This is a genomic window from Streptomyces sp. 142MFCol3.1 (assembly GCF_000424945.1).
Lineage (GTDB): Bacteria > Actinomycetota > Actinomycetes > Streptomycetales > Streptomycetaceae > Streptomyces > Streptomyces siamensis.
Window position 1 is genome coordinate 284,127 of the sequence record NZ_AUKV01000004.1, and the last position, 56,552, is coordinate 340,678.

Consider the following 56,552-nt stretch of genomic DNA (forward strand, 5'->3'; position numbering starts at 1 on the left):
ACCTTCAGGTACGGGTGTCCGGCCAGCGTCCCGGACAGGGCCCGGAACAGCGGCAGCGACAGGTTGGCGCCGACCACCGTGCGGTCTCCTGACGCCCCGGGCATCTCGGCGTCGTCCAGTGCGGGGGTCATGCCGTGGCCCCCTCGGTGGCGTCGGCGGGCAGGATGTGCGGCAGCGCGTCCACGAGGGCGGTGAAGTCCCGGACGACGGCCTGCGGGACCTCGGCCGACAACAGACACAGTCCGGCCATGGTGTTGGCCCCGGCGGCGGGGTCGTAGACGGGCACGGTGGTGCCGTCCGGCAGGGAGCTCTCGGCGACGACGGACAGCGTGCTGCCGGCGCCCAGCGGCGCGGAACGGACGACCGCCGCCGCGTCCCACACGCGCCGTCGGCGCCAGGGCTCGCCGGCGCCGTCGACCGCGAGCACCACCAGGGATCCGGCGGCGCCCTCGGCGTCCGCGGGCGCCAGCGCCCGCGCGGGCCAGGCGGGTGCCCCGTCGAGCAGTTGGTCGGTGAACATGCCGACCAGGTCGAGCCCGAAGACCTCCTCGATCTGCGGCACGGTCATCGCTCCGCCGAAGCGTGCGGCCGTCTCGATGACCCACATGCGGCCGTCCGCCCCCAGCTTGATCTCGGTGTGGGTGCCGCAGTTCTCCAGGCCCAGGGCCTCCACGGCGCTGCGGGCGAGGGCGACGACGCGCTCCTGGGCCTCGGCGCCGAGAGCGGCCGGGGTGATGCCGGCGCGCTCGGTGAACGGCGCGACCGTCGGCATCCGGCCGCTCAGACAGACCGGCCGGAAGACACCGTCGACGACGACGCCCTCGACGCTGACGTAGTCGCCCCATCCGGTGCCGTCGAACCACTCCTCGGCACACCCGGTGACGATCTCCTCGACGATGAAGTCCTCGCCGGCACCGGCAACATGGAGCTCCGCGAACCCGAGCGTCGCCGACTGCGCCATGACCGCGCGCGATCGCTGCCACGCCTCCCGGACACCGGCGGGCGACGTGATGATCTGGTGCGCGGTCGAGCCGGCGCTCCAGGCCGCCTTGAGGAGCAGCGGATACGACAACTCGTGGGCGGCAGCGTCGAGTTCGGCGGCGCTGCGAACGGCGCGGAAGCGGGGCTGCGGCACGCCGTGGCGCTCCCAGGCGGCACGCATCAGGCGCTTGTCCCGGGCGAGTTCCGCGGCGGCGCCGGCGCCCTTGAGGCCGAGTCGCCGAGCCGCCTCGGCGACCGCGACCACCGCGTACTCGGAGAAGGTGACGACGGCGTCCGCGCCCACCTCGCGGGCACGGTCCGCGATGAGGTCCACCAGGTCGCCCCGGTCGGCGTCCGCGCGGGTGACGACCGAGGCACACATGCACCCGGCGTCAGCCGCGACGGTGACGGGCAGTTCGCTGAGTGCCAGCAGGTGCACCGTGGACCGCGCGGCCACCCGCGTCAGGGCGTAGCCCACCGGAGGGCCGCCCTTGGCGTGCACGTACAGCACCTTGCTCACGAATACCCAACTCCTCTGCTTCCGGGGAACCGGCGCGGGGCGTGCCGTCCGCCGGCACGGCGGCCTTGGGTGCACCCGCGCCGCTACGACGACCGCTGTCCCGCGGTCCGTGTGCGCTCCTTCAAGCGAAGCAGCCCGTGTGCGTGTCCCGGGCCGCGGAGAGCGTGAACCCCTCAGGCAAATGCCGTACTCGTGACGGTGGTTGGCGGTGTGTGAAGGTTCCGTGATGCGTTAGTGCTCGTTCCGGGTGGAGGGGTGCGGCGGCGAGCCGTCCGCGCCCGCCCGGCATGCTTGGCATGCACACGGGATACGCATGTGGTGTCACTCAAAGTAATGTGATCGAACGTTGAAGGAGTTGGGCCGTGGACGAGGCCGATTTCAAGTCGCTTCTCGCGCCCCTGCCGGTGTCCTGGTGGGAGGCCGACGGTGGACTGAGAGTGGTCGACAGCGGTGGCGGCGCGTTCGACGACGAGCGCACCGCGCACCGTTTCCTGGAGGCCCTCTCGGCGGAACTCGGCGACCCGGCCCGACCATCGGGCGACGGCCCGTACCAGGCATGCTTCGAAGGCCGGACCTTCGACGTGAACTGGCCCGACTGCCGGGGCGGCGCGCGTCGGCGCGTCAGCAGGGGAGTGGCCGTCGAAGTGGGCGGCCGGTCCGACGAGCCGGACCCGTACGCCTCGTTCGCCGACCTCACGCCCGCCGCGGCCTTCGTTCGCGACGCCACGGGCCGTTACCTGTGGGTCAATCACGCCTACGCCCACCTGTACGGCACCACGCGCGACTCCATGATCGGCCGTCACCTCGCCGACGTCGACCAACCCGACGACGCCGCCCGCTTCTTCGGCCTCGACCAGGACGTCCTGACCGGCGGCAAGCCCGTACGGCACACCCTGACCTACCGGCGGCCCGACGGCTCCTCCGGGCAGGCCGCGGGCTACCGCTTCCCCGTCCGCTGGGGTGAACGCCGCTGCGTGGCGGGGATCTACGTCGACATCACCGACTACACCCAGACCCTGGAACAACGGCGACGGGCGGAGGAGGACCTGCGGGCGCTGCGGGACCACAGCGGACTGGCGTGCGTCCGGATGTCCGCCGACGGGCGGGTGGGCGAAGCGAGCGCCGCCATGGCCGAGTTACTGGGCGTTCGCCTCTCCGAACTGATCGGTCGGTCCGCAGACCGTCTGCTGGCGGACACCCCGGAGCGGGCCGCGCTGCACCGCATCTGGGGTGACCTGGTCGACGGCCGACGGCGCAGCGCGCGCGTCTGCGCCGTCCTCGTCGACGGAGACGGCTTCCTGCGCAGAGCCCGCGTGCACCTCACCACGGTCCGCCGCGCCGCCGAACGCGCGCCCGGCGTGTGGGCCGTCGTCACGCATCTCGGGCTGCGGTACGAGGAACACGCGTCGCTCACGGCCGCCCAGGTGCGGATACTCGCGCTGTTGGCCGCCGGGCGGAGCAACGCCGACATCGCGGGCGCGCTCCACCTGTCACGGCAGACCGTGGACTACCACCTCAGCAGGCTGCGCGAGTTGCTCGGCGCCGCGACCCGTCCGGCGCTGGTCGCCCGCGCCTACGTCCTCGGCATCCTCTCCCCGCAGGCCTGGCCGCCCCGCTCCGCCACGGCGCCCCATCCGCTCAGCCCGGCCTGAGGGGGCGATTTTGCGAACCCGCCCCCGGGGCGGCCGGGGAGCGCGGTCCCTAGGCCGCGCGGCCCGCCTTGAGGAGCGCAGCCGTGTCGACGGCGCGCCGGGCCTGGTGCCGGGCCGCATGCAGAGCCACGTCGCCGGGCAGGCCGTCGGCCGCCACGTGGGAGGTGCCGTACGGGTTGCCCGACTGGAACTGAATGGGATCGGTGTAGCCGGGAGGCACGATGATGCCGCCCCAGTGGCAGAAGGTGTTCGCCAGCGCCAGAAGGGTCGACTCCTGTCCGCCGTGGGCCGTGTTGCTCGCGGTGAAGGCCGAGTACACCTTGTCCGTGAGCTTGCCGGTGAACCACAGGGGGCCGGTGGTGTCGATGAACGCCCTGAGCTGACTCGAGGGGTTGCCGAAGCGGGCGGGAGTGCCGAACAGGACGGCGTCGGCCCAGATCAGGTCGTCGTGCCCGGCCTCGGCGATGTCTGCCGAGTCCTGCGCGTGCCGGCCCCAGTCCGGGTTGGCGGCGATCGCCTCCGGCGGGGCGGTCTCGGCGACCCTGCGCAGCCTCACCCGGGCGCCGGCCTTCGCGGCGCCCTCGGCCGCGGCCTGCGCCAGCGCGTGCACGCTGCCGGTCGAGCTGTAGTAGATGACTGCGACGTTCACGGGTTCCATGTACGGGTCTTCCTTCGCTGGTTCCATCGGTGGCCGCGGGCGGGACCCACACGTGGGTGCCCGGGTGAGGTCCGCCCCGAGGACGGCCTCCGGCAGACCGACGACACAGCCCCTCGGAATGTGAGGCGCCGGTGCCGAGGGTGGCCCCGGGCCTGCGGCCCGCCCGGTGGCCGCTCTCTTGGTCAGCTCTTCACGACGCCGTGCAGGAGCAGCCCGACGAGCCGGGTCGCCAGGTCGCGCTGCTCCTCGCCGGCGGCGATGAGAGTGATCCCGCCGAGGGCCATGAGGACGTCCCGGGCGTCGACCTCCGGCCGCACCACCGACTGTTCCCTGGCCGGGGTGAGCAGGTGGTCGACCGCCTCGGCGAGAAGGGCGCGGGTCTGCAGCTTCTCGTTGTCGTCGGTCAGCACCACGCGCAGTGCGTCGGCCATGCCCTGCTTGGCGGACATGAAGTCGATGAAGCGCTCCATCCAGGTCCGCAGCGCGTCCGCAGGCGGCCGGGTGGCCGCCAGTTCCGGTGCCGCCTCGCACAGGCGCTGCACCTCGTGCCGGTAGACGGCCTCGATCAGCAGTTCCTTGGAGGGAAAGCGGCGGTAGAGCGTGCCGACGCCGACTCCGGCCAGGCGGGCGATGTCCTTGACCGAGGCGCCCGCTCCCTCGCGCGCGAAGGCGGCCGCGGCCGCCTCCAGCAGCCGGTCCTCGTTGCGTCGCGCGTCGGCGCGCAGGGGCCTGCCCGGCCGTGCCGCGTCCCCCTCGTTGCCCGTCAATTCCGACTCCCCTTCTCGGCTTCGCTTGCAAGCGGAACTGGTTCCGCTTAGTGTCGAGAGCGAACCGGAACCAGTTCCGGATATCAGGGTACGGCGGCCTCGTGGCTCCGTACCACCGGCCGCGCACGCGCCGGCCGCTTCCCTCGCCCGCATGGAGAAAGTCATGACCGATCAGCTCGTCACCACCCCGTTCGGTGCGGAGACGACCGCCGCCGAGGTACTCGCCGGCATCGATCTCACCGGCCTGCGTGCCGTCGTCACCGGGGGAGCCTCCGGGATCGGACGCGAAACCGCACGCGCCCTGGCCGCCGCCGGCGCCGAGGTCACCATCGGCGTCCGTGACCTGGTCGCGGGCGCGCGGGCGGCGGAGGAGATCGCTTTGGCCGACGGCTCGGGGACGGTCCACGCCGCGACGCTCGACCTCGCCGATCCGGCCTCGGTGCGGGCCTTCGCGGAAGCCTGGCGCGGGCCCCTGCACGTCCTGGTCCTCAACGCAGGAGTGATGGCCCCGCCGCTCCAGCGGACGAAGGAGGGCTGGGAGCTCCAGTTCGCCACCAATCACCTCGGCCACTTCGCCCTCGCCACCGGCCTGCACGGCGCCCTGTCGGCAGCCCGCGGGGCGCGCGTGGTCGTCGTCAGCTCGGTCGGGCACGTCAACGGCGACGTGCTCTTCGACGACATCAACTTCGAGCAGCACCCCTACGACCCGTGGGCGGCCTACAGCCAGTCCAAGACCGCCAACGTCCTGTTCGCCGTCGAGGCGAGCCGTCGCTGGGCGTCGGACCTGATCGCCGTCAACGCCCTCAACCCCGGCCGCATCACCACCACCCGGCTCGGCCGCCACATCGGGGACATCTCCAACAGCCCGAGTTCGTTCGAGGCCACCAGCACCGATGTCTCCTGGAAGAACATCGGGCAGGGCGCCGCGACCTCGGTGCTGCTCGCCGCCTCACCGCTGACCGAGCGGGTGACCGGCCGCTACTTCGAGGACTGCAACGAGGCCGGACCGCATCGGCCCGGAGTGCGCCGCGGAGTCGCCGCACATGCCATGGATCCGCGGAGCGCGGCCCGGCTGTGGCAGACCTCCGTCGCGATGCTCGCCACCGCAACGACTGCCCGACACCGCCCGGCCTGACCCGTGAGGGGGGCGTCGTCCCGTCACCGGATCCGGACCACCTGCACTCCGGTTCGCGGCGCTCCACCCGCACCACTGCGCCCACCGGCCCGGAATTCTCCGCTTCCGGCACATCACAAAACGGGCACACTGGCCCTCGTCAAGATCCGGCTGCGCCGACGAGGACAGCACGAACGTCCTGGTCGCCCAGCAGTCGTGGCAGCTCGGCTTCCCCGACGGCACCCGCGTCGCCGCGCCCTTGATCAGCGGAGCGGGAGTGCCCAAGCCGGAATACCCGGTCGACGGCGACCTCGTAAGACCCGGTACGTGTCTCCGAGGAAAGATCACGTTCGGAGTGGAGAAGGGAACCCGGCCCGACCGCATCATCTACGGCCCTCAAGGCCGAGACCCGGTCCAGTGGGCGGTGCCCGATCCCCGGAAGTGACAGGCGGCCTGCTCTCGGCCGTGTCAGCGCCCCGCACCCGTGGCACACCGCACGGCCGACGCCCGCCGGCACCGGGTCCGACCCGGGCCGACGGGCGGCCGTCACGTACGCGCTACTGCCCCGGGTGCAGAATCACCTTGGTGTAGCCCTCGATGCGCTTGTCGAACTTGTCGTACGCCGTGGGTGCCTGGTCCAGCGGCATCTCGTGCGAGACGACGAAGCTCGGCCGCGCGCGCCCCGAGATGATGAGGTCGCGCAGCTGCCGGTTGTAGCGCTTCACGTTGCACTGTCCGGTACCCAGACGCAGACCCTTCTCGAAGAGCTTGCCGACCGCGACCATGAGGCGGCCGCGCTTGGAATGCTCGTCCGGCGCGCCCGGGTCGGACGGCACGTAGAGCCCGGGTATGCCGAGCGCTCCGGTCGGCCGGACGGACTCGATGATCGAGTTCAGGACGGCCGCGGGCTCCTCGCGGGTCTCGTCCGCGCCCTCGGGCTTCGCCATGGCCTGATAACCGACGGCGTCGATGCCCTTGTCCGTGCCTTCGCCGTTGGTGTGCTCCTTGATCTGCTCCACCGGGTTGCCCTCGGCGAAGTTGATCGGGATCGCGCCGATCTCCTCGGCCTTCTGGAGCCGTTCGAGGACACGGTCGACCACGAACACCCTCGACGCGCCCCGCAGCATGGCCGAGTAGGCGGCCATGAGACCGACGGGCCCGCCGCCGTACACCACGACGCTCTCGCCCGGAGAGACCTGGGCGAGTTCGTTGCCGTGGTAGCCGGTCGGGAAGATGTCCGCGAGGAGAATGAAGTCTTTTTCATTCTCGGTGCCTTCCGGCAGCTTCAGGCAGTTGAAGTCGGCGTACGGTACGCGCACGTATTCCGCCTGACCTCCGGGCCACGGGCCCATGGCCACATATCCGTACGCGCCACCGGCGAAGCCCGGATTCACGGTGAGGCAGAATCCGGTGTAATCGGCGACACAGTTCTTGCAGAATCCGCAGGCCACGTTGAAAGGCATGACCACACGGTCGCCCTTCTTCAGGGACGTGACGCCGTCGCCGAGCTCCTCGACGATTCCCATGTTCTCGTGACCGAAGACGATGCCCGGTTCGGCGGCGGTGCGACCCTCGTACATGTGCAGGTCAGAGCCGCATATCGCGGTGGACGTCACTCGTACGATGACCTCGTTCGGGTGCTGGATCCGAGGCTTCTCGACCTCTTCCACCGCTACTTCGAACGGTCCCTTGTAGACGACAGCCTTCATGCCGACACCTCCGATAGACGATGCGTGCTCGCTGCTGGAGGCAAACGGCCGTCAACCGAACGTAGCTCTGTGCGAACGGGCCGTGGAAACTCTCGCAGCCGTTCGCCTCGCGTGACCCAACTCTCATGCTCCCCCTATAGGGAGGATGAGACAAGCCAGCTATCTTCGAGGAGAAGGAAGTGTCGATTTCAACCTCGCGCCGAACCTCGTGCCGAATGGGAGGACGAGAGAAGTGACTCAGCGATTCGGGACCCTGCTCGTCACCGTGCCCGGCCTGTCGGGCACCACATACCCGCCGGGGACACCTGTGGCCATCACCGGTCGAGGCTCGTCCGTCGACGCCTTCGTGGGCGGCGACTGGCTTCCCCTGGCCTGGTGGGAGTTCGCCGAGGGCCGCGAGGACATCGTCGACCGCTGACTGCGGACCCTCCGAGGCGGTCGAAGTGGCCTGGTACGTAAACGATTTCGCCACTGCTCCGCGTTCCTGACATGAGCTGAGACCGTGACACGGCGCCCCTGCGACTGTCTTTTCCGGCGCCGGAGTTGAGCGCTCGCGAGGCCGGATCGCTTGGCGGCCGGGCCACTTGGCGGACCGTTCGCGACGGGGACGGCAGACGCGCTCAGACGGTGCGCGCGGGCGCGCTGTCGAGGGCTTCGGCCATGGGCGGCTTCAGCTTGGTCTCGTCCGTGCTGCCGGGCCGTGCGGTCAAGATCACGATCTTGAGCCGAACCGTCCTGGTTCTCCACGAGCACCGGCCACGAGGAGACACGTCCGGCGTCCGGACCGACGGGGAACCGCTCACGGGCGAGGTTGCGCCGCTCGGGCGGCGCGGCCGATGGATCGCCGACGAGAGCCCACCCCGGGTTCCACCGTCGGGACGCTTCATCCACTGGACCAGCCCGATCGACTGGTCCTGACCCGGCACCCCGCGACAGGCGTCCCTGCCGGCCGCCGGCCTGATCGACACGCTGCGCCGTGTGATCGCCCTGTCGTCGTGAGCCAGGGCCGACGCATGTTCCCCGATGGAGGCGTAACCGGCCGGTCTGCCGCTCGTCAGCCATCGGACGACATCGGGCGGCCTGGCGGTGCACACCTTCGGAACGACGGGACTGCCGGAGTGACGTACGGCGCCGACGCGTGGAACGCGCCGGCGCCGGGCGGGGATGCTGCGCGCGTGCCCCACCGGGCGGCCGCCGCACGCCGTTCCGACCGACACGGACCCTGTCGTGGGCGCGCTCATCGCATGGGGCCGACGAAACGGGGGACTCGGACCCCACGGGATCGGCGCGACGGACCGCCGGCCTTCCGAGAGGTGCACGGGGTTCATGGAGAAGTCATCGTTGTCGGAACATGAGCGTCGCGTACCCGCACGGCTGCTGCGGCAGGACGAGGCGATCGGCCTGCGGCTGCGCCGGTTCGCCGTCGGCCGGAGGCACGTGCTGCGGGGGATCGGCTCGGGCCGCAGCCTGGGCGTGCTCTGCCTCCTGTCGCTGTCCCTCATGATCACGGGCATGGCGACGTCCCAGACGCTGGTCACCGTGGCGTTCGCCGCGGTGTGGGCGGTCACCCTGCTGCTGGCGGCGACGTGGCTGTTCGCCTCGTCCGGCCGACGCAGCCTGTGACCGGACAGGCGAGGCGGCCTGTGCAGGACGACCGGGCGATCCCCGCCGCACGAACTGTCCGACGCACGATCCCTGCCTCACGAACTGTCCGGACGCACGATGACCACCGGGCAGGTCGAGTGCTGCGCGACGTGCTGGCTCACCGATCCCAGCAGGGCACGCGTGAATCCGCCCCGGCCCCGGCTGCCCACCACCAGCACCTCCGCCCCTTCGGCAGCCCGCAGCAGTACGTCGGCCGCGTTGCCGCGGACCAGCAGCGCCCGGACCGAGGCGGCCGCGTCCGCGCCCAGGGCGTCACGCAGTTCCCCGGCCAGTTGCTCGCGGGCCTCCGCCTCGTCGAAATCGGTGTCGACGACCGGTGCCGACCAGTTGTACATCCCCGAGAGTTCCCAGGCGGCGACCGCGTCCACGGTCCCGCCGACGAGACCGGCATAGCGCACGGCCCAGCGAAGCGCCGCGTGCGACGACGGTGATCCGTCCACGCCGACCACGATCCGCGGTCCCGAGACTTCCCCGCTCATGCGTTCCACCTCTCACGGCCCCCCCTGAATCCACGATTCGTCGGCCCACCCCCTCTCACGCTGCGTGACTCCGATCGGTCGCGCCACAGAAGGGCGTCCGACAGAGCAAGAGCGACCCGGCTTCCCGGACGCGGTGCCTACCGTCGGAGGGAGGAACCATGGCGCACGTACTCGGGTGGAGCTGAGTACGTGCGCTCTGGCCGGTGCGGGGGCGGCCCGGAAGGCTGGGGCCATGCGCGAAGGACTGATGAAATCCCTCAACCACCTGATACCCGTCGTCGTGTCGGCCGGGGTGACGCTGGCCTTGTGGGCCGCATGGCTGGGCTGGGACCAGCACCAGGACGTGCGACCCGACGGAAGCACGACCGGCCCGTACGAGGCGTGGCAGGTGATCGGACTGGTGCTGACTCTGCTGGCACCGGTGTATTGGGCCGCGTCCCGGGGTCATGTCGCAGCCGCGGTGCTCGGCACGACGATCGGTCTGACGGTTGCCGCCTATGTCGACTGGTCGGACGATTCCAGCGGCCTGTTCATGGTCGGCGTGGGCATGGTCATGGTGGGGAGCCTCGTGGTCACCGCGCTGGTCGCCTCCCTGATCGCTTCCTTCAAACACGACGGTCGGAGCGCCGGGGCCTGAGGTCCGCGGCGCCCGCCTCGGCGACTGCCCGGCCGGTCCGGTTCGGTCTCCGCCGATGCGGGTGCTGAAGCCGTCGTCCGCGAGCGCGGGTGGTGACCGGCCCGAGTCCCTTCCTCGGTCGCTCGACGTCGTGCTCGCGCACCCCGCCGGACACGCGAGCGGTGCCGCTCGCCCACTCGACCGGGTGGCGCGAAGGCCCGACTCGGCCCCGGCAGTCGCTCGGTATGTGCTCCGGGCCCCTCACATCAGGACATGATCGGCAGGGCGGCCCCGACCCGACCATAGGGTCCGGATCATGAATTCCTCCTTGTCCGCCCGCCCGTCGCCGCCGACAGTGACCAGAACGACGCGTCCGGCATTCGGCCCCAGTTGGTTCGCGGCCGTGATGGGCACCGGCATCGTCGCCAACGCGGCAGTCACCCTCCCACGGGGCTCCCACGGACTGCGGACCGCGGCCACGGTGGTCTGGCTGGGCGCCGCGCTGCTGCTGATCCTGCTGACCGTGCGCTACCTCGGTCAGCGGGCGCTGCGGGTGCACGCCGCCGATCCGGTGACGGCCCAGTTCTTCGGTGCACCGCCCATGGCGCTCCTCACGGTGGGTGCCGGGACGCTGCTGCTGGGCCCTGCGCTGATCGGGGCCGACGCGGCGCTGGCCGTGGACTGGGTGCTGTGGTCGCTCGGTACCGTGCTCGGTCTTGCCGCAGCCTGCACCGTGCCCTACCTGATGGTCACCCGGCACCGCTTCGCGCCTGACGCGGCGTTCGGCGGCTGGCTGATGCCGGTGGTGCCGCCGATGGTCTCCGCCGCGACCGGTGCGCTGCTCGTTCCCCACGCACCGGCCGGACAGCCGCGCCTCGCGCTGCTGTTGGGCTGCTACGCGATGCTCGGGCTCGGCTTCGTCGCGGCGCTGCTGGTGCTGGCCATGATCTACGGTCGCCTGGTGCACCACGAGGTGCCCACGGGAGTGGTGGTGCCCACGGTATGGATCGGCCTGGGCGCGCTGGGCCAGTCGGTGACGGCGCTCGGCGCGCTGGCCGCGGTGGCTCCCAGTGTGCTGCACGCGCCCTACGCGCGCGGTGCCGGCGTCTTCGCCCTGCTGGGCGGAGTGGTCGTGTGGGGCTTCGCCATGCTGTGGCTGGCGCTCGCCACGGGGCTGACCGCACGCACGATCCGCGCCGGGCTGCCTTTCGCACCCACGTGGTGGTCCTTCATCTTTCCGGTCGGCGCCTGTGTGACGGCCACCAGTACCCTCGCGGGGCGCACGGGATCGCAACTGTTCGTCTCGCCGGCCGTCGCGCTCTATGCGCTCCTCGTCGTCGCCTGGGGAGTCGTCGTGGTCCACTCCCTCCGTCACGCCGCCAGGCACATGGGCCGCCGGCCCGCATGACGGCGGACCGACTCACCGCCAGGCTTGCGCCAGTTCCTCGATTCTGGTGAGTTCGTGTATCGCGGGCGTATCGAAAATCGCATACGCCGCCACAACGGCCCTCCGTCTCCAATGGGGGCGTGAACAACGACACGTCCCCAACGGCACCGCCCCGCCGCACGCGCGGGATCGTGCTCCTCGGTCTGGCGATCCTGGGCTCGGCGAGCGCGGTGTTCGTCCTGCGGCGGCCGCTCATGATGGCTGCTCCGATGTGCAGGGCCGGGCGGTGGCACGGCTGTTTCGACACGTTCAACGGTGTGGTGCTCATGATGCTGGTGGCATTGCCGGTGGCGGCGCTGGCGGTGTGGGCTGTGGCGCGTCGTCGGCGTGCCCACGGCGTCCCATCGGACTGGGCCTGGCGCGCGTCCTTGGCCGAGGTGGGCATGGTCCACGGGACGGTGCCGCTCGTGTGGCTGACGATGATGCCGGGCGCCGCGGCCGGCAGCGCCCCCGCCCGGGTGAGTCTGATCCCGTTGCGGGACCTGATCACGATGGGGCCGCTCGGGATCGCCGGCAATCTGCTGATCTTCGCGGCGCTGGGGTTCTTCGCCCCGATGCGGTTCGCGGCGCTTGCATCCGTGCCGCGGGTCCTGGCGCTCGGGGCGGGCTGCTCGGTCCTGGTCGAAACCGCACAGTACGTCCTGCGCCTCGACCGGGTGTCCTCCGTCGACGACGTACTGGTCAACGCCGCCGGTGCCCTGCTGGCCGCGCTGGCGTCGCGCCGCTGGTGGCGCACCACCAAAAAGGCGTCGGCGGACCGGCCTCGCCCCGTGCGGGCGCCGGCAGGCTGAGCCGCGTGTCCGGCGCGCACGCGCCCTCGCATACGTCGGCGATATGCGGTGCTGCTTAGGCTTCGGACATGCGCGTACTGATCGTGGAGGACGAGCCCTACCTGGCCGAAGCCGTCCGTGACGGTCTGCGGCTGGAGGCGATCGCCGCCGACATCGCCGGCGACGGCGACTCCGCCCTGGAGCTGCTCGGCGTCAACTCCTACGACCTCGCGGTCCTCGACCGTGACATCCCAGGCCCCTCCGGCGACGAGGTCGCCCGGCGCATCGTCGCCTCCGGCAGCGGCATCCCGATCCTCATGCTCACCGCCGCCGACCGGATCGACGACAAGGCTTCCGGGTTCGAACTCGGTGCCGACGACTACCTCACCAAACCGTTCGACCTCCGAGAGCTCGTCCTGCGGCTACGGGCGCTCGACCGCAGACGCGCCCACGCCCGGCCCCCGGTCCGCGAGATCGCGGGCATCCGGCTCGACCCCTTCCGCCGGGAGGTCTTCCGCGACGGACGCTACGTCGCGCTCACCCGCAAGCAGTTCGCCGTGCTCGAAGTCCTCGTCGCCGCCGAGGGCGGGGTCGTCAGTGCCGAAGAACTGCTGGAACGCGCCTGGGACGAGAACGCCGACCCCCTCACCAACGCCGTGCGCATCACCGTCTCCGCACTGCGCAAACGGCTCGGCGAACCATTGATCATCGCCACGGTGCCGGGTGTCGGCTACCGCATCGACACCCGCCACGACGGCGCCCGCCCGGGCAGCACGCATGCATAGACGCCCAGGTCTCAGCGCCCGACTGAGACTCACCCTCAGCTACGCCGGATTCCTCGCCGTCGCCGGCGCTCTCCTGCTGGCCGTGGTGTGGGTGTTCCTGCTGCGCTATGTACCCGACAACCCCAAGGGTCTTCTCGGGATCTCGCCCAACCGCTACCTCCTGGTGCGCACCTTCGCCCCCGCCGCGGCGCTGGCGATGGCCTTTTTGCTCGTGTTCGGCCTCGTCGGGGGGTGGATCCTGGCAGGCCGGATGCTCACGCCGCTCGCACAGATCACGGATGCGGCACGGATGGCGGGGCGCGGTTCGCTGTCCCACCGGATCCGCATGAAGGGCCGCCAGGACGAATTCCGGGAACTCTCCGACGCGTTCGACTCGATGCTCGAACAACTCGAGTCGCACGTCGCCGAGCAGCGGAGGTTCGCCGCGAACGCCTCCCACGAACTGCGCACACCGCTCGCGATCTCGCGGACGCTCCTCGACGTCGCCCGCCAGGACCCCACACGGGACCGGGGCGAACTCATCGAACGCCTGCACGCCGCCAATACGCGGGCGATCGACCTCACCGAGGCCCTTCTGCTGCTCAGCCGCGGCGACCGCGGACACTTCACCCGCGAGAGCGTCGACCTCTCCCTCCTCGCCGAAGAAGCCGCCGAAACGCTGCTTCCCCTCGCCGAGCAGCGCGGGATCACGCTCGACGTCACCGGCGGGGCGGCCCGGACGAACGGCTCCGCGGAACTGCTGCTGCGGATGGTGATGAACCTCGTCCAGAACGCCGTCGTCCACAACCTCCCCTCCGGCGGTACCGTGACGGTCGACACCGAGGCGTACGGCGACACGAGCGTGCTGCGGGTCGAGAACACGGGCACGCCGCTCCCGCCGGAACTCGTACCGACCCTCACCGAACCCTTCCAGCGCGGAACGGAACGCGCACGCACCGACGAGCACGCCGGCGTCGGCCTCGGCCTGGCCATCGTGCACAGCGTCGTCCGCGCTCACGACGGGACCCTCGACCTCACATCCCGTCCCGCCGGCGGTCTCCTCGTCACCGTCCGGCTCCCCGGCACACCGTAGGCATCGCCCCGAGCGGTGCGCGTACGGGGCGCAGATGAACTCAGGTCGGATACTGATCGTGCCCCTTGCGAAGTGCCGCGAGTCGGGCCATCTGCTCACCCATGCCGCGTGTGCCGGCCAGCGGGGTGTGGGCGTGTGGCCACACGGTGCGGACGAGATCGACATGGCGCGCGCCGCCGAGGGCCACGACAGGGTCGACGAGCACGACGGCGCGCAGAGTCGCCTGTTCCAGGAGGACTTGGGCGGTGACGGCGTCTGCTGCTCCATGGGGTGTGTCGTACGGTTCGATCACGTCGTCGAGGTCGAGCAGGCCGTGACGTGCCGAGAGGATCAGGAGACGGTCGGGCCGCAGGGCGTCAGCGGTCTTGCGGCACGCACGGTGATAGGAGCCGACATACATGTCCGCCGCCCGCGCGCGCCGCCCCAGTTTCCGGCTGCCGCACGGAATGACGACCAGTTCTGGACGGAAGAGGTCGGGACGGTCGTTCGCTGTCATGCCTGGTCCTGCCCGTTCGCGGGTGACGTCGAAGGTGTGGGTGGTCCATGGACCGGTGATGCGGGAAAGTGCCCGGCAGCAGCCTTCCACCCGGAAATCGTCCTGTTGCCGCCATGTCCTGAAGTGACGCTTTCATGGCATTCCCGGGCATCTCTCCCGGCCCGCGTGAAGCCCTAGCGTCGGAGACGCGACACGAACCGGACGGCTCGAGCCCGCGGCAGCTGCGCGGCGGAGGCGAAGCCCCCGTGCACGACGAGTGACCACAGGGATCCGGCCGTGATCGCCCCAGGTCGTTCTCGAAGAGGAAAGAAGGCGATCCACACCGTGGCATCGCAACCATGCGCTGGTGAGCCAGTGCTGCACGGACCGGAATTCGGTATCAACGAATGGATCGTGGACGAACAGTACGAGAGATACCTGCGCGATCCCGGATCGGTCGACAGGACCTGGAGGGACTTCTTCTCCTCTCCGCTCCCGGCGGCCCGCCGTGAGCCGCCCGAGGCCGCGGCGAACGCGCAGGACGGCGCCGACAGCGCGGCGGCCGGAGCCGTCCGCGTCGCCGCGCTCATCGATGCCCATCGGGCGCGTGGACACCTGGCGGCCGACACGAACCCGCTAGCGGCGGGGCGGGCGGCCGCTCATCCGGAGCTCGACATCGCGGCATTCGGACTCGGGGCCGAAGATCTGCCGGAACAGTTCGTGGTCGACGGATTCGCCGGAGCGGACACCATGACTCTTCGCCAGGTGCTGAAGTTTCTGCAGGATTCCTACTGCCGAACCGTCGGCACCGAGTACATGCACATCCAGAGCTCCCGGGAACGCCACTGGGTCCAGCAGCGGCTCGAAGCGCCCCAGGCCCGGCCGGACGTCGCCGAACAACTGCACATCCTCTACCGGCTGGGCGCGGCCGAGTCCTTCGAGACGTTCCTGCAGACCAAGTACGTGGGGCAGAAACGGTATTCGCTGGAGGGCGGCGAGTCGGCCGTCGTGCTGCTCGACGCCCTGCTGCTCCGCTCCATCAGGCACGGAGTGAGGGAGGCGGTCATCGCAATGGCCCACCGGGGCCGGCTCAACGTTCTGGCCAACATCGTCGGCAAGCCGTATGCGGAGATCTTCGGCGAGTTCGAGGATGCCGCGGGCATCCGCTCGGACGCGCGATCCGGCGATGTGAAGTACCACCTCGGCGCGGAGGGTACCTACCGTGCCCTGGACGGCGGCACGATCGCCGTCTCCCTGCTGGCGAACCCCTCGCACCTGGAGATCGTGGGGCCTGTGGCCCAGGGAGTGGCGCGGGCCAAGCAGGACCGGGCCGCGCACGGAAGCGAATCCTTCCCCGTGCTGCCGATCGTCGTCCACGGCGACGCCGCGTTCGCCGGACAGGGCGTGGTGTCCGAGACACTGAACATGTCCCAGCTGCCCGGCTACCGCACCGGCGGAACGGTCCACATCGTCATCAACAATCAGATCGGCTTCACGACCTCGCCCGTCGCAGGGCGTTCGGGCGCCTACGCCACCGACGTGGCACGGTCGGCCGGGGCCCCGGTCTTCCACGTCAACGGAGACGACCCCGAGGCCGTGCTCCGGGTCGCACGCCTCGCCTTCGACTTTCGTCAGGCGTTCCACAAGGACGTCGTCGTCGACCTGCTGTGCTACCGGCGTCATGGCCACAGCGAGGTCGACGACCCGTCCATCACGCAGCCCGCGATGTACGACCGCATCGACGCCAGGCCTTCGGTGCGCGCCCTGTACGCCGAGGAGTTGCTCCGCCGAGGGGACGTCGGGGAGCGACAGGTGGAAGGCGCGTTGCGGGACGTTCGCGGGCACCTCGACCGGGCCTTCGCCGAGGCACGGGCGCGGTCGGTGCCGCGCCCACGGGAGCCCGTGGGGGTCGCGGACGGTCGGGGTGCGACGGGCTCCCAGGCTGCCCAGGCGACCGCGATCACGGAGACGACCGCCCGGCATGTCATCGCCTCCCAGACGGCTCTGCCGGGAGACTTCAGCGTGCATCCGCGCGTCCTTCCGCAGCTCCAGAAACGGGCCGCGATGCTGGATGCGGACGCGATCGACTGGGCCACCGCCGAATCGCTGGCCATCGGTTCCCTGTTGCTGGAGGGGATTCCGGTGCGGCTGGCCGGGCAGGATTCCCGCCGCGGCACGTTCGGTCAACGGCACGCCGTGCTCACCGACCGGCGCACCGGCACGGAACACACACCGCTGAACCGACTCGGCGCGCAGGCCGCCGCTTTCGCGCCCTACAACTCGACACTGTCCGAACTGGCAGCGCTGGCCTTCGAGTACGGATACGCGCTGGCGAGGCCCGAGGCGCTGGTGCTGTGGGAGGCCCAGTTCGGTGATTTTGCCAACGGGGCCCAGACGGTCATCGACGAGTACATCTCTGCATCCGAACAGAAATGGGGTCAGAGCTCCGGGGTGACACTGTTGCTCCCGCACGGCTTGGAAGGGCAAGGCCCCGACCACTCCTCCGCCAGGATCGAGCGGTTCCTCCAGCTGTGCGCACAGGAGAACATGACCGTCGCCATGCCCTCCCTGCCGGGCAACTACTTCCATCTGCTCAGGCAGCAGGCGCTCGGCGAGCGCAGAAGGCCACTGATCGTCTTCACCCCGAAGTCGATGCTGCGGTCGAAGGCGGCCACCTCCAGGCTGACGGAACTCACCAGGGGCGCGTTCCGCCCGGTCGTGCCGGACCGGACACCGGACCCCGCCGGGATCCGGCGTGTGCTGGTGTGCTCCGGCAAGGTCTTCCACGACCTGGACGCACACCGGCGCGAGTCCGGTCGGCAGGACACCGCGATCGTGCGCCTGGAGCGTCTCTACCCGTTCCCGGAGGAGGAACTCGCCGCGGAAATCGCGCGCTTTCCCGCCGATGCCGAGGTGCGATGGGTGCAGGAGGAGCCGGAGAACCAAGGGGCGTGGACCTTCGTGTGGCCCCGTGTGCAGCGGTCGGCGAGCCGTCCCGTCGATTGCGTCAGCCGACCGCCGGCGGCAGCCCCCGCGGTGGGATCCGCGGGGCGACACGTCGGCGAACAGAAGGATCTCGTGGTGTCGGCCTTCCGCTGACCGCGCCACCTGCCTCGGGGGTGAAGCGGCGCGGCACGCATGGACAGCCGCGCCGCGGTGGCGAGCGGTTCCTCGCGAGAAGCCGAAGTTCTCCAGTGAGTGGACCTGTCATCGGAACAGACAGAGGGTCCGACGGGACCACCCGACCACGTCGATGGAGCATCGCCCGGTCAGGCCGCGCACACGCCGTCGTCGCGGGCGCCCCGCCGGGTCAGGCCGCGCTCACGACGTCGTCGCGGCCACCGGAGTCTTCGCACCCGCGCCGGTCGTCCGGAAAGTGGCCCGGAACGCACCCGGCGTCACACCCAGATGGCGCACGAAGGCTCTGCGGAGCGACTCGGGCGATCCGAATCCGGTGCGCCGCGCCACCACCGGCAAAGCGTCGTCGCCGGTCTCCAGCAGCATCTGGGCTGCCTCCAGCCGGACTTGCTCCACATACCGGGCGGGTGTGGTTCCCACCTCTTCGTGGAAGAGCCGCGTCACGTGCCGGGTGCTGATGCCCGCCCTGCGGGCCATGGCTGCCACCGTGTGGTTGGCTCCGGGATTCGCGGTGACGGTGTCCAGCAGGCCGCGGAGCATCTCATGGTGCACGTGTGACGCCTGGGAGTGGACACTGAACTGGGACTGGCCACCGGGCCGTTGCATGAAGACGACCATGTCCTTGGCGACCGAGCGAGCGACGTCCGCACCGTAATGCTCTTCGACGAGCGACAAGGACAGGTCGATACCGGCGCTGACACCTGCCGACGTCAACATCTGCCCGTCCCGCACGAAGATGGCGTCCGGTCGGACCCGCACCGATGGGTAGCGAGACGCCAGTTGCTGTGAATGGCGCCAATGGGTGGCGGCACGACGGCCGTTCAGAAGTCCGGCCGCGGCGAGCAGGAACGCTCCCGTGCACACCGATGCCGTACAGCGGCTCGTCTCGTTCAGGTGCCGGATGCCATCCAGGAGGGCGTCGTCCTTGCTCAGCGTCTCCCATTCCGGGCCGCCGGGGATCACCAGGACATCGGACGGCTCACGCACATCGCTGACGGCGAGGTCGGCGCTGAGACGTGTGCCCGCGGAGGTGACCACCTCCGCGCCGTCCTCGGACACGATCCGCACCCGATAGCGCGCGCCGAATTCGTTGGCCGTCGTGAACACTTCGATGGGGCCGGTCACATCGAGCAGCCGCACTCCGGGAAAGACGAGGACGGTCACGGTGAGCGGACCCGTTCCCGGGTTCGTGCGCTTCATGGGATGCCTCCGGGCCGTGCGCGCTGCGGACACTGGACCGACGAGGCGCCGCCCACAGTGTGCTCGACGGCAGCCCGCGGACACATGCCTCAAGGACGGGGATCAGAACGGCCGTTGAGAAGCCGGTCGGTGTGTTCCCCTCGGAAGCGAGGGTCAGGTCGCGCCCTGCCCCGGACCGCTGTTTCGTCGGATTTCCGTGTCTCAGCATGCGCCCGGCGCCCTGCGGAAGCCACGACCGGCTGACTACCAGCTGGGAGGCACAGCCTCCCAGGAAAGGTGCGGCACGCCACGGATCGCAAAGGGTTCCGCCAGTGCCGGCGCCAAGGACGCTCGCCGGCCGGACGTGACCTGCATGAAAGCGCCGATCGCCGAAGAAGTCAACGGTTGACCTCCGAGACCGCTGCTGCGATCTTAGCAAGCGCTTTCCACTCGTTCGGTTCGGCGTCAAGGGAGACGCATGACGGAGTTTGCCGCACCCACCCGCTCCACCGACGCGTCCGCCCCACGCGGCGGGGACCGTCCGGTGTTCACCGGTCACCACACCCATCTGTGGGGCTTTCTGCTCGCCGGCTGGCTGATCAGCTACGCGGACCGCACGGTCACCGGACCGGTCATCTCGTGGATGATCGAGAACAAGGCCGGTTTCATCGGAGACGCCGCCAACCCGGCGACGCTCGGCGGTCTCATCGGCTCGATGTTCTTCACCGGATACATGCTCACGCAGTACGCGGGAGGCCGCCTCGGCGACCGCTACGGCCACCGCGAGATGCTCGTCGTCTCCCTCCTCTGGGCGGGCCTGCTGACTCTGGTCTCCGGGGTCACCGGCGGACTGATCGGGTTCGTCGTGGCCCGGGTGCTCACCGGTCTCGGCGAGGGCGTCTTCTACTCCAACGACCGCGTTCTCGTCATCGCGCACACCCCGCCGGCGCGCCGCACGATCGGTCTCGGCGTGGTGCTGTCGGGCCTGTCGGTCGGTCTGACCGTGGGCATCGTTGCCACCCCCCACCTCATCGACTGGGGTGGCGACTGGGGGATGGGCGGCGGCGCCTGGCGCATGCCGCTGTTCGTCTTCGGCGTCGTCTCGCTCCTGGTCGCGGCCGCGACCTGGGCGTTCTTCCGGGCGCGCGGCGACCGGCCGCTCCGCCTGGGCCCGCCCGCACTGCGCCTGGTCGCCTACTCGGTGCCCGCGGCCGTGGCGATCGTCGCGCTGTTCCTGCTCGCGGACGAGTTCGGCTGGCCGGACTGGCTCACCGCGGTCGGTTCAGGGGTTCTCTTCCTGGTCATGGTGACGCTGGTGATCCGGGGCATCGTGCGCACCGGGCGCTCGGCTCAACTCCTGGGCCGCGACGTGTGGCTGATCTGCCTCTCCTTCGTCGCGGTGATGTGGAACCTGTGGTTCTTCTCCTTCTGGTCGGTGCAGATCGTCGCGGAGAGTGCGCACAGCAGCCTCGGCGCGGCGGCGCTGACCGCGGCGTTCAACGCCGGCGCGGGCATCCTCGGATTCCCCGTGGGCGGCTGGATCGCCGACCGGCGCGTCCGTGCGGGCAAGGGCCGCAAGCCGCTCGCCGTGATCTGCGCGGCGGTGCACACCGTCCTCGCGGTCGCGTTCGGGGTGAGCCTGCTCGGTGACGGCGAGCCGTCCTTGCTGCTGCTCGGCGTGATCCTGTTCTGCTCCGGTCTCTTCTTCAACGCGCTCCAGCCGATCGTCCACAGCATCCTGGGCGACCTGGCCGCCGAGGAACATCGCGGTTCGCTCTTCGGCCTGTTCAACCTGGTGGCCGAGATCGGTGCGGTGGCGAGCCCGGTCGTCAGCGGTGTCCTGCGTGACGCGACCGGCAGTTGGGCCCCGGGAGTGTTCACGGCGGCGGGCGTGATGGCCGTGTCGGTCGTCCTCTACACGATGGTGCGCGAGCGCATACCCGGCACGGCGGCTGCCTGACCGCGCGCCGTGACTGAGGCGATACCGTCGGTCGGCTTCGCCGGGGCGAGGCCGACCGGCTCATCGACTCCGGCCGGCTCGGCAGGGGAGACAGACCCCGCCTGCGACCTGACCATCGCCTTCACTCTGATGCCGGCCGCGAGCCGAGCGGTCCTCCGTACCGCGCTCGGCGTGGACCCGGGGCCGCGGCTGGGCCCTGGCGACCGGCCTGAACGCCTCCACCTCCTACGCCGCCGCCGGTCCCCGGGTCGCCGCGCTGACCACCCGCCAGATCGCCGCGGCTCTCGCCGGCTGAAGGGGGAAGAGCTCGGACACCCGGTGCCCGGCCGTCTGCCCTGCCTGGAAACGGACCGCCTAACCCGCCAGGAAGCGGCCGTTCGGCTGTTTCACCGCGGTCAGCGTCGCGTAGACCACGACGTTGCTCTGGTAGCCGCTGCTCTTGGCGTATCCGCCGCAGGTGATCACCCTCAGCTCGGGCAGGCCGGTGCTGCCGTAGACCTTCTTGCTGGGGAACTTCTTCTTCTCGTAGATCTCCACGGCGTCGACGGTGAAGACGGCCGTGCGCCGGTCCGCCCGGCTGATCTCGATCGTGTCGCCCTTGGACAGGGCGCCGAGATCGTAGAAGACGCCCGGGCTGCCATTGCGCATGTCGACATGCCCCGCGGTCACCGCGGTGCCCGTCGATCCCGGCGCCGTGCCTCTGCCGTACCAGCCGACCAGGTTGGGGTTCCCGGCGGGCGGGGGCTTGAGCGCCCCCGCCTTGTCGAGGCCCAGCTTCGTCATGGGGGCGTTCACGCCGATGGCGGGGATGCGCAGCCGGACCGGCTTCGCGGGCGGCAGCGGCTGGACGGGCAGGAGCGTTGCCTGAGCGGTACGGCCGGGCATGCCCGCCGAGGGCGTGGAGAACGCCTGCCCGGCCGAGGGCCGCGGTGGCTCACTGTCGAACATCGCGCCGATCACCAGGGCGCTGCCCGTCACCACGGCCACGGCGAGATGCGCGGCGGAGGGGACCGGTGGGACGAACCTGCGGGGGGACGCGCTTGCCATGTGCCGGGATCCCTAGCGGTTGAGCCTCTTGCCTGCGGCCGGGTGGTGTTCGCCGTCCGGCCTGCGGCGCGCCGACGGTGCCAGGCCCGTGTGGCGGGGCTGGGCTGTCAGTTTCGGTCGCCGTGTGCGCGCCGACGCATCCTCATGAGGCCTCCGGCGGCGGCTGCGGCGAGCAGTGCACCACCCACTGCGAATCGGGTGTCGGTGTCCTGGACGTCTCCGAAGCCGGCCTCGATGGCGCCGTCCGGGGCCCGGCCGGCGATCTCGTACGTGTCGGTGAGCCTGGTCCGTGGCGGACACTTCACGGTGACGGTGTCGGTGTCGGTGTCGAGGTCCTGCCCTTCCGGGATCTGGAACTCGCCCTTGAGTTCGCCCTTGCGGTCGCCCTCGAACATGTGGAACGACCCACCCGCTTCCGACTCGCCCTTGCCGTAGTCCACGTCCGGGCCGCAGGCCGTGGTGGTGACCGTGACAGTGGAGCCCGGGGAGGCGTCACCCGAGCGGATGTCGAGATCCGAGTCCCCGGACGCGAAAGCGGCCGGGCTCTGCAGAGCCAGGATGCCGATGACCACGCCGATGCCGATGCCAACGTGTTTGTTTCGCAAGGGAATCCTCCAACGGAGCAGTGGCCGGCCTGTCTGCGCGGCGCCCCTGTACTGCTCCACTCCACCGTCGAGGCAACCGACACTCCGTCAGCCCCGCAACAGGAGACAGCGCTGGAGTCGTCACCCGGGCAGGTGCAGTGACTGTTCCGGCATGCGCATTCATGCAGGTCGCCGGAGCGGAGACCCGGGCAGGGGCGGAATCACCGCGGGGGAGCGGATGGGCTAACGACCGGCGTGGTGTCCGCGTGCCGCGGCCCGGCCGGGTGCGGACAGGTACACGCGTGCGTGCGGTGGACGACACGCCGTCATCACGTCACGGGCGGACCCCGGTTGACGCCTCGTCGAGTTCGGCCGTGAACTGGGCGCCGGCCAGCAGGGCGAGGTTGGACAGCCACAGCCAGATGAGGAAGACCACGACGCCCGTGAGCGAGCCGTACAGCCTGCTGTAGGCGCTCAGGACGGAGGCGTACAGGGCGAAGCCGGCGGAGACGGTGAGCCACAGCGCGGCGGCCAGGATGCCGCCGGGCAGGCTGCGCGTCCGGCGGCGGGCCGGTGCCGGTCCTGTGTGGAAGACGACGACGACCAGCAGCGCCACGAGGCAGAGCAGGAGCGGCCAGCGCAGCAGGCCCCACGCCCAGGCGAACGTGGCGTCGAATCCCAGGTAGCGGCCGGCCTGCTCGGCGACAGGACCGGTCATCAGAAGTACGAGGGCGCTGACGACGAGCAGGCCGAGCAGGGCGAGCGCGGTCACCACGATGCGGTGAGCCTTGCGCCAGGGCGAGCGCCGGTCCGCCACCCGGTGCATGCGGTGCAGGGCGCGGCGGCACACCGCGAGGTAACTGGAGGCGGACCACAGGGCGCTCAACGTGCCGGTGCACAGCAGCGTCCATGTGGTCGAGTCGTTCCGCAGCATCCTTGCCAGCACGTCGTGGAGCTCGGTTCCCGACTGGGCCGGGGCGTAGGCGGTGACATGGGCGATGAAGTCCTCGGCCGTGCCCGGACTGATCAGGCCGAACGCGATGACGGTGACCAACAGGGCGGGCAGTACGGCCAGGATGGCGTAGTAGGTCAGAGCCGCGGCGTAGTCGGAGACGTCGTCGCGCCACATCGACACGGGAGTGCGCCGCAAGGCGGGCCACCACGTGGCGGGGACCCGGAGGTTTCCGAGGAGCTGGGTCAGTGAACGGGTCCTGCCGGCGTTCTCGGCCTGCGGTTCAGCGGACATGTGGCACCCGGTGCGGTCGGTGGCTGAAGCGGACGCGAGTGTGGACGGTGCGGGGCGCGGTGGCGGCCTCGGCCCTGGGCACGACGGCCGTGAGGGCGGGCAGGACCACGGCCCGGGTGACGTCCGGCTGGAGCCGGACGTGGAGCCGTACGCGCAGCCGCTGCCGTCGGCCCACGACGCGGGCGCGGCACCGGGCGATCCCGACGACGGTGACCGCGCGTCGGACGAGGACGTCCTCCACCGCATCCGTTCCGGTACCGGCCGCAGCACGGACGTTCCCTTCTGTAGCGGCCGCAGTCCGGACGCCGACGGTCGGCGTCGTCCGGTGTTCGCGGGCGCCGTCGTGAGTTTCCCGGTCTGCGGCGGTGTCCAAACCGCTTCCGGCCGGACACGCACACGCAATCGAGGTGCTCGGCGCGGGGCGCACGACGCCAGGACCCGGCGGGTCGCCGACGTGACGTCGGTCTGTGGGAGAGCTCTGTCGCCGAACGTGAGTCCGGCCCGTACCGTGAGGCTCCGGCGTCCGACCCGTGGCCGCGAAGGAGACCGGGTACGGCAGGGTGCTGCCGCGCGCCACCGCCGCCCGACGTCCGCGCGCGGTGTCCGAGCTCCGGGCCGCCGGAAGGCGGTGGGCGGGCAGTGCCCCGGTGGTGGCTCGGTAGGCGATCCTGCGGCCCGCCTTGTCCGAGACGGTGGTGGTGCCTCGTTCTGCGACGGTGGTCATCGGCGGCTCCGGTCGTAGGCGTCCCGCTGGTCCTGTACCCGGGCTCCCGCCGACGATCGAAGCACGGACACGTGTGGCGGACGGCGATCGAAGCACGCCACGTGTGGCGGCCGGCTGGTCGGCGCCCGGCCGCCTGTGAGCGTCCTGGTGGTCTGCCGCACGTTCTGGGGGCTGTCGGCCTGCGTGGCCGCCCGGTGCCGTCCGCGTGGTCATGACCAGGCCCTCTCCGCAAGCTGGTGAACCGTTCTCACTCCGATGGACCCGGCCGGACGGTGTCTGTGACGCCGATTCCCCGGACTTCTCGGATTCCGCATGCCCTGGTACGCCGACAGCATGTCGATGGCCGTGCCAGCCGGCCGAGGAATTGTGGATCATGGAAGTGGCCGCCGTGCGGTCCCTGCGCACGGCGGCCGAGAGCCACCGCGGTACGGGCGGACTCGTGCCGGATCAGCCGCTCTTCCTCGCCGAGCCCGCCCCGGCACATGTCACCGTGACCGAGACGGGCCTGATCCGACCGGCGACCGGTGCGGCGCCGGGACGAACGCCCTGCGGACGAGCACCACCTCCGGAGATCCGCAGATGTGGACCCGCGATGTGGACCTACAGATCGAGGACGCGCATCACGAAGTAACCGGCGACGACCACGGCTCCGAGGACGATCAGGCCGAGCCAGAAGTACGGGTGGTCCCAGACACCACCGTCCGGCCGTTCCTGATGGGCCTCTGCGATCGAGCCCTCCGCGGGAGGTGTTTCACCCGGGGGAGTCAGTGGGTGGGTCATGTCCGCTCCCTTCATCGAGGGGTACGCGGGCCCCGAGCGTCGGCCCGGCGGCCGGTGCGGTCACTCGCCGGTCGGGCTCGCTGGCGGACCCTTTCACCTACTTTTTCCCAATTCTGCCTCACCGGACGCACCCGCAGCGTCCTCGAACGCATGGGTCCTCGCCCGGCCGGTCAGCCGGAGTGCCGGCTCAAAGTCAGCCGGACGCCCGACAGCAGGTCACGGAGCCTTTCGGGGACTCGGTCCGGATGCGGCACGAGGTGAGACATCGACGGCTCCTGCGGGTGCCTCTTGGATCCGCGCCGCACCGGCAGGCCGTCGCCGACGAACTGAGGCCGCAGGCCGGTCGGTGTCGGCATCACAGGGTGACGGCCAGGCCCATGATGCCGCGGGTGGCGAAGCCGACGACGAGCAGCTCACCCGCCTGCTTGAGGGCGGTCACCGGGTGACGGACCGGGATCACCGCTGCTTGCAGACCTGCGCGGGGGTCCCAGATGCGAACGGTGGCGTCGTCACCTGCCGTGGCAAGGAACATGCGGCCGTCGAGAGTGAACGTGCTGACCGCGCGGATCCAGTCGGTGTGCCCGGTGAGCTCGTGGAGCGCTTCGCCGGTCGCCGGGTCCCAGATGCGGACGCTGTTGTCGTAGCCGCCGGACGCGAGCAGGGGACGGCTGTCGAGGGTGACGGCGCATATCGCCTGGACCTGCGCGGTGTGACCGGTGAGGTGCTGGGTCTCCTCGCCGGCGACCAGGTCCCGGACGCGGACGCTGATCTCGCACGCCGTGGCCAGGTGAGGCCGGTCGTCGAGGGTGAGGGCGCACATCGCCTGGACCTGCGCGGTGTGACCGGTGAGGTGCTGGGTCTCCTCGCCGATGACGAGTTCCCGGATTCGGATGCCGCCCGCGGCGGCGACGGCGAGGTGAGGCCGGCCGTCGAGGGTGACCGTGCACATGGCCTCGATCGTGTCGTCGCCGACGAGTTCGTCGACCGCTTCCCCGGTGGTGGGGTCCCAGATACGGACACGGCCCGCGTCGGCGGTGGCGAGGCGTGAAGCGCCGTCGAGGACGAAGGTGCTCATCGCCCGCGGCTCGCCGCCCTGACCGGCGAGCTGACGGATCTCCGCCCCGGAGCCGGGGTCCAGGATGCGTACGGTGTTGTCCTCGCCGGCGGAGACGAGCAGGTCATGCTCTTCGACGAGGCTCAATGCCCGCACGCCGGCGATCCGGTTCACCGGACGCTCCGTGGTCCGGGCGGCGGGGTCCCAGATCCGGACGGTGTTGTCGTAGCCGCCGGTGGCGAGAAGGGCGCGGTCGTCGACGACCAGGACGCAGGCCGCCTGAACCCCGTAGGCGTGGCTGGCCAGATGGCCCGCCTCTTCGCCGCTGACGGGGTCCCAGAGGCGGACGGTCGTGTCCGCGCTGGCGGTGGCGAGGTAGGTGCGGTCGTTCAGCGTGATGGTGCACACCGCCTGGACCTGGGCACTGTGCCCGGTGAGCTGGTGGGTCTCCTCGCCGGTGGCGGGGTCCCAGATGCGCACACTGTCCCCACCGGCGACGGCGAGGAGGGGCCGGTCGGCGAGAGTGATGGTGCACATGGCTTCGATCGCGTCGTCGCCGGTGACTTGGTGGTGGCTCTCCTCACCGGTCGCGGGGTCCCAGATCTGGACGACACCGTCGTGCCCGCAAGCGGCGAGGTGGGGACGGTCGTCGAGGGTGATGGTGCACATCGCCTGGACCATGTGGTCGGTGAAGCGTCGGTGCGTCTCCTCGCCAGTGGTGGGGTCCCAGATCTGAACGGTGCCTCCATAACCGCCGGCGGCCAGGTGGAGCCGGCCATCGAGAGTGATGACGCACATGGCCTCGATCAGGTTGATGTCTCCGGCGAGTTGGCGCACCATCTTGCCGGTGGTGGGATCCCAGACGGCGACCCGGTCGCGGCTGGCGACGGCGAGCAGGTCATGCGTGCCGAGCGGGAGGACGCACGCGTCATAGATCGCCTCGTCGTGGCCGGCGAGCTGACGGACCTCCTCGCCGGTGAGGGGATCCCAGATACGGACAGTGGCGTCGTTCCCAGTGGAGACGAGGTGCACCTTCCCGCCCAGATCCAGTGCCGCCAGCGCCGTGATGACGTTGCCATGACCCGTGAGCGCCACTTCCACGGTCTCCGGCGCCACCGAGGCCCAGACGGCCCGGTAGGGCGCCGGCTCCTGCATCGAGGTGTAGGTGCTGCCGAGTTCCTCCTGTGCTTCGGTGACGCTGAGATAGGCGATGCGTTCCTCGGGCGCGGCGGCGATGGCGCGGGGCGTCAGCCGCAGCAGCCGTGCTCTTCCCCGGCCTTGGGAGGTCATGGCATACGCGGCAGCGGGGATGAGGCGGCGGAGGTCGGCGTACAGGGGGTAGGTGTCCTCGGCGAGGAGGACGTCGGTGGCGCCACCGCGCAGTGCGTGGCCGGGCAGAGCACGCAAGAGGTACGCGGGTGCGTTGGCCCAGGTGAGCTCACGACCGAGAGCGAGGAACGCGTGCGTGAGGGCGTTCTCGTCCGCCGTGGTGTCACGATGTCTGGCGCGCGCCGCGAGCAAGGTGTCGTTGAGTGCTTGGTGGAAGAGGCGGTAAGTGCCTTCGTGCGAAGCGGAGTTGTTCGTCTCGATGAGGAAATTCGCGGCCGCGGTACGGGCGAAGCCGACCAGGTCCTGTTCGGTCGGTGAGGAGCCGGTGAGGGCGGTGACCGCCGTGCGCCACAGAAGGGGCGTCAGGCCGGGGGCTTCGGCGTAGGCGAGAGCGGTGAGCAGGTCGGTCGCCGAGATGGCGCCGACGGGCGGCAGCGGTCGCAGATAGTCGTGGAGTGCGCTCTCGACGCTGGGGACGGCCCGGGCGGCGAGGTCGGCGGGACGAGCGGGGGACTGGTCGTGCATCCCGTGGGTCCGGGCGGTGAGTCCGGCGATGAGGAAGTTGCTGCGCGCACGCTCGGCGACGGCTCGGGCGAGCGGCAGGGCGACGTCGTCGTCGTTGTACGGGTTGTCGGGACGCTCGTTCCCGCGCAGTTGCAGCGTGACCAGTGCGTAGGCGGCGAGGTCGTCCGCGTCGAAGAACGCGGGATTGTCCAGGTCGACGACGTCGGCGGCGCGGGAGAATGTGGGCAGGATGTCACCCTCGTCGTCGCGGCGGCGGCTGCCCACGACGACACGTACGCCGAGATCCGCGCAGTTCTCCACCAGGGGCAGGACGATGTCGCGGACGATCTGCCGGACGTGCGAGGGGCTGATCGCTTCGTCGAGGGCGTCGATGACGATGTTGAAGTCGTGGCGCTCGTGTTCCGTCAGCGCGTCGCGCAGATGGCGATCGAGGTCGTGCGGGGTGTCGGGCAGCGCTGCCGAGGCGGCCCGGGCGATCTCGTGGGCGACGTCCAGAGCGGTCTTGCCCTTCACGTGGACCGCGCAGGCGATGGAGCCGAGAGGGGCGCGTACGGCGGTGTCGTGGCTGGGCAGGAGAGCGGCGATCTCCGCGTCGGCGGTGGTGACGATGCGGCCCAGGACGGCCGACTTGCCGGCGCCGGGCTGTCCCGTGACGACCAGAGCCTTGCGTGCGGCCACCTGTGAGGTGAACCATTCGACGATGCGGGACAGGGCGGCGGCGCGGCCGCTGAAGCGGTAGCCGGGTTCGGCGTCCGTGCTCACCCCGCGGGCCCGTGGCCGCCAGTGCCGGCCGGCCTCGACGTCACCGGTCAGCGACCAGCCCCACGCGTTGGCCGCCGCCTCACCGGCAGCCTTGGTCGTCCACGTGGTCAGCTCGTCCAGTTTCTGGTCGGGCAGGGCGCGCCCCGCCTCCCACAGGGTCAGGGCCCGCGCGTTGCCCGTACGGGACTCGGCCTGGCCGACGATGCCGACGACGGCCTGGAAGCCGGGCGACCAGACGGGAGCTCCGCTGAAGCCGGGCAGGACGGGGTACTGGGAGGCGGTGTCGAGCCGGACCCAGCCGTAGCCGATCTTCTCGCCCACGCGGCCGTCGGCGGAATTGCCCAGGGCGCCGTCGGGAAAGCCGAACGACCACCACGGCTCGGTCAGCAGGGCGCTGCCGCGCGGGTCGCGCAACGGTGCCACGATGCCGGCGGGAACCTCGTCCTCCAGAACGAGGACGGCCACATCGTGCACCTCCTGCGCGGCGGGCGCGGGGACGATGATCTCCCGCACGCGCACATGGCGCCGTTCCAGTTCGTCGGCCATCGGGAAGGCCGCCCACACCTCCGGTACCGGCCGGCCCTTGGTGCAGACGACATGAGCACAGGTCAGCACCCGCCGGGAGTCGATGAGCACGCCCGTGCCGGACGGCGCACGGTCCATGCCCGCCACATGTACGGCCACGATCCATTCGTCGGAGGCCGGACGCACATCGCCGGCCGGAGACTCGGTCATGCAGGGGTCGAGCCCTCGCCCGTCGCTCGGGTGGGTGTCCAGGTGAGGGTGATCTCGAAGTGGGCGTCGGTCGCGGCCTTCGCCACGATCCAGTTCGCCGTGCCGGAGACCTTGACGCCGAACTTCACCTCGACCTCGCCCGGCTTCAGTTCGGTCACCCGCTCCAGCACCGTACGCGCCGCGTCCACGGCCGGGCGGACCGCGTCCCGCACCCGGGCCACGACGTCGTCCGAACTGACCTGGCGCCACTCCTCCGACGGCTCCAGCTCGAATCGCACCACAGTGGAATCGTCCAACTCGTACGCCACGGCCTGCGCCACGTCAGCCCCCGATTGTCGCTCCAACGGACCTCACCAGCCTAGTACTCCAGCCGTAGATCGTGACCTGATGCTGCTCACGCGTCCCGTCGCCCACAGCTGACCGCCTAGCGAGGTCAGTTGACCTGGCCGGCAGGCCGTACGACGAGGTGGTTGACGTCCACGCCTTCGGGTTGATTGACGGCGAACAGGATTGTCTCGGCGATCTGCTCGGCGGTCAGTGTCGGTGCCGCCGCGGGAGATCCACCGCGCTCTTCCCAGAATGGGGTGTCCACAACCCCTGGGGCGACAAGAGTGACGTGAACGTGGTCCTTGGCCACCAGGAGCCGGACGTTTTCGGCCAGGGCGTGCGCAGCCCACTTGGTGACGGAATACAGGTTGCCGGGCGTGTTCCTGGTGCCCGCGACCGAACCGACGATCACGATCCGGCCCTTGGACTTCCGCAGGTGTGGCAGTGCCTCGCGTACCAGCAGCGCCGGGCCGAGGATGTTGGTGAGAACCATGGCACGCATGGCCGGAGGGTCGTGGTCCTCCAGCGTGCCGGGCAGGGAGAACCCGGCGTTCGCGATCACCGTGTCCAATCGGTCCCACAAGCCCGCGACTTGACGCACGGCAGCGGCAACATGGCTCTCGTCACTGGCGTCACCGCTGATGGTCAGCACCCGCTCGCCCGCTCCGGTGGACGCGGCGAACGCGGCCAGCCGATCGCCATCGCGGCCGGTGATCGCCACGCGGTGACCTTGCTTGAGTAGGACACGGGCAGTGGCCGCACCGATCCCACTCGAACCGCCTGTGATCAACGTGACGGGTTCCATGGCATGGGCTCCTTGGTGACGGCGGTATCGGTGACGCGCCAGGGCTCCAGGTCTCGATGCACACTGAGTTGGCGTTACGCAGGCCACCCGATAATCATGCTGTTGTGACACAACACGAAGATCGGGTGGCCTGCGCCGCAAGTGTAGATCCCGAGCTGATGGAAGCGGTATTCGCTGAACTCGCCGCGATCCTGGCGCGCAGCGGTGCCGCGTGATGCGGTCGCTGTGGTGGGTAAGCAGGCGAAACGCGCTGATGGCAAGCTTCCGCCGAATGTGATGGTGTACTTCGCGATGGCGCTGGCGTTGTTCGCCGATGGTGACGATGACAAGGTCGCCGCCCGGCTGGCCGGCGCTCTCATGGGGTGGGGTTGCTGGGATGCCGGCTGGGAGGTGCAGAGCTCGGGTGAGATCACCCAGGCCCGCCAGCGGCTGGGCTAGGAGTTGTTGCGGCCCTCCGTCACTGATTATCGACCGGCTCGCCTTAGCCGATCTGAAGGTCGGAATGCCCCTCACCCGGTCGAGGCGAGGTGAGGAGCGCCCTCGCTACGTGCGCCGCCCGGCTCCTTCAGGTTGAGTTCATTACCGGGCCCCGCGCCAGACATCCCCGTGTCCCGTCAGCTACGGCCGCGCGGCAGCATGAGGGCCAGGGCCGTGGTGGCTATCAGCATCACAGCCGCGATGCACACGGCGACCCGCAGACCCACAATGAACTCACCCCGGTCCTCCGCGACCAAGGCTCCGAAGACGGCCACGGCGAGCGCGCCGCCTGTCTGCCGGAAGGAGTTCAGGATCCCGGCGGCCATTCCGGCCCGATCTGCGGCGATGTCGTTCAGCAGGATGGCGGTCAGGGAAGGTACGAAGAAACCTAGGCCGAAGCCGACCGGGATGAGCATCGCCGCGATCACTGGTCTGCTGGTGCCCTCGTCGATCCAGAGCAGGCCGAACATCGCCAGCGCGAAGATCGTTTGTCCCATGGCGATCGGCATCCGCGGGCCAAAGCGTGCCGCAGCCGTGGCCGAGGCCAGGTTGGCTCCGGCGATCACGGCCATCATCGGTAGGAACATCAGCCCCGCGGTCATGGCTGACAGGTCCAGAACGTCCTGAAAGAACAAGCTCAGCACGAACACCAGCCCGTAGAACGCGGCATTGACGACGAAGCCGATCGCGACCGAAACCGTCACCGTGCGCGAACGGAAGAGGTCGAGCGGGACCAACGGCGCGGCGGTACGTGCCTCGATCATGATGAACGCGGCCGTCGCCACTGCGGCGAGCCCCAGGCAGCCCAGTACCACGGGCTCGCCGAAGCCGTTCACCCCTCCCACGATCACCGCGAAGGTGAGCGCCGCGAGCGCGACGATCGCCGTGAGCTGGCCGTAAGGATCGAGCGGCGCGGCACGGCGCGGCGAGCGCTCCGCGCGTGTCAACACCGCGAGGGTGGCGATGCCGACGGGCAGGTTGACGACGAAGATCGCCCGCCAGCTCAGAGTGCTGGACAGCACCCCGCCGGCCACGGGGCCGGCGGCAACCGCGACGGCTCCGCCAACGGTCCACAGCGCGATGGCCCGTGCCCGTTCGGCCGCGACCGGGAAGGCCTGCCGGACGAGGGCCAGCGAGGAGGGCAGCATGATCGCCGCCGCGCCCCCCTGGATCAGGCGGGCAGCGATCAGCTCGCCCAGCCCCGGCGCCAGTCCGCAGGCCGCCGAGGCGACCGTGAAGACCGCGACGCCGGCGCCGAACGCGCGGCTCGCCCCGATGCGGTCGGAGAGCGCGCCCGCGGAAAGCAGGAGTGCGGCGAACATCAGCGTGTAGGCGTCCACGATCCATTGCAGTCCCGCCGTGCTGCCGCCGAAGGTCCGCCCGATCCCGGGCAGCGCCACGTTCGTCGCCATGGTGTTGAGGTTGAGCAGAAAGATGCCCATGAACGTGGTCGCCAGGATCAGCTTCGGTGCGGCCCTGCGTTGCCGGGCATCCTGTGAGGCGCGGGCTGGTTCAAGAGTGGTCATCCGTCCAGACTGGTCAGGCCCGCGAGGGCGAGGCAGACCGTGATCTTCCGGGGTGCGCCAGAGGGGGGTGCAACAGGGCCAGGCTCCGGGCTGGACCCCTGATCACCCGCTGGCAGAATGACGACATGACCGAGTTCGGGAAGTTCCTGCGGGCTCGCCGTGGCGACATACGCCCGGCAGACGTCGGGCTGCCCGCCGGAACCGCTACGCGCCGTACGCCGGGTCTGCGCCGGGAGGAGGTGGCGGCGCTGGCCGGTGTGAGCATCGACTACTACATACGTCTGGAACGCGGCAAGGAGACCCATCCGAGCCCCTCCGTGGTCGAGGCGCTGACCGATGCGCTCCGCCTCAGCCAGGAGGAGAGCGGCTTCCTGCACGAGCTGGCGGCGCGGGCGGCGCGGCGTGCGCCCGAGCCGCGTCCCCTGCCGTCACGGCGGGTCCGTCCGACCGTCACGCAGCTTCTTGAGACGCTCCGGCCCAACCCGGCGTACGTCGTGGGCCGCACCAACGACCTGCTGGCGGCCAATCCCGGCGGGCTGCGGCTGCTCCACGGCATCGCCGACTGGCCGGAGCGGCAGCGGAACACCGTCCGGTACATCTTCCTGCACCCAGCTGCCCGCGAGCTGTGGGCGGACTGGGAACAGAAGGCCAAGGGGTGCGTCGCCCAGTTGCGGGCGATCGCCGGCAGCGATCCGGATGCTCCGGATCTCGCCGCCCTCGTAGGTGAGCTCATTGTCAAGAGCCCCGACTTCAACCGGCTCTGGGAGCGGTACGAGGTGCACACGATCGGCGACGGTGAGAAGACGCTCCGACACCCGGAGGTCGGCACGATGACGCTCTCGCACGAAGGGCTGTCCCTCAACCGCGCACAAGGCCAGCGCCTCATCATTTACATGGCGCCGCCGGGCAGCCCGGACCACGACAAGATGACGCTCCTCGACTTAGCCTCCGGCCCGTCCGTCGGATCCGGCGAGACGGCGCCCGTCTCACCCTCTCGGAGAGAGAACAGCTAGGTGTTCCAGGCGATCGAGAGGTCGTCGAACTTTGCGTGGTTGATCTCAACCTGTTCTCCGGTGAAGTCGAGCAGGACTGGGCAGTCGGAGATCCACTCGCTGTCCTGAACGTCCCAGACCAGCGCCTTTGCCGAGGCTCCGGGGCTGGTTCGGGAACTGGTGCGGCTACCGTTGAGCATCGGTGTGTGAAGACAGGAGATCGGACGGTGGCCGCAGGTCACAGCATAGATCCTGCCCCGTGGGCAGATCGGCTATGTTCTCGCCGTCGCCTGCGACCACCAGATCACCACCTCCGCAGGCAAGTTCCGCGCCGACGGCCTGGTCAAGAAGCTACCGAAGCGGGCCGGGCAGAAGCTCTCCGCTGGCGCCGGAGCCAGTCGGTGGTTCTCCTGGCCGTGCCGTGTTCGGCTCGGGGACCGCGGCCCGCAGCGGAGCCGGGAATCGGCCGGGAGTCCGTGGCGGCTGTACCGGTCGCCTCTGCGCAGCCGCCGTTCCGGCGGCGGGGAGGCCTACGACGTCATCGACGAACGCGACGCGGCCCGCGCGGAAGCGGCGGTACTGCGCCGGCAGGCGGACGCTCCTGAGGCCGAGCAGGTCCGGGCTCTGCTCGGCCTCACCCGTGCCGGTCCGGAACTCGGCGCGTCGCCCAGGGCGAGGACGACCCCGAGCCTGCCGCCCCGCCCGGCCAGGGACACCGTCGCCGACATCGGCGACCGGCCCGTCAACACCGGCCCCGCGGGCTGACCTGCCCTGTCCGGTCCGACGGCGCCTGGACACGCGGCGATGAGCCGGTCGCGGACCTCGCCCAGACCGACCTCGTCCGCCGATGGCGGCGGGCGATTCGCCGAAGTGGCCCTGGTATGAGGTGCTCCTCCCTAGCATGAAGTGCTGGACGGGCGCACCGTGACGGTGGGGGAGAAGCATGGGCGCGGGGGACAACTGCTGTCAGGGGCCTGTTGCGTCTCTACGGCGTGAGAGCAGGGCTGTGGCTTCAGCCCGGGGCACCCTGGGACTGTCGTCGGCGCCGGGTGTCGCCTCGGGCGGGGCAGCGCCGGGCGTCGCCGCGCCGGAATCCAGGGGTGCCGCCTCGGGCACGGCCGTCTCCGGCGACGCCGCGCCGGAATCCGGAGGCCCCGGCGGCTGCACGTTCGACGGGGCCGCCTGCCGGACCTGCATCTCCTGCGCGTGCGTCGCCTGCGTCAGCTCGACCGCCTGCTGGGCCGTCAACTGCCCGGCGACGTGGCCGTGCTTGAGCAGCCAGCGCAACTGGCGCTGCGAGGGCGCGAGCGCCCGCGCGGACAAGGCTCCCACGATGTGTCCGCCCAGACGGACCACCGCCATGACGAAGGCGGCGAGCATGAGACCGCGCAATCCGTACGAGGCACACAGCTCCGTCGGCGACGTGCCTTCGGCCGCCCCCAGCGCGGGGGAGAAAGAGTTCATCGCGACCACCCGCGGACCTCGGCGGGACGGCCGGGCGTGGAACGCCCTCCTGTACGGATCATGGGTGCCTCCTCGGGCTCGGGGCCGTACGGAGGGTCAGGCCGGGTCCGGCGGATTTTTCCCGGCTCCCCGCCAAGATTTTTCGAGAACTTCTCCGGCTGCCGATGTCCGCAGCTCACGGGGGCAGCGATGACTGAGCCGGCCTCCTTGCGCGCACTTGCCGACGAGACGGACGAGGGACTCCTCCGGCTTCTGGCGCTGGGCCCCGCCCAGGTCGCACGGACCGATGTCTACGCCGTGATCGCCGGGCGCCATCGCCCCGCCGTGCTGAGCTTCGTCGCCGGCCGGGTGGACGCCGACGACGCCCTCGACATAGTCCAGGACACGTTCGTCGACGCCTTCCGCTACTTCGACCAGCACACGTCGCTGGGCCCGCCGTACAGGCTGGATGCCTGGTTGATCGAGGTCGCCAGGCGCCGTGTGCTGAAGTTCTGGTCGCGGGGCCGCAAGGAGCGCCCCGGCCTGTCCGGCAGCACCGTCGAGGAGTTGAAGGAGCGTGAACGTGTCGTCGAGGCGGGCCACGACCTCCTCCGCCTCGAACAGGTCCACCGGATGCTGGAGACGGTGTTCAAGAGCCTCGACGACGAGCAGCGGGACCTCTACCGGCTGCGGAACCTCGGCGGGCTGACGGGACGGGAGATCGCCGAACGCAAGGGCCAGGACCCCAACGCCGTCAGCAAACAGTGCACGAAACTCGACAAGTTGGTGGCGAACCGGTTCCACGTCCTGCTGCTCGTCCGCGAGGGCGGCACCCGCTGCGCCGGACTGCGTGAACTGCTGGCGGACCACGAGCGGCAGCACGGCCCCGGCTACACCGCGGCCCTCGCCGAGCGCGTGGTCGAGCACTACAGCACCTGCCGGACCTGCGGCAACTGCACCGTCTGCCGCACCACTCAGCAGCGACTCGTCTGGCAGGCCGCGCCGGTCGCCATCCCGGTCGTCCTCGCCACCGCACTCCGCGAGCGCGTCGAACTCGTCCTCCAGGAAGTGGCGTACGCAGCCGAGGCGCCCGCCCGCTCCCCCCAGCCGCCCTCGTCGCCACCCGGGCCTCCCGACGGCCGGCCACCGGGGAAGGGCAGGACCATCAGGAGACGGGTCGTCCGGACGAGCGCGGCCCTCGGTGCGGCCGCCGTCCTCGCCGTGCTGGCGATCAGGTCCGTCACGGCGGGCACGGACCCGCAGGCCGGCGCGGACCAGCGGTCCACGGCCGCCTCCGCGATCGTCTCCGCGATGCTCGACCAGAAGCTGATGGCCTTCGACATCGACGCCCGGCCGCCCGGCGACCCGGACTTCTTCGTCGGGCAGGGCCGTCTCGACATGAGCCGGAAACCGGTCAGAGCCGCGACGCATGTGCTGTACGACTACGGCGAGGGCCACCCCTGGAATCCTCCGGACATCGTGCTGATCGGTGAGCGGGCCTACGTCACCCCCGACAACACACCGGGTGCCACGGGTGCCGACGCCTACGGAACCACCAAGACCGTCTCCGCCACCCCGGCCACCACCGACATCTCCGTGCGCAACGCCCTGGAGGCCCAATGGCTCGCCCAGCCCGCGGACTTGGCGGCGCTCATCACGAAGGCAACCGGGTTCCAGGACAAGAGCGCGCAAGGCGGCGGGCACGAACTTCGAGGCACCACCGCCCTGAAGGACCTGGCCGCCGATCCGAGCGTAGGAGCCTTCTACCGGCCGTACCTCAAGACCTCCCCGACCCGGACGGCCACCTTCGTGCTGACCACCGACTCCCGACATCTGCCGAAGTCCCTCACCCTCGACATCCCCGTCACGCGCACCGACGGCTATTCCGGTGAAAAGCCCGTAGACACCTTCACCCTCACCTACGGGGGCTGGGCCGACGGCAAGCCGATCACCGCCACCGACCCGCAGTCACCGAGCCCGCAGTGGGGCGGACAGCGCTAGCTCCGCTCGAGTGATGGCTGGTACTCGAAGCGCCGGCGGGCCTAGGCTCGGAAGATGACCTTGGAATGGGAACAGGTAATCGTGCACGCGGAAGACCCGGTGGCCTTGGGACAGTGGTGGGCCGACGCTCTCGGTTGGGTCGTGGTCCACTCCTCCGACGAGGAGTTCGAGATCCGGCAGGAGCCGGATCGCCTGCCGGGGTTGGACTTCGTCCGACTCGAGGAGAGCAAGAAGGCCAAGAGCCGACTGCATCTCGACTTCAGGCCGGACGACCAGGACGCCGAGGTGGCTCGTCTGGTGGCTCATGGCGCCCAGCGCGTCGACATCGGCCAGGGCGATCAGTCGTGGGTCGTACTGGCGGACCCCGAAGGCAACGAGTTCTGTGTCCTCGGCCGGCGACGCCAGTAGGGCTCACGCCCGGGTCGGGTCGATGGTGAAGCGCTCGGGGCGGGCGGCGCGGACGTAGTGGGTCGCGGTGCACGAGGTGATTCCTGACGAGCGCATCAGCCGGACCGGGCGACCGCAGCCCGGTGAAGCACGAGTGGTCGACGGCGGCCGACCTCACCTCGCTCTCGGTGACGTCGACGAGCGAGGTGAGGTGGTCCCCTGCGTCCTGGACGGGGCGACGTGGAACATGTGGTCGCGGTCGCGTTCCAGGGCATGGCCGGCGAGGGCCCTTTGCCGCCCCCCCGAAGCACGGCAACCCAGGCATGCGGGGCTGCCTCGATACGGGGCGGCGTCCGTGCCGTCGGGTGGTGGACGCATGGCGCAACCCACGCCCGACGTCCCCGGATCCACGCACGTGGGCTCCGTGGCGGACGCCTGGGCGGTCCTGCTCGAGACGCAGCAGGCGCAGCGGGACGCGGGCTGACCGGACGCGTACTGCGACGGAGGCTTCCTGTTCGACGCCGTCCGGCCACCGATACCGGGCCGCAGGGAGCCCCGTGCAGGGCGGCGCGGAGAGACGGGCCGTCCGAGGAGGCGGTCTCCTCGTGTCAGACCGCGCCCAGATCGGCGGTGAACCAGCGCTCCGGCTGCATGCGGACCACGACATGATCGGCGAGTTCTGTCTCCGCCCAGGCCGAGTACCGGTCGAGTGCCTCCCCCGAGAGATAGCGGGCCGCCAGGTCGCGATGGAGGGTGCCGCTGCCTTCGGACACTTCGACGACCGGCCCCTCGACCGAGACGTACCGAGGTGTCGGCTCGGTGCGCTGGACCAGCAGGCTGAAGCGGCCGGCCGCTCTGATCAGTCGCATCTTCCGGGAGTCCGCGCCGGTCAGGATCCACGGCTGACCACCCGGCTCGTAGGCGTACCAGATCGGCACGACCAGCGGCCCGTGGCGGTCGCCGGACGCGACACCCAACGCGGCTACGTGGGGCTCGGCCAGAAAGGCTTCCCGTTCATCCCGTGAAAGTGCCATACGCCGACCGTACGCCCGGCCACCGACAACGGGTTCGCCGTAGCCGAGGGTCATGTGAGCGACGGCCGGGAGGACCCTTCGGAGGGGTCCGCCCCGGGCACCGTATCCACCGACAAGTCGGGCGGTTCGACGTCGATGGCCTCAGCGGCGGCAAGTTCGTCGTGCAGACGGGCACGGGCAGAGCCTCGCTCACCTGCGCGATGGTCAGGCACTGGGGGCTCCGCGCACCGGGAAGTCGATGAGTCGACGGATGGACAAAGGTGCAGGAACGTCGGCCGCGGCACAGTCCTTCGGCACTGATCGCGTGACCTGAACGTCCTCGGGGAAGCAGACTGGCCTCATGGAGTTCGCCTTTTCCGGCCGAGTGATCGAGTGGCGTGGGCCGTCGCCGTACTACTTCGTCCCCGTGCCCGCCGACGAGTCCGCCGACATTCGCGAGGTGGCCGCGATGGCCACCTACGGCTGGGGCGTGATCCCGGTCGAGGCCCGGATCGGCGAGGTCGCCTTCCAGACGTCCCTGTTCCCGAAGGACGGCGGCTACCTGCTGCCTCTCAAGGTCGCCGTGCGCAAGCCGGGTGGCCTCTCGGCGGGGGACGACGTGACCGTGGAGATGTCCGTCCGACTCCAGCCCTGACCGATCGGGCACCGGTTCCGGCACGGGTCCGGCCGCTGAAGAGGACCGGCGGGCGAGCAGGCCGGCGTCGAGTTCGCCGCCACGGACGCGGTCGAGGGCCGCGGAGGTGTCGGGCTGCTCGAAGCTCAGAGCGACCGCCGGGTGACGTGATGCAGTGGTCACGGCCCCGAGCAGTCGTCATTGAGAAGCAGGAGCACTCAATCCCACAAGGACTCCCTGTTGGACTTCCCGGGCCGCTGCCCGCACCGTTGATGCAGCGATACCCGCCGGGGGCACATCCCCGCAATGACCTCATCACGGAGAACCTCATGAACCACGTCGCGGCCCCCGACCGCTACGACGGCACCATGCTCTACCGGCGCACCGGCCGTTCCGGCCTGGACCTCCCCGTCCTGTCGCTGGGGTACTGGCACAACTTCGGTGACGACAAGCCGTTCGAGACCCAGCGGCAGATCGCCCTGCGCGCCTTCGACCTCGGCATCACCCACCACGACCTCGCGAACAACTACGGCCCGCCCTACGGAGCCGCCGAGTTCAACTTCGGCAAACTCATGCGACAGGACCTCGCCCCCTACCGGGACGAGCTGATCATCTCCACCAAGGCCGGTTGGGACATGTGGCCCGGCCCGTACGGCCAGGGAGGCGGGTCACGCAAGTACGTGCTCGCCTCGCTCGACCAGTCCCTCGAGCGGATGGGCCTCGACTACGTCGACATCTTCTACTCCCACCGCCTCGACGCCTCCACCCCGCTGGAGGAGACCATGACGGCTCTGGACACCGCGGTACGACAGGGCAAGGCGCTGTACGTCGGGATCTCCTCCTACGACGCCGAGCGCACCCGGCAGGCCGCGGCCATCCTCCGCGACCTCGGCACCCCGCTGCTCATCCACCAGCCGTCGTACAGCATGCTCAACCGGTGGATCGAGACCGACGGGCTCCTCGATGCCGCCGCCGACGAGGGGTTCGGCGTCATCGGCTTCACCGCCCTGGCCCAGGGCCTGCTCACCGGCCGCTACCTCGACGGCATCCCCGAGGACTCCCGCGCGGCCCAGGACAAGTCCTTCGACACCGGCTGGCTCAACGACGACACCATCCAGCGACTGCGCGCCCTGAACGACATGGCCGCCCGCCGTGGCCAGACCCTCGCCCAGATGGCACTCGCGTGGGCCCTGCGCGACGAGCGCGTCACCTCCCTCGTCATCGGTGCCTCCCGCACCGAGCAGCTGGAACAGAACGTCGCGGCCCTCACCAACCTGTCCTTCACCGCCGACGAACTCGCGGAGATCGACAAGCAGGCGACGGTCGAGGGCGGCGTCGACCTGTGGCAGCAAGCCCGGACCGGCACCTTGAGCTGACCCCGGCTCGCCGCGGCAGGCTCGGCTCGGTCCGGTCATCCAGCTGCGTGCCCTGGGCGATCGGAGACAGCAAGGCTCCCTACACCCGGACCGTGCCGTCCCATCGCCAAGTGGTCAGGCGTGGATGCCCGGGCAGTTCGGCACGTCCGGTGGCCCACAACAGGGTGGGCCACGGGTCCGTGGACGACGGTGCGTCGGGAAACAGCCGGGCCAGTACCCGCGAGCACAACTCGGCAGGCGGATTCCATGCGAGCCCGAGCCCCTGTGCCAGGTCATGCGTGTGGACCAGGGTCTCCACGACGCCCATGGCGGCGAAGCCCTGAGGGTCCGAGACGCCGAAGACATGGTGGGCGCGGGTCTGCGGAGGCGCTGTTCGGGCCATGGCGATCAACAGTGCGCCGCTCGCCTCCAGGACCTGCAAAAGACCGTCGGGCCCGGCGCTCCGGTCCGCGTGGATGGCGTTCGCCGGTCCGCCGGGCCGTCGGCTCTCCCACACGAAGGGCACCTCACGGTCCAAGGGCGGTGTCTTGAGCCCTAGTTGTGCGGCGTAGGCGAAGAGGTCGTCGCTGAGGTGCTCGACCGTTTCCCAGCAGTCCCACTCCAGCGAACCGGCCTTGCCTTCCCACGCGGTCGCCGGCGCCTGGCGAAGGACCGCCACGGCGAGCCGTACGGCGAGGTCGAGGTCGTCCGCGGTGACGGGGGACTGGGAGGGGCCGGTCTCGGCTGATCGGGACATGGCGGGACCGTACCGCGACGGAGGGAACCACGCTCCTCCTTTGATCACTGGTCCCGCTTGCCCTCAAGTGGCCCGGCTCGCAGACCGGTTCGGGCAGGCCCGGGTCCTGCCCGTCCGCCCGCACCGCTCACCCACGCCCTGGCAGTGGCCCGCGAAGTGCCGGCTTGGGGCGAGTTCGCGTTGCCGGTCGTGACGACCGGCAGGAGCGACTGCTCGAAGCACGGTGAGAAGAGCAGGCCGACACACGGTCCGAGATCCGCGTCTCCGGCTCGGTGAGCGGCATGCTGAGGGCAATCTGTGAAGTGGCGCGGGATGGTGGTGCAGTGCACGGCATGGCAGGGGACGGAAGGTCCGCGGAGGCCGGTCCGGTGGACGGGATCGGTACCTACCACGCGGCGGCGGTGCATGCCCGAGCTCAGATCTCTGCGCTCCTGGCCGCTGTCCGGCTGGTCGATGAGGCGTGGACGGCTCCTTCGGTTCGCATGACAGCCGACCGTCCGGCTCCTTCCGTCCGGCCGACGGCGATGTGACGGGTCGACGACCGGTCCGCAGGGGCGTCGGCGGAAGGAGGACGGCTCAGGCCTCGTTCTCCCGTGCGATCGGATCGCCCAAGCGGACCGTGCCGGGTTCGAGGACATCCAGATACACCCCGAGGCACGCCAGCCGGCCCAGGTCGAAGACGGATACGCGGTGTTCGCGGGCGATCGTCCGCATGATGCCCGGGTCGACCTCGAGCTCGTCGTGGCGGAGTGCCGGCACCACACAGCGGGGTGTGGGCACCTGTACACGGAACAGCGCCTCCCCGACGCGAAGTCGACAGCCCTGCCAGGTGTCCTCCACGAAGGGCGGTTCGCCACCCGTGTCCGCGATCAGGTTCGGCCGGAAGCGTCGCGGGTCGAAATCCCCGGCGGGACATACCTTTTGGAGTCCTGTGAGGGAGGACGACGTGACCAGATGGACCTTGCCGAAGTCGAAGAACGTGCCCGACGCCACCGTGCCGACCGTGATGGTCTCCCCGGTCACGTCCACGGACGCCGTCGCGCGCATCGCGTCGGGGACACCGCCTTCGTACTCGGGCACGGCGCGCTCCAGCGTGCTCCGAGCCGGCGCGCTGTCCGCGAGGAACACCTGACGGCCCAGCAGCTCGGACAGCCGGGCATCGAGATCCGGGTCCCCGGCCGTGCGGGAGGTCCCGTCGGGAAGGTCGACCTCGACAGTGCCGTCACGCGCCGACCGGCTCCGGCAGCCCAGGAGTTGGCCCCACTTCCGGGGGTGCTTGACGCTCCCGACGGCGCCCTGATCGTCGAGAACGGCGTGCGTCCGGTCTCCGGTCAGCCCCGTACGTGTCACCGCCACGGACGCCAGAGCCTCGCCGCGCATGGACTTCACCGGATACCGCCACAGTGCCGCTACCGTCCCCATGGAGATCGATTATCGCGCGCAACTCGGCCCGGCCGGGCAGGGGATGAGATGCGCGTGCTTGCGTCCGGCCCCGACGGGGACGGTGAGGCGGGGGCGATCCGTGCCGCCGCTCACGGCGCTGTTCGATCGCCGTCCTCCACGACCTCTTGATACACATGTGCGATGGCAGGAGATGGCTCAGGCGGGTTGCAAGCGGGGCGGACGGGACTGATCGTGAAGATCCCGGAGGCGGACCCCGCTGTTCGAGCGTGGCGTGAACGGCTGGACCCTTCGGCGGGTGTGGGTGTCCCGGCCCATGTCACCGTGCTCTTCCCGTTCCTCGACGAGCGGCGCATCGACAGCGACACCCGCACTGCCCTGGGTGAAGTGATCGGGCGGCATCGGCCGTTCGAGACCCGGTTCGCGCGTTGCGGAGGGTTCCCGGGGATCCTGTACCTCGCACCCGAACCTGAAGCACCGTTCCGGCGGCTCACCGAGGCGATCGCGGATCGTTGGCCCGAGGCTCCGCCGTTCGGCGGGCAGTTCGACGACGTGGTTCCCCACCTGACCGTCGCCCAGGGACAAGACACCGCTGTCCTTGCGGAGGTCGAGACCGACCTTCGCAGGCGTTTGCCGGTCACTGCCTCCGTATCTGCGGTCGAGCTCATGGTCTACGACGGAGCGCGGTGGCGGCTACGGGCTTCGTTCCCTCTCCAGGAACACCCGGTGCCCCGGCCGTAGTTCGTGATCTCGGCGGGTCTCGCGGTGATCCTTCGAATCGCCCCTTCCGGGGGCCGCGGAAATCCGTGGACGGAGTCACGGATGACCGCGTACTGTGTGGCCTCACGCCCACAGATGGACGGAAGGAGGCGAGTGCCGTGCAGTTCACACCTTTCCAGCGCTCCCTGTTCCGCTGTCCCGGCGTGGTTCGTCAGTTCTGACCGGGAGCGCTCCAGCAGCCTGTATCCCGGAGGAATTTCCATGACCGATCTGGTCATCCGCGCGCTCTCCACGAGCGACGCCCATCTCTTCGACGCACTCCCAGACCCGCTGGGCGCCCGTGAAGGCCACCGGCGTACCCGGTTCCGCCCCGACTGGAAGCGCGTCGTCCTGCGCGACGGCGAGGTCGTCGCACGCGGCGCGTGGTGGGGCGGCCCCGACGACTCGGAGCCTGTCAACATCAACTGGTTCGACGTGGCCGAGGGTGAGGAGGAGGCGGGGACCGAACTCCTGCGCTCCGCTCCCTGGCAGGTCGAACTCGAGATCAACCTGCCCGGCGGCTGGCGCGACAAGCCCGACCTGCGCGCCGCCGGCGAGGCACGCTTCGCCGCCGCACGAGCCGCCGGGTACGAACTCCTGGTGGAACGCTTCCTGTACCGCTGGACCCCGGAGCGAGGTCTGCCCGAGCGGCCCGGCCGCCTCCGCTTCAGCGCCGAACCCGACGACGCCGTGTTCTTCGCCGCGTTGCGCCGCATCCACTCCGTCACCCTGGACGCCCACGCGCTCCGGGCCATCGAGGAGGGCGGTCTCGACCAGGCCGCCCAGGAGGAAATCGAATTCTTCCACTGGTGCCCCTCCCCGCGGGAGTGGTGGCAGGTCGCGCACACGCCGGAGGGCGAGCTGGCCGGCATCCACATCCCGGCCCACAACCCCTCCGGACCGACCATAGGCTTCATCGGAGTCGTCCCGGAACACCGCGGTCACGGCTACGCCTACGATCTCCTCGCGGAGTGCACCCACGTCCTCGTGAAGGAGGGCGCGGAGGTGGTCAGTGGAGCGACGGACCACGGCAACTTCCCCATGGCCGCGAACTTCGCCAAGGCCGGCTTCCCCGTCGTCCGTGAACGCATCAACTTCCACCCGGCGGGCCGGGCGGTCTAGCGAGGAGCACGATGCGATCGGCGGGCCGGTCCGAGGGCGGGCCGGACCGCCCGCCAGTGCCCCGGGGATCGTTGGCCCGGGCCGCCACGGGACGGCACGGGCGACTACGGAGCGACCGCTGCGTTGAGCCCGTAGTCGAGCTCCGCACCGTCGACGAGCACCGCCTCGACCGTACGCGTACGAGGATCGATGTCGGCCACGATCCCTTCTCCGGCGTAGCGGGGGTAGCCCGTCGCGCCCATCTCGCCGGTCGCTTCGACAACGGCCGATCGCACGGCTGCGTCCTCCGCGGACACACGGTCCGTGCCCTCGATGTACTCGGGGACCAGCAGGACGGTGAAGCGCTGCGGCTCAGTAGTCATGCTTCTGTATTTAAGTGCCTGTTCCGCAGACCGCGGGACAGGCGCACCCGGTGGGTCGCGCAGGGGCGAGGCGACCAGGCCGCCGTAGGGGTGGTGACCAGGTTGCCGCACGGGTGGTGCGAACAGTCCGGCTCAGAAGTCCGGGGCATACGGGCCGCCGATGCGGGTACGCGCTCCTTCGTCGGCTGCTATCGGCCGTCATTGCAGGGCACGATGCAGTGGGAGGGCTTGAGATGACGGTGACGAAGACGGTGGACGCACGGACGGCCGGGCTGCCGGAGATCGCCGACCCGTCGCAGGTCGCCCCCCGCGACGCACGCGACATGTCGAGGCAGTTCTTCGACCGGCTCGCCACGCTTGAGGAGGGCACGCCGGAGCACCAGTACGCACGCAACACGCTGATCGAGATGAACATCTCCCTGGTCCGCTACGCGGCGGCCCGTTTCCGCAGCCGCGGCCCGGAGGAGATGGAGGACATCGTCCAGGTCGGCACCATCGGACTGATCAAGGCCATCGACCGGTTCGAGCTCACCCGCGAGGTCGAGTTCACCTCCTTCGCTGTGCCCTACATCGTCGGCGAGATCAAGCGGTTCTTCCGCGACACCTCCTGGGCCGTGCACGTGCCCCGACGTCTGCAGGAGGCCAGGGTCCAACTCGCCAAGGCCACCGAGGAACTGCGCAGCCGGCTGGGCCGTACCCCGACCCTCAGGGAACTGTCCCAGCTGATGTGCCTGAGCGAGGAAGAGGTCAACGAGGCCCGCCTCGCCTCCAACGGCTACAATTCCTCCTCGCTCGACGCCGCCATCGGCACGAGTGAGGACGGCGAGACCGCACTGGCCGACTTCATCGGCACCGAGGACAACGCCCTCGAACTCGTCGAGGACTTCCACGCCCTGGCCCCTCTGATCGGCGAACTGGACGAGCGGGAACGCCGCATCATTCACATGCGGTTCGTCGACGAGCTCACCCAGGCCCAGATCGGCGAACACCTCGGCGTCTCCCAGATGCACGTCTCCCGACTGCTGTCCCGCACCCTCGCCAAGCTGCGCCGAGGGATGCTCACCACCCAGTGACGCACGCTGAGGTCCACCTCACGTGTGCTTCGACTCCGCCTCGGGACGCCCTCCCAAGCCCATCGCCAACGGGCCGGGTGATGACCGACAGGTCACCGTCGAGTGATGCTGTGACGCCCTCGCGGCCGTGCGCTTCGGGGCCTGTCCGGTCGGCCGAGCCGCCTGGTCGACCGGACAGGCCGAAGCGCACAGAGCTCGGACCGGCCGCGGCCGGCGCTCTGATCAGCCCCGCTCCCGCTCCACCGGAAGCCACAGCTCGGCATCGGCCTCGGTGCCGCCCGGAGACAGGCGGGTGCGGAGGATCTCAGGGCCGGGGCGGCTGCGGTACGGGTTGGACGGGAACCACTCCGTGAACACGTCTCGCCACAGCTCCTGAATGGCCTGCGGCGCCGGACCCGACGTCGTGAAGACGGCCCAGGTGCCGGCCCCGACGGGCAGGACACACATGCCGTCCGGTGCGGCCGACGACGTGATCACCCCCTGGTAGTAGTCGAGTTCGGTGCCCTCGGCTCGACTCGGGTCCAGGTCGTCGCAGACTGCGACGATGCCGTGCGGCTCCTGGTCCGACAGCTTCGCCAGGAGCTCCCGGGACTGCGGTTGGATCCCGCGGACGAAGTCGATGATGGCCTGGTTCGGTCCCGCGTGCACCAGTGGCACCCGGGCCTTCAGGCCGACGACGGTGAAGTCCGGCCTGTCCACGACGCGATAACGCATGCTGCTGCTCCCTTCGACGGTGAGGCGGAAGGTGAGCCGGGGCTGCGAGACGAGCGCGCAACCGGTGCGCCGGGCCTCGCCGGGGCCGACACCGTGCATGGCGCGAAACGCCCGCGCGAACGCCTCGCCCGAGCCGTAGCCGTACCGCATCGCGATCTCCAGCAGCGTCCGGCTGCCGGCGAGCACCTCGGCGCCCGCGACAGTGAGCCGACGACGCCGGATGTACTCCGACAGGGGCATGCCCGCGAGCGCGGAGAACAACCGCCGCAGGTGATACTCCGAGGTGACGGCGATGTGCGCCAAGGCGGCCACGTCGACGGACTGGTCGAGACGGTCCTCGATGTGCTCCATCGCCTGGTTGAGCCGATCCAGCACGCCCGGTCTCCTTCCTCTTCGGTGATCACGACGCTAGGCGGCGCGGGTCCTGCCGGACCCGACATTCTCTGCCCGTTCGGATCGGGTGCGGCGGGCTCGCCGGGGGCGTTCGGTATCCCCACCATGTGTCAGGTGTCGGTGCGGACGTCCTGGGCGGCGACAGCGCACGGGGGAGAGGCCGGCGACGACCTCGCCGGTGAAGGGCGGCCGGACAGTGACGCAAGCTCACTTTGGACCGGTCAGGGACGCAGACCCGCCCGCCTGAGTGTGACCTCGGACAGGTCGGCGATGGCCTGCTCGTCCCGCCGACGCCAGGCGTCGGCGAGGCCGCCGGGCGGGGAGGGGACCGCCTTGAGACTGCGCAGCGGTCCGGTGAGCGCCCGCAGGGCCAGGAGGTCGGCGCCTCCGGGGGCGTCGAGGAGGCGCCGGGTGGTGGCGCTCCGCCGGATCCAGAGCAACCGCGGGGGAAGCCACAGCACCAGGACGAAGGCCACGGGGAGGACGATCAGGGCGAGTGCGGTCAGGTCGGCCACGTGGCCCACGGTGTCCTGCACCGACTGTCCGGCGTCGGAGAGATTGGTGCCGGCGCCGGCGGCGGACTCGAGCGGCTTCTTCAGGGAATCGCCGACGAGCGGCACTTTCGAGGCCGCGTCGCCGGCGTCACCGAGACCGGAGGCGAGGCTGTCGCCCGCGCTCTCCGCCTTCCGCCCCGGCTCGGCCAGCAGCATGATCGCGTCGCGGACGACCAGGGCGAACTTCACCGCGAGCGCGATCAGCGCCACGGCGATCAGGTCCGCGAGCACCTGACGGATTCGACGCGCTGGTGTCTGGGCGTAGAGGCGCATGGCGTGCTCCTGTTCCGGCGAGGGCGTCGAAGAGGCCGACTCCACCCGGGTGAGGTGCAGCACTCGTCATGGCAGGGTCGGCCGATCGCTTGACCGTACGTGGCACTGGACTCTTCCACGGGGCTGCGGGGGTAAACGCCTTCGTCGTGTTGCCGGGGCGGGGCCGTGTCTCCCGCACGGACGGTGCTCAGCCCGACCGAGGGGCGGCAGGCTCGGCGATGTCCGGTCCGCGAGGCGTCTGCCATCGCTTCCGGGGCAGGGCGGACAACGGGGGGCATACGGCGGCCGGACCGGCGCACCGCGGTGTTCGCTCTGCCCACCTGCCGCGGGCGGCCGTAGGTGAACTGGTTCCGGCCCCGCCGCTCCGGCCGCGATGGCTGCGGTGCGAGCGAGCTCGACGGGCGCTTTCCGATGAGGCATGACGCAGGTCACGAAACCGTGCGGCTCGATCTTGGAATGCGCGGCATCTTTCGGCTGCTGTAATTGTCCGGGGCTTGCCCTGTTCTGAGGGCGCGCCGGGCGATGAAGCTCAGCGCGACTGGCCGCGGAAGACCGGAGAGGATCTCGTCGTCCCCCGGCTTCCTCACCCTGGACCGCTGTCTTCGAAAGGCTCTACCGCACCATGCCACTGGCCCTGCTCGCCCTGGCCGTTGTCGCGTTCGGCATCGGCACGACCGAGTTCGCCACGATGGGGCTGTTGCCCCAGATCGCCGACGGGGTCGGTGTGTCCGTGCCGCACGCCGGCAACCTCGTCTCGGCCTACGCCCTCGGCGTCGTCGTCGGCGCCCCCGTGCTGACGGGCATCGGTGCGCGCATACCCCACAAGCGACTTCTGCTCCTTTTGTCCGGGTTGTTCGTCATCGGCAACACCGCGTCCGCGCTCGCTCCCAACTTCGGTCTGCTCTTCGCCGCACGTTTCCTGGCAGGTCTGCCGCACGGCGCGCTGTTCGGAGTGGGCGCCGTGGTCGCCTCGCGGCTGGTGGCCCCCGAACGGGCCGCACGTGCCGTGTCGAAGATGTTCCTCGGGCTCACCATCGCGAACATCGTCGGCGTTCCGGCCGGCACCGCCCTCGGGCAGCAGCTGGGCTGGCGGTCCGCCTACTACGCGGTCGCCGTCATCGGCCTCGTCGCTCTCGCCGCGCTGGCCGTCTTCGTTCCGTACCAGCCTCGCGGCCGGCAGTCCGGGATCAGGCACGAGCTGCGGGCGATGAACAACAGGCAGGTCGCGATCGGCCTGGGCACGGCCGTCGTCGGCTTCGGCGGATTCTTCGCCGTCTACAGCTACCTCGTGCCCATGCTGACGCACCTGACGGGAATCTCCGACTCCTCGACCACCTTGGTCCTCGCCCTCTACGGCGTAGGCATGACGCTCGGCACGCTGGTCGCGGGCCCCCTCACGGACCGCGCCCTGCGACCGACGATGTACGCGGGGCTGGCGCTGCTCGCCGCGGGGCTGGTGGCCTTCTACTTCACCGTGCACAGCACGGTGCCGGCGCTGGTGACGATCACCTTCATCGGTGCGATGGGCGCCCTCATCACCACGCCCGTCCAGATGCTGCTGATGGCCAAGGCGAAGAACGCTCCGACCATGGCGGCGGCCTCCAACCACTCCGCCTTCAACCTGGCCAACGCGGGCGGCGCCTGGCTCGGCGGTCTGGCCATCTCGGCCGGCTGGGGCTGGGCGTCGCCCAACCTGGTCGGCGCGGCACTGGCCGTGGCCGGCCTCGGTCTCGCCTTCACCGGTGGCCTCATGGACCGGGACGGCCGACGCTCCAAGGTGGTCACCACGTCCGCTGCGGAGACCTCGACGGAAGCCGGCCACGTCGCGGCGGTGCCCGGAGACCGGGGATAGCGCCCGGGGCCGCCGGCTTGCGGGGCACGCCGGCGGCCGTCGCGGTGGCAGGCCCACGACCGTCGCTCACCTGAGGACGATCGGGTTCGTGAGCGCCGCCATGCGGCCTTCCATGTCGCGGACCTCGGCGCGGATGAATGCCGACTCCTGCGCGTCGCTGTGCCACGCTGCGCTGCCTGATCCCGTGCCGGGCAGGAATGCGCGGTACACCTCTCCCTGCTCGGTGTGCAGGGTGACGGTGCCGTGCGGCACACCGCGTACGTCGACCCGCACCACGGCAGGCTCATCGCCGGTCTGCAACCGCTCACCGATCCCGGCGCTGCGGTCACCGGCGACGACCGTGAACGACAGCTCGACCGCCCCCGACGCGGCGACCCAGGTGCGGCCGGCACGGATGCCGGCGAGGACCGCGTCGACGCTCAGCTCGTCGGCCAGTACCACGGTGTGCGGGCTTCCGAGTTGGCCCTTCAGATGGGTGTCGCTGTTGCCCGTCGCAGGCATCCACCGTGCCTGGAGGACGTCCGCCACCAGACTGCGCTGCCACTCGGCCAACGCCGCCTCGTTGTCCGCCTGCCAGGGCAGGTCCGAAGTCCACTGCCCGTTCCACACCTCCACCACGTCGAATCCCTGGTACGGGTACTCGAACGTGCCCGACGGGTACGGCGCATACGGGTGGGCCGCCACGCAGAGTCCACCGGCCCGACGAACCTCGTGCAGATGCCGCTCGATCACGTCGTCCTGCGCGTCGTACTGCCAGTCGACGCCCTGCCCTGGGCGGACCCCCAGAGCGAGCCAGTGGCCGGACCGGGTGACGACTTCCTGGCCCAGAATCACCAGCAGGTCGTCGTCGGCGTGCCGTGCCCAGGCGCCGTGGGCGGCAACGGTGTTGTGCTCGGTGGCCGCGAGGAAGTCGAGCCCCGCGGACCGCGCATCCGCCACGAGCTCGGCCGGTGTCAGCTCGCCGCCGTTGGAGTACACCGAGTGCACATGGCAGTCGCCCCGGTACCAGTTATGTCCGCGCCCCCAAGGACCTGAAGGAGACCGCCCGAGCGACCGCCGCCGGTTTGAAGACTGCACTGAAGTTCCCTTCGGAGGACTCGCAGACAGTACTCGACCTCACCGAGGCGAGGGGGTGGAAGCGCCAGTACTCCGAAGGGGACACTGTGCTGCCAGTGCCTCGGGCGGAGACCGTGCTGTCCCGACCGGCGGACGTCGAGTGCCCGGGACTGCGGGTCCGGCCGACGCCGATGTCCTGGCGATCTTCTCCTTGCTCGACGACAGGGTCGTCGACTTCGGCGTCGACCTGCGGGAGTTGCGGGGCCGGGAGCGACTCGACGTGTTCTGGGGTTTCTCGCGCGAGATCGGGCAACGCCTGGGCATGCCGGTCCTGATGGATCCGGAAGGTGACCACGGGAATCAGGTGCTCGGCTTCGATGTCGAGGCGGATCGGGTCGTCCTCCTGGCTGAGCCGATGGACCGGGTGATCGCGGTCGTGGGTGCCTGGTCGGAGACAGCGGTGCGATCGAGGCTCGACTTGCCGCCGGCGTCGCGGTGCCTTTGGTCTCGGCCGGGTACCCCCTGCGGAGCGCAGCGGACCGCTGGCTAGTGTGGCGCCATGGTCGAACCCGTCTTTCTCCGTCCCGTTGCCGAACGTGATCTCGCCTTGCTGGAAAGTCTTTACGAGGACCCTTCGGAGGCGGGGGAGCTCGGGTTCTTCGGCTATCGCAACACCGGCCAACTGCGCAGGATGTGGGCCGAGCAGGGTTTCATCACCGCGGGAGGCGGGCGTCTCGCGGTCGTCGCGGGCGACGACCGCTTCGTCGGTGAGGTGCAGTGGCGCCAGGTCCTGCAGGGCCCGGCCTCGACGTGCTGGAACGTCGGCATAGCGCTGCTGGCCGCCGAGCGGGGCAAGGGATTCGGCAAGCGCGCCCAACGCGAGCTTGCCGAATACCTGTTCGCTCACACTCAGGTCAACCGGATCGAGGCGAGCACGGAGCTCGCCAACATCGCGGAGCAGCGGGCACTGGAATCGGCCGGCTTCAGCCGCGAAGGGGTCCTGCGCGGGGCCTGCTTCCGCGGCGGCGCCTGGCGGGACATGGTCATGTACTCCATACTCCGGGACGACGTCGCTCTCAAGGCGTAGCCGACGTCCCGCTCGCGGGCGCGCGAAGCCCGGCGCGCCCCCCGACCGGCACGATCTGTCCGACCCATGCCCGCCTGGAGCATGTCGGCCGGGTGGACAGCAGGGGGAGGATCCGCCTGCGTCCAGACCGGGTGCCCGGGGTCGGCCAGTCGACGCCGTGGCCATGGTGCACGGCCCGCGGGCAGGCCTGGACCGACTGGCCGTGCTTAGGTCGCAGGGCACTCTGTCCGGCCCACACCGGATGGAGGCCGTCCGGGCACACCTCCTGCATCGGGCCGGGGACGTCGAAGGCGCCCGGGCCGCCTATCAGGCGGCGGCCTCGACCACGCTCAGTGTGCCCGAGCGCCGGTCCCTTCAGCTTCGGACGGCGGGCCGGACGCCTGCACGCGTGCCGATGCCTGATCGGTCCCTCGCCCCTACCGTTGTCACATGGCGGTGATCGACGGCTGGAGACGGAGAGGGCGAGCCCGGGTTCGAGCGGCGGACTTAGCGGCCGTGGCCGTGCTGCTCGTGCTCTCCGTGGTGGCCGCTTCCATCGAGCCGCACCGGCACCCGTTCTCGTTACGGTGGTCCGCCGTCGTACTGGCGACTGTGGGCTGCGGGGCACTGCTGTGGCGGCGACGTCACCCGGTCGGCGTACTGGTCGTCACCGTGTGCTGCGGGGCGCTCTTCCAGGTCCTGGGTTTCCGGGACAGCCCCCTGGTGTCGAGCCCGGTGCTGATGTCCGTCTACAACATGGCCGTGCGGACCGACCGGCGCAGTGCCTGGCTGTCGGCCGCCGCGGCGGCCGCCGTGCTGGTGGGGACCGACACGATGTTCGCCTCGAGCGCCTGGCTCGAGCCGGACAAGGTGGCCATGCTGGCCTGGACGGCCCTGCCCGCCGCCATCGGGGACGGGGTGCGCTCCCGCCGCGCCTATGTGGCGGCGGTCGAGGAGCGCGCGGAGCACGCGGAGCGCACCCGCGAGCAGGAGGCCCGGCAGCGGGTGGCGGCCGAACGGGTCCGCATCGCTCGCGAGCTGCACGACATCGTCACCCACCACATCGCCCTGATCAACGCGCAGGCAGGCGTGGCCGTCCACCTCGTGGAGCAGCGGCCGGAACAGATCCTGAGGGCCCTGGAGGACATCCGGGACACCAGCCGTTCCGTGCTCGACGAGCTGAGGGTGACGGTGGGCCTGCTGCGGCAGTCCGGCGACCCCGTGGCGCCGCGCGGCCCCATGCCGGGGCTGGCAGAGGTACCGGCTCTGCTGGCGTCGTTCGAACGTGCGGGGCTCGCGGTGAGCCAGGTCCGGTCCGGGACGGCCGAGCCGCTCGAGCCGGCTGTCGACCTGGTCGCGTATCGCATCGTCCAGGAGTCCTTGACCAATGTGCACAAGCACGCCGGGGCGGGCCGTGCGAGGCTCTTCCTGCACTACCACCGTGAACGTCTGACCATCGCGATCGAGGACGACGGGGCAGCCGGTCCCACGCAGGTCTACGCGGGCACGGGACATGGACTGATCGGCATGCGTGAGCGGGCGGCCACGGTGGGCGGAAGGCTGCACGCGGGTCCGCGCCCCGAGGGCGGGTTCAGCGTGACGGCGGAACTTCCGTTGCGGGCCGGCCAGGCACGGGACCGGAGAGAGGACCATGACGATTCGCGTACTGCTCGCCGATGACCAAGCCCTGCTGCGGGGCACGTTCAGGATGCTGTTCGACGCCACCAAGGACATGGAGACCGTGGGCGAGGCGTCCAACGGCTACGAAGCAGTGGAACTGGCCGTGGCGCAGCGCCCGGACGTCGTCCTGATGGACATCCGCATGCCCGAGATGGACGGCCTGGAGGCGACCCGGCTCATCAGCGAGTCGGAGGGCCTCGACAGCGTGAAAGTGCTCGTTCTGACCACGTTCGAGGAGGACGAGCACGTCGCGGAGGCGCTGCGCGCGGGTGCGAGCGGCTTTCTCGGCAAGGGTGCGAGCCCTGAGGAACTCCTCGACGCGGTCCGCACGGTCGCGGCCGGTGAGGCGCTGCTGTCTCCCTCGGCGACGCGAGCGCTGATCACCCGCTTTCTTGCGCAGCCGCAGTCCACGGCAGCCGTGCACGAACGGCTGGAGTGCCTGACACCCCGCGAGAGCGATGTCACGAGACTCGTCGCGCAGGGCCTGTCCAACGAGGAGATCGCCCAGCACTTGTTCGTCAGTCCGCTGACGGCCAAGACCCATGTCAACCGGGCCATGACGAAACTGGCGGCCCGGGACCGGGCCCAGCTCGTGGTGATCGCCTATCAGTGCGGACTGGTCAGTCCGGTGCCCGGCTCGGGGCGGGCGCCGGTCGATGCATGACCGGCGCCCGCCGGCCCGCCGAGGTGCCCACACTTCTGCCGCGGTGGTAGACGGGCCGGACGCCTACTACGGCAGCGGTAGGGAGAAGTCGCTGCGTGGGGACGACGCGGAGCGCACGGTCCATGAGCCAAGGTGGAACCCTGAACGGAGGTTTCACCATGAACCAGGCCCACTGCAGGAACAGGAACCACAGCGGCACGCCCACCAGCAGGCATCTGTCCCCCTCCGGACCCTCCGGACTCATGACCGGGGCCCGCGTCCGCGGCATCGCTCCGCGAGCGGGCAGCCTGGGCGAGCGCACGTCCTGCGAGGCCCAGCACCAGGACCACGTCGTCGCCGCACCGGCCGCGCCCCACCTGGCCCTGCTCCGTGACGTCCTCGCCCAGGGCGGTCAGGACGACCCGTCGGTCCACGTGCCGCCGCGTCGGCGCAGCCCGGAGCGTGCGGCTCTCGAGGGTGAGCTGACGCTGGCCGAATGGGTCAGCAGGACGCAGCGCGTCGGGCGCTGACCGCGGTAGCACCCGCTCCGCAGCGGCCACGGGACGCCAGCGCCGGGGATCGTCCTGTCGCGGCAGGCACATGATCCGTCTCGTTCCTGGCCCGGCTCCGCCCTGTCGGCCGGCACCGTCCCGACGGTGCGCGTGGACGGTGCCGATGCCGAGTTTCAGGCCGGTCCGGAGGGCGGGTCACTAGAGTGACGGCGGGTTCCGCGACCGCCGCGGTCCCGCCGAGGGGGTGCGAGCTCCGTGCTTCAAGTGGACTTCGGTGGCGGGGCCTTGGGCCGAGTGCGGGTCGCTCGCGGGGCGGACCCGCTCTGGGAGGCGGCACTGAGCCTGCAACTCCTGCAGAACCGGCAGGAGTCGCTGGCCTATGACACCTGGCGGCGCGAGGTGCGAGGAGCCCTGCACCGCACGGGACTCGCCGACGACGTCCGGGCGTTGATGCCGCTGTGCCCGCCCACGGGATACTTCCCCGACTTTCTCACTCCGGGCCGCGGTGACACAGGTGTGGAGGAGAGTGTCGACAGCGTGCTGTCCACACCGAGACGCAGGCTGACCGACGAACTGACGCGCCTTTGCCGGGATCTGCGTGGACCCCTGCCGCGCAGCGTGCGCTGGGTGGCCTCCGGCGATGTCGGTGCCCTGCACTGGCTCGGCACCACGCTGCGTCGCTATCACGCCGTGGCGGTCGCCCCGTACGCGGCGGCGATCAGGGCGCGGGTCGCCGACGACCGTGCCCGGCGGGCCGAGGCGGCGCTGGGCGGCGGTGCCGAGGGACTGCTGGCGAGCTACACCGAGTTACCCGGGTGGCACCTGCGCGGAACACGGCTCACCACCCCCTACCCGGAGGCCCGGTCGCTTCAACTCGAGGGCCGGTCCCTCACGTTGGTCCCGGGCTTCTTCTGTGTGCGGACACCGCTGGCCCTGGTGGACCAGACGCTGCCCCCGGTGCTGGTGCATCCGCTGCATCCGGGGCCCGGCTGGCTGCCCCGGTTGCGCGCGGGAGCGGCGACACAGTCGGTGGCGCAGTTGATCGGCGCCTCCCGGGCCCAGTTGCTCGATCTGCTCCGGACGCCGATGACGACGACCGAAGTGGCCGTGGCGATTCGGCTCGCGCCGTCGACGGCGAGCCGGCACGCGGCGGTGCTGCGCGAGGCGGGACTCGTCTCCACCCGTCGCGAGGGGAATCGGGTGCTGCACCACCGGACGCCGTTGGGACTGGCACTGCTGGAGGGGGCGGTCCCTGACACATCGGCCGCCCCCGGTTGACCTGCTGTCCTGCGCGATGTGTCGTCAGCAGGTCGGGACGCCGGGGAGCCAGGCGTCGCTCACGTCGATGAAGATGTTGGAGATGTAGCCGCCGTAGTCCGGCAGGTAGGACCAGGCGTCGTTGCTGTAGCCCTGGTAGTTGACGAGCTGCCCGTGGACCTGGCACTTGACGCGTACGGTCGTGGGTCCTGGGAGCGTGGCCACGCGTGTGGAGCCGGTGGTCGGCTGCTGGCGGACGCTGACGTCCGTTCCCCAGGTCGGGAAGGACTTGGTGTCGCCGCCACCGTCGGTCCACAGGTAGGTGACGGTCACCCATCCGTTGTC

General features: G+C 70.5%; 53 protein-coding genes and 3 pseudogenes (2 of these 56 cut by a window edge). 29 read left to right on the forward strand and 27 right to left on the reverse strand.

Features of this window, described 5'->3' with window-relative positions:
* Together H305_RS0107735 and H305_RS0107740 are read right to left on the reverse strand one after the other, a co-directional pair.
* A protein-coding gene (locus H305_RS0107735; protein WP_028799899.1) for a PEP/pyruvate-binding domain-containing protein crosses the window boundary here: on the reverse strand, positions 1-131 show its 5' portion. Its footprint begins 1,882 nt before the window's first position; the window shows 131 of its 2,013 coding nt (coding positions 1-131); the start codon lies at positions 129-131; the stop codon falls past the left edge of the window.
* A complete protein-coding gene (locus H305_RS0107740; RefSeq protein WP_028799900.1) occupies positions 128-1,501 on the reverse strand; it encodes an ATP-grasp domain-containing protein in 1,374 nt (457 codons plus the stop codon). Before H305_RS0107740 ends, H305_RS0107735 begins: the two co-directional genes overlap by 4 nt.
* Before the next feature lie 362 nt (positions 1,502-1,863).
* On the opposite strand from H305_RS0107740, the gene H305_RS0107745 reads away from it, so the two are divergent.
* Positions 1,864-3,153: a PAS domain S-box protein gene (locus H305_RS0107745; protein ID WP_028799901.1), complete on the forward strand. Its 1,290-nt coding sequence runs from the start codon at positions 1,864-1,866 to the stop codon at positions 3,151-3,153.
* Between the two features lie 49 nt (positions 3,154-3,202).
* Here the strand turns inward: H305_RS0107745 and wrbA are convergent, their stop codons facing one another.
* Together wrbA and H305_RS0107755 are read right to left on the reverse strand one after the other, a co-directional pair.
* A complete protein-coding gene (wrbA, locus tag H305_RS0107750; protein ID WP_028799902.1) occupies positions 3,203-3,811 on the reverse strand; it encodes an NAD(P)H:quinone oxidoreductase in 609 nt (202 codons plus the stop codon).
* 182 nt (positions 3,812-3,993) lie between these two features.
* A complete protein-coding gene (locus H305_RS0107755) occupies positions 3,994-4,578 on the reverse strand; it encodes a TetR/AcrR family transcriptional regulator (RefSeq protein ID WP_051370420.1) in 585 nt (194 codons plus the stop codon).
* A gap of 163 nt (positions 4,579-4,741) precedes the next feature.
* On the opposite strand from H305_RS0107755, the gene H305_RS44880 reads away from it, so the two are divergent.
* Positions 4,742-5,713, forward strand: coding sequence for an SDR family NAD(P)-dependent oxidoreductase (locus H305_RS44880; protein ID WP_107439977.1), 972 nt, complete (start codon positions 4,742-4,744; stop codon positions 5,711-5,713).
* 536 nt (positions 5,714-6,249) lie between these two features.
* Here the strand turns inward: H305_RS44880 and H305_RS0107765 are convergent.
* Positions 6,250-7,401, reverse strand: a complete 1,152-nt coding sequence (locus tag H305_RS0107765) for a glutathione-independent formaldehyde dehydrogenase (RefSeq protein WP_028799904.1) — start codon at positions 7,399-7,401, stop codon at positions 6,250-6,252.
* A gap of 232 nt (positions 7,402-7,633) precedes the next feature.
* Here H305_RS0107765 and H305_RS0107770 point away from each other — a divergent pair, with 232 nt between their 5' ends.
* Together H305_RS0107770 and H305_RS0107780 are read left to right on the forward strand one after the other, a co-directional pair.
* Positions 7,634-7,819 carry a hypothetical protein gene (locus tag H305_RS0107770; protein WP_028799905.1) on the forward strand — a complete coding sequence of 62 codons (186 nt, stop codon included), beginning with the start codon at positions 7,634-7,636 and terminating at the stop codon, positions 7,817-7,819.
* A 908-nt stretch (positions 7,820-8,727) separates the two neighbouring features.
* The gene (locus tag H305_RS0107780) at positions 8,728-9,024 is read left to right on the forward strand and encodes a hypothetical protein (protein ID WP_028799906.1); all 297 of its coding nucleotides are present in this window, start codon (positions 8,728-8,730) and stop codon (positions 9,022-9,024) included.
* Between the two features lie 77 nt (positions 9,025-9,101).
* On the opposite strand, the gene H305_RS0107785 is transcribed toward H305_RS0107780, so the two are convergent.
* Positions 9,102-9,545, reverse strand: coding sequence for a universal stress protein (locus tag H305_RS0107785; RefSeq protein WP_028799907.1), 444 nt, complete (start codon positions 9,543-9,545; stop codon positions 9,102-9,104).
* Positions 9,546-9,777: 232 nt separating this feature from the next.
* Between H305_RS0107785 and H305_RS44890 the strand changes: the two genes are divergently transcribed.
* From H305_RS44890 to H305_RS0107810, 5 genes are all read left to right on the forward strand, one after another.
* On the forward strand, positions 9,778-10,182 hold the full coding sequence (locus H305_RS44890) for a hypothetical protein (RefSeq protein WP_037762775.1): 405 nt from the start codon (positions 9,778-9,780) through the stop codon (positions 10,180-10,182).
* A gap of 295 nt (positions 10,183-10,477) precedes the next feature.
* Positions 10,478-11,569, forward strand: coding sequence for a TDT family transporter (locus H305_RS44895; RefSeq protein WP_051370421.1), 1,092 nt, complete (start codon positions 10,478-10,480; stop codon positions 11,567-11,569).
* 119 nt (positions 11,570-11,688) lie between these two features.
* On the forward strand, positions 11,689-12,399 hold the full coding sequence (locus tag H305_RS0107800; protein ID WP_028799908.1) for a VanZ family protein: 711 nt from the start codon (positions 11,689-11,691) through the stop codon (positions 12,397-12,399).
* Between the two features lie 68 nt (positions 12,400-12,467).
* Entirely contained in the window at positions 12,468-13,163 is a 696-nt protein-coding gene (locus tag H305_RS0107805; protein WP_028799909.1) for a response regulator transcription factor, read from the forward strand.
* Positions 13,156-14,235, forward strand: a complete 1,080-nt coding sequence (locus tag H305_RS0107810) for a sensor histidine kinase (protein ID WP_028799910.1) — start codon at positions 13,156-13,158, stop codon at positions 14,233-14,235. Before H305_RS0107805 ends, H305_RS0107810 begins: the two co-directional genes overlap by 8 nt.
* Positions 14,236-14,275: 40 nt before the next feature.
* On the opposite strand, the gene H305_RS0107815 is transcribed toward H305_RS0107810, so the two are convergent.
* Entirely contained in the window at positions 14,276-14,731 is a 456-nt protein-coding gene (locus H305_RS0107815; RefSeq protein WP_028799911.1) for a DUF6884 domain-containing protein, read from the reverse strand.
* Positions 14,732-15,085: 354 nt separating this feature from the next.
* Here H305_RS0107815 and H305_RS0107820 point away from each other — a divergent pair, with 354 nt between their 5' ends.
* Positions 15,086-17,809, forward strand: coding sequence for a multifunctional oxoglutarate decarboxylase/oxoglutarate dehydrogenase thiamine pyrophosphate-binding subunit/dihydrolipoyllysine-residue succinyltransferase subunit (locus H305_RS0107820; RefSeq protein ID WP_267880784.1), 2,724 nt, complete (start codon positions 15,086-15,088; stop codon positions 17,807-17,809).
* Between the two features lie 222 nt (positions 17,810-18,031).
* Here H305_RS0107820 and H305_RS0107825 read toward each other — a convergent pair whose 3' ends face one another.
* Positions 18,032-19,048 carry a GlxA family transcriptional regulator gene (locus H305_RS0107825; protein ID WP_028799913.1) on the reverse strand — a complete coding sequence of 339 codons (1,017 nt, stop codon included), beginning with the start codon at positions 19,046-19,048 and terminating at the stop codon, positions 18,032-18,034.
* Positions 19,049-19,505: 457 nt separating this feature from the next.
* Between H305_RS0107825 and H305_RS0107830 the strand changes: the two genes are divergently transcribed.
* Both H305_RS0107830 and H305_RS54505 read left to right on the forward strand, forming a co-directional pair.
* Positions 19,506-20,987: an MFS transporter gene (locus tag H305_RS0107830; protein WP_028799914.1), complete on the forward strand. Its 1,482-nt coding sequence runs from the start codon at positions 19,506-19,508 to the stop codon at positions 20,985-20,987.
* Between the two features lie 75 nt (positions 20,988-21,062).
* Positions 21,063-21,282, forward strand: a pseudogene (locus H305_RS54505) (phosphotransferase); the annotation flags it as partial.
* Positions 21,283-21,341: 59 nt separating this feature from the next.
* Here H305_RS54505 and H305_RS0107835 read toward each other — a convergent pair.
* The 8 genes from H305_RS0107835 to H305_RS0107870 all read right to left on the reverse strand — a co-directional run bounded on the left by H305_RS0107835 (position 21,342) and on the right by H305_RS0107870 (position 30,905).
* Entirely contained in the window at positions 21,342-22,034 is a 693-nt protein-coding gene (locus tag H305_RS0107835; RefSeq protein ID WP_051370422.1) for a class F sortase, read from the reverse strand.
* Positions 22,035-22,141: 107 nt separating this feature from the next.
* Positions 22,142-22,639, reverse strand: coding sequence for a hypothetical protein (locus H305_RS0107840; protein ID WP_028799916.1), 498 nt, complete (start codon positions 22,637-22,639; stop codon positions 22,142-22,144).
* 313 nt (positions 22,640-22,952) lie between these two features.
* Positions 22,953-23,864: a YihY/virulence factor BrkB family protein gene (locus H305_RS0107845; protein WP_028799917.1), complete on the reverse strand. Its 912-nt coding sequence runs from the start codon at positions 23,862-23,864 to the stop codon at positions 22,953-22,955.
* A complete protein-coding gene (locus H305_RS44900) occupies positions 23,854-24,105 on the reverse strand; it encodes a hypothetical protein (RefSeq protein ID WP_051370423.1) in 252 nt (83 codons plus the stop codon). Before H305_RS44900 ends, H305_RS0107845 begins: the two co-directional genes overlap by 11 nt.
* A gap of 1,083 nt (positions 24,106-25,188) precedes the next feature.
* A complete protein-coding gene (locus H305_RS0107855) occupies positions 25,189-25,368 on the reverse strand; it encodes a DUF6480 family protein (protein ID WP_028799918.1) in 180 nt (59 codons plus the stop codon).
* 355 nt (positions 25,369-25,723) lie between these two features.
* On the reverse strand, positions 25,724-29,773 hold the full coding sequence (locus H305_RS0107860; protein WP_051370424.1) for a trypsin-like peptidase domain-containing protein: 4,050 nt from the start codon (positions 29,771-29,773) through the stop codon (positions 25,724-25,726).
* Entirely contained in the window at positions 29,770-30,054 is a 285-nt protein-coding gene (locus H305_RS0107865; protein ID WP_234020646.1) for a CU044_2847 family protein, read from the reverse strand. Before H305_RS0107865 ends, H305_RS0107860 begins: the two co-directional genes overlap by 4 nt.
* A 152-nt stretch (positions 30,055-30,206) precedes the next feature.
* Entirely contained in the window at positions 30,207-30,905 is a 699-nt protein-coding gene (locus H305_RS0107870) for an SDR family oxidoreductase (protein ID WP_028799921.1), read from the reverse strand.
* Between the two features lie 228 nt (positions 30,906-31,133).
* On the opposite strand from H305_RS0107870, the gene H305_RS50265 reads away from it, so the two are divergent.
* Complete coding sequence (locus H305_RS50265) at positions 31,134-31,343, forward strand: transposase domain-containing protein (RefSeq protein WP_158690489.1); 210 nt, start codon at positions 31,134-31,136, stop codon at positions 31,341-31,343.
* A gap of 176 nt (positions 31,344-31,519) precedes the next feature.
* Here the strand turns inward: H305_RS50265 and H305_RS0107880 are convergent, their stop codons facing one another.
* Complete coding sequence (locus H305_RS0107880; RefSeq protein ID WP_028799922.1) at positions 31,520-32,908, reverse strand: MFS transporter; 1,389 nt, start codon at positions 32,906-32,908, stop codon at positions 31,520-31,522.
* A 125-nt stretch (positions 32,909-33,033) separates the two neighbouring features.
* On the opposite strand from H305_RS0107880, the gene H305_RS44905 reads away from it, so the two are divergent.
* The gene (locus H305_RS44905) at positions 33,034-33,921 is read left to right on the forward strand and encodes a helix-turn-helix transcriptional regulator (RefSeq protein WP_037762782.1); all 888 of its coding nucleotides are present in this window, start codon (positions 33,034-33,036) and stop codon (positions 33,919-33,921) included.
* Here the strand turns inward: H305_RS44905 and H305_RS0107890 are convergent.
* Entirely contained in the window at positions 33,918-34,100 is a 183-nt protein-coding gene (locus tag H305_RS0107890; RefSeq protein WP_158690490.1) for a hypothetical protein, read from the reverse strand. The two genes, H305_RS44905 and H305_RS0107890, sit on opposite strands and share 4 nt — an antisense overlap.
* Positions 34,101-34,167: 67 nt before the next feature.
* On the opposite strand from H305_RS0107890, the pseudogene H305_RS54510 reads away from it, so the two are divergent.
* A pseudogene (locus tag H305_RS54510) lies at positions 34,168-34,314 on the forward strand (IS701 family transposase); the annotation flags it as partial.
* Between the two features lie 552 nt (positions 34,315-34,866).
* Here the strand turns inward: H305_RS54510 and H305_RS0107895 are convergent.
* Entirely contained in the window at positions 34,867-35,364 is a 498-nt protein-coding gene (locus H305_RS0107895) for a hypothetical protein (RefSeq protein WP_158690491.1), read from the reverse strand.
* Positions 35,365-35,553: 189 nt separating this feature from the next.
* On the opposite strand from H305_RS0107895, the gene H305_RS49265 reads away from it, so the two are divergent.
* Positions 35,554-37,344: an RNA polymerase sigma factor gene (locus tag H305_RS49265; RefSeq protein WP_028799925.1), complete on the forward strand. Its 1,791-nt coding sequence runs from the start codon at positions 35,554-35,556 to the stop codon at positions 37,342-37,344.
* Between the two features lie 54 nt (positions 37,345-37,398).
* On the forward strand, positions 37,399-37,752 hold the full coding sequence (locus tag H305_RS0107905) for a VOC family protein (RefSeq protein WP_028799926.1): 354 nt from the start codon (positions 37,399-37,401) through the stop codon (positions 37,750-37,752).
* Positions 37,753-38,339: 587 nt separating this feature from the next.
* On the opposite strand, the gene H305_RS0107915 is transcribed toward H305_RS0107905, so the two are convergent.
* The gene (locus H305_RS0107915; protein ID WP_028799927.1) at positions 38,340-38,765 is read right to left on the reverse strand and encodes a pyridoxamine 5'-phosphate oxidase family protein; all 426 of its coding nucleotides are present in this window, start codon (positions 38,763-38,765) and stop codon (positions 38,340-38,342) included.
* Positions 38,766-39,105: 340 nt separating this feature from the next.
* Between H305_RS0107915 and H305_RS0107920 the strand changes: the two genes are divergently transcribed.
* Complete coding sequence (locus H305_RS0107920) at positions 39,106-39,399, forward strand: DUF1905 domain-containing protein (RefSeq protein WP_028799928.1); 294 nt, start codon at positions 39,106-39,108, stop codon at positions 39,397-39,399.
* 308 nt (positions 39,400-39,707) lie between these two features.
* Entirely contained in the window at positions 39,708-40,754 is a 1,047-nt protein-coding gene (gene mgrA, locus H305_RS0107925) for an L-glyceraldehyde 3-phosphate reductase (RefSeq protein ID WP_028799929.1), read from the forward strand.
* A gap of 79 nt (positions 40,755-40,833) precedes the next feature.
* On the opposite strand, the gene H305_RS0107930 is transcribed toward mgrA, so the two are convergent.
* Together H305_RS0107930 and H305_RS0107935 are read right to left on the reverse strand one after the other, a co-directional pair.
* Entirely contained in the window at positions 40,834-41,490 is a 657-nt protein-coding gene (locus tag H305_RS0107930) for a maleylpyruvate isomerase N-terminal domain-containing protein (RefSeq protein ID WP_028799930.1), read from the reverse strand.
* Between the two features lie 576 nt (positions 41,491-42,066).
* Positions 42,067-42,912 carry an MOSC domain-containing protein gene (locus H305_RS0107935; protein WP_028799931.1) on the reverse strand — a complete coding sequence of 282 codons (846 nt, stop codon included), beginning with the start codon at positions 42,910-42,912 and terminating at the stop codon, positions 42,067-42,069.
* 213 nt (positions 42,913-43,125) lie between these two features.
* On the opposite strand from H305_RS0107935, the gene H305_RS0107940 reads away from it, so the two are divergent.
* Both H305_RS0107940 and H305_RS0107945 read left to right on the forward strand, forming a co-directional pair.
* Positions 43,126-43,632, forward strand: coding sequence for a 2'-5' RNA ligase family protein (locus H305_RS0107940; RefSeq protein ID WP_324608089.1), 507 nt, complete (start codon positions 43,126-43,128; stop codon positions 43,630-43,632).
* Positions 43,633-43,872: 240 nt separating this feature from the next.
* The gene (locus tag H305_RS0107945) at positions 43,873-44,772 is read left to right on the forward strand and encodes a GNAT family N-acetyltransferase (RefSeq protein WP_028799933.1); all 900 of its coding nucleotides are present in this window, start codon (positions 43,873-43,875) and stop codon (positions 44,770-44,772) included.
* 104 nt (positions 44,773-44,876) lie between these two features.
* On the opposite strand, the gene H305_RS0107950 is transcribed toward H305_RS0107945, so the two are convergent.
* Entirely contained in the window at positions 44,877-45,134 is a 258-nt protein-coding gene (locus tag H305_RS0107950) for a hypothetical protein (protein WP_028799934.1), read from the reverse strand.
* Positions 45,135-45,367: 233 nt separating this feature from the next.
* Between H305_RS0107950 and H305_RS0107955 the strand changes: the two genes are divergently transcribed.
* Positions 45,368-46,207 carry an RNA polymerase sigma factor SigF gene (locus H305_RS0107955; RefSeq protein ID WP_037762787.1) on the forward strand — a complete coding sequence of 280 codons (840 nt, stop codon included), beginning with the start codon at positions 45,368-45,370 and terminating at the stop codon, positions 46,205-46,207.
* A gap of 222 nt (positions 46,208-46,429) precedes the next feature.
* Here H305_RS0107955 and H305_RS0107960 read toward each other — a convergent pair whose 3' ends face one another.
* Together H305_RS0107960 and H305_RS0107965 are read right to left on the reverse strand one after the other, a co-directional pair.
* On the reverse strand, positions 46,430-47,296 hold the full coding sequence (locus tag H305_RS0107960) for an AraC family transcriptional regulator (RefSeq protein ID WP_028799936.1): 867 nt from the start codon (positions 47,294-47,296) through the stop codon (positions 46,430-46,432).
* A gap of 239 nt (positions 47,297-47,535) precedes the next feature.
* Positions 47,536-48,141, reverse strand: a complete 606-nt coding sequence (locus tag H305_RS0107965; RefSeq protein ID WP_028799937.1) for a hypothetical protein — start codon at positions 48,139-48,141, stop codon at positions 47,536-47,538.
* 622 nt (positions 48,142-48,763) lie between these two features.
* On the opposite strand from H305_RS0107965, the gene H305_RS0107970 reads away from it, so the two are divergent.
* Positions 48,764-49,993: an MFS transporter gene (locus H305_RS0107970; protein ID WP_028799938.1), complete on the forward strand. Its 1,230-nt coding sequence runs from the start codon at positions 48,764-48,766 to the stop codon at positions 49,991-49,993.
* Positions 49,994-50,059: 66 nt separating this feature from the next.
* On the opposite strand, the gene H305_RS0107975 is transcribed toward H305_RS0107970, so the two are convergent.
* The gene (locus H305_RS0107975) at positions 50,060-51,070 is read right to left on the reverse strand and encodes a CehA/McbA family metallohydrolase (protein WP_199791357.1); all 1,011 of its coding nucleotides are present in this window, start codon (positions 51,068-51,070) and stop codon (positions 50,060-50,062) included.
* Between the two features lie 14 nt (positions 51,071-51,084).
* On the opposite strand from H305_RS0107975, the pseudogene H305_RS44915 reads away from it, so the two are divergent.
* From H305_RS44915 to H305_RS0108005, 6 genes and pseudogenes are all read left to right on the forward strand, one after another.
* Positions 51,085-51,467 (forward strand): annotated as a pseudogene (locus H305_RS44915) (hypothetical protein); the annotation flags it as partial.
* A 141-nt stretch (positions 51,468-51,608) separates the two neighbouring features.
* Positions 51,609-52,136: a GNAT family N-acetyltransferase gene (locus tag H305_RS0107985; RefSeq protein WP_028799940.1), complete on the forward strand. Its 528-nt coding sequence runs from the start codon at positions 51,609-51,611 to the stop codon at positions 52,134-52,136.
* 429 nt (positions 52,137-52,565) lie between these two features.
* Positions 52,566-53,795 carry a histidine kinase gene (locus H305_RS44920; protein WP_051370425.1) on the forward strand — a complete coding sequence of 410 codons (1,230 nt, stop codon included), beginning with the start codon at positions 52,566-52,568 and terminating at the stop codon, positions 53,793-53,795.
* Positions 53,767-54,459: a response regulator gene (locus H305_RS0107995; RefSeq protein ID WP_028799941.1), complete on the forward strand. Its 693-nt coding sequence runs from the start codon at positions 53,767-53,769 to the stop codon at positions 54,457-54,459. The genes H305_RS44920 and H305_RS0107995 overlap by 29 nt, the downstream gene beginning before the upstream one ends.
* Positions 54,460-54,617: 158 nt before the next feature.
* Positions 54,618-54,968 (forward strand): hypothetical protein, encoded by a 351-nt coding sequence (locus tag H305_RS0108000; RefSeq protein ID WP_028799942.1) that lies wholly within the window; start codon positions 54,618-54,620, stop codon positions 54,966-54,968.
* Positions 54,969-55,205: 237 nt separating this feature from the next.
* Complete coding sequence (locus H305_RS0108005; RefSeq protein WP_028799943.1) at positions 55,206-56,228, forward strand: ArsR/SmtB family transcription factor; 1,023 nt, start codon at positions 55,206-55,208, stop codon at positions 56,226-56,228.
* A gap of 24 nt (positions 56,229-56,252) precedes the next feature.
* Here the strand turns inward: H305_RS0108005 and H305_RS0108010 are convergent, their stop codons facing one another.
* A protein-coding gene (locus H305_RS0108010) for a hypothetical protein (RefSeq protein WP_028799944.1) crosses the window boundary here: on the reverse strand, positions 56,253-56,552 show its 3' portion. It continues 996 nt past the right edge of the window; only the last 300 of its 1,296 coding nucleotides appear in the window; its start codon lies beyond the right edge, outside the window; its stop codon occupies positions 56,253-56,255.

Coding starts and splice junctions, on each gene's coding strand:
- wrbA (WP_028799902.1), bottom strand. CDS start 3,811: ATGGAACCCGTGAACGTCGCAGTCATCTACTACAGCTCGACCGGCAGC.
- H305_RS44880 (WP_107439977.1), top strand. CDS start 4,742: ATGACCGATCAGCTCGTCACCACCCCGTTCGGTGCGGAGACGACCGCC.
- H305_RS0107765 (WP_028799904.1), bottom strand. CDS start 7,401: ATGAAGGCTGTCGTCTACAAGGGACCGTTCGAAGTAGCGGTGGAAGAG.
- H305_RS0107780 (WP_028799906.1), top strand. CDS start 8,728: ATGGAGAAGTCATCGTTGTCGGAACATGAGCGTCGCGTACCCGCACGG.
- H305_RS0107785 (WP_028799907.1), bottom strand. CDS start 9,545: ATGAGCGGGGAAGTCTCGGGACCGCGGATCGTGGTCGGCGTGGACGGA.
- H305_RS44890 (WP_037762775.1), top strand. CDS start 9,778: ATGCGCGAAGGACTGATGAAATCCCTCAACCACCTGATACCCGTCGTC.
- H305_RS44895 (WP_051370421.1), top strand. CDS start 10,478: ATGAATTCCTCCTTGTCCGCCCGCCCGTCGCCGCCGACAGTGACCAGA.
- H305_RS0107805 (WP_028799909.1), top strand. CDS start 12,468: ATGCGCGTACTGATCGTGGAGGACGAGCCCTACCTGGCCGAAGCCGTC.
- H305_RS0107810 (WP_028799910.1), top strand. CDS start 13,156: ATGCATAGACGCCCAGGTCTCAGCGCCCGACTGAGACTCACCCTCAGC.
- H305_RS0107815 (WP_028799911.1), bottom strand. CDS start 14,731: ATGACAGCGAACGACCGTCCCGACCTCTTCCGTCCAGAACTGGTCGTC.
- H305_RS0107825 (WP_028799913.1), bottom strand. CDS start 19,048: ATGAAGCGCACGAACCCGGGAACGGGTCCGCTCACCGTGACCGTCCTC.
- H305_RS0107830 (WP_028799914.1), top strand. CDS start 19,506: ATGACGGAGTTTGCCGCACCCACCCGCTCCACCGACGCGTCCGCCCCA.
- H305_RS0107835 (WP_051370422.1), bottom strand. CDS start 22,034: ATGGCAAGCGCGTCCCCCCGCAGGTTCGTCCCACCGGTCCCCTCCGCC.
- H305_RS0107845 (WP_028799917.1), bottom strand. CDS start 23,864: ATGTCCGCTGAACCGCAGGCCGAGAACGCCGGCAGGACCCGTTCACTG.
- H305_RS0107855 (WP_028799918.1), bottom strand. CDS start 25,368: ATGACCCACCCACTGACTCCCCCGGGTGAAACACCTCCCGCGGAGGGC.
- H305_RS0107860 (WP_051370424.1), bottom strand. CDS start 29,773: ATGACCGAGTCTCCGGCCGGCGATGTGCGTCCGGCCTCCGACGAATGG.
- H305_RS0107870 (WP_028799921.1), bottom strand. CDS start 30,905: ATGGAACCCGTCACGTTGATCACAGGCGGTTCGAGTGGGATCGGTGCG.
- H305_RS0107880 (WP_028799922.1), bottom strand. CDS start 32,908: ATGACCACTCTTGAACCAGCCCGCGCCTCACAGGATGCCCGGCAACGC.
- H305_RS44905 (WP_037762782.1), top strand. CDS start 33,034: ATGACCGAGTTCGGGAAGTTCCTGCGGGCTCGCCGTGGCGACATACGC.
- H305_RS0107890 (WP_158690490.1), bottom strand. CDS start 34,100: ATGCTCAACGGTAGCCGCACCAGTTCCCGAACCAGCCCCGGAGCCTCG.
- H305_RS0107895 (WP_158690491.1), bottom strand. CDS start 35,364: ATGAACTCTTTCTCCCCCGCGCTGGGGGCGGCCGAAGGCACGTCGCCG.
- H305_RS49265 (WP_028799925.1), top strand. CDS start 35,554: ATGACTGAGCCGGCCTCCTTGCGCGCACTTGCCGACGAGACGGACGAG.
- H305_RS0107905 (WP_028799926.1), top strand. CDS start 37,399: ATGACCTTGGAATGGGAACAGGTAATCGTGCACGCGGAAGACCCGGTG.
- H305_RS0107915 (WP_028799927.1), bottom strand. CDS start 38,765: ATGGCACTTTCACGGGATGAACGGGAAGCCTTTCTGGCCGAGCCCCAC.
- H305_RS0107920 (WP_028799928.1), top strand. CDS start 39,106: ATGGAGTTCGCCTTTTCCGGCCGAGTGATCGAGTGGCGTGGGCCGTCG.
- mgrA (WP_028799929.1), top strand. CDS start 39,708: ATGAACCACGTCGCGGCCCCCGACCGCTACGACGGCACCATGCTCTAC.
- H305_RS0107930 (WP_028799930.1), bottom strand. CDS start 41,490: ATGTCCCGATCAGCCGAGACCGGCCCCTCCCAGTCCCCCGTCACCGCG.
- H305_RS0107935 (WP_028799931.1), bottom strand. CDS start 42,912: ATGGGGACGGTAGCGGCACTGTGGCGGTATCCGGTGAAGTCCATGCGC.
- H305_RS0107945 (WP_028799933.1), top strand. CDS start 43,873: ATGACCGATCTGGTCATCCGCGCGCTCTCCACGAGCGACGCCCATCTC.
- H305_RS0107950 (WP_028799934.1), bottom strand. CDS start 45,134: ATGACTACTGAGCCGCAGCGCTTCACCGTCCTGCTGGTCCCCGAGTAC.
- H305_RS0107955 (WP_037762787.1), top strand. CDS start 45,368: ATGACGGTGACGAAGACGGTGGACGCACGGACGGCCGGGCTGCCGGAG.
- H305_RS0107965 (WP_028799937.1), bottom strand. CDS start 48,141: ATGCGCCTCTACGCCCAGACACCAGCGCGTCGAATCCGTCAGGTGCTC.
- H305_RS0107970 (WP_028799938.1), top strand. CDS start 48,764: ATGCCACTGGCCCTGCTCGCCCTGGCCGTTGTCGCGTTCGGCATCGGC.
- H305_RS0107985 (WP_028799940.1), top strand. CDS start 51,609: ATGGTCGAACCCGTCTTTCTCCGTCCCGTTGCCGAACGTGATCTCGCC.
- H305_RS44920 (WP_051370425.1), top strand. CDS start 52,566: ATGGCGGTGATCGACGGCTGGAGACGGAGAGGGCGAGCCCGGGTTCGA.
- H305_RS0107995 (WP_028799941.1), top strand. CDS start 53,767: ATGACGATTCGCGTACTGCTCGCCGATGACCAAGCCCTGCTGCGGGGC.
- H305_RS0108000 (WP_028799942.1), top strand. CDS start 54,618: ATGAACCAGGCCCACTGCAGGAACAGGAACCACAGCGGCACGCCCACC.